The sequence below is a fragment of the Streptomyces sp. NPDC005803 genome, from assembly GCF_040630435.1.
GTDB lineage: Bacteria > Actinomycetota > Actinomycetes > Streptomycetales > Streptomycetaceae > Streptomyces.
The window spans coordinates 1-56841 of sequence record NZ_JBEXXO010000004.1 but is presented as its reverse complement, the minus strand read 5'-3'; the positions used below and the strand labels follow the sequence as shown (position 1 = coordinate 56841).

Annotated in this window: 54 protein-coding genes; 33 read left to right on the top strand and 21 right to left on the bottom strand. The window is 72.0% G+C overall.

Going from position 1 to position 56841, the window contains the following annotated elements; genetic code table 11:
- Positions 1-53 precede the first annotated feature (53 nt).
- Positions 54-410 (top strand): hypothetical protein, encoded by a 357-nt coding sequence (locus ABZ454_RS07495; RefSeq protein ID WP_356321670.1) that lies wholly within the window; start codon positions 54-56, stop codon positions 408-410.
- A 92-nt stretch (positions 411-502) separates the two neighbouring features.
- Here the strand turns inward: ABZ454_RS07495 and ABZ454_RS07490 are convergent, their stop codons facing one another.
- From ABZ454_RS07490 to ABZ454_RS07480, 3 genes are all read right to left on the bottom strand, one after another.
- Positions 503-1516 carry a COX15/CtaA family protein gene (locus tag ABZ454_RS07490; RefSeq protein ID WP_359536480.1) on the bottom strand — a complete coding sequence of 338 codons (1014 nt, stop codon included), beginning with the start codon at positions 1514-1516 and terminating at the stop codon, positions 503-505.
- Between the two features lie 75 nt (positions 1517-1591).
- The gene (locus ABZ454_RS07485; RefSeq protein WP_356324374.1) at positions 1592-2359 is read right to left on the bottom strand and encodes an ABC transporter permease; all 768 of its coding nucleotides are present in this window, start codon (positions 2357-2359) and stop codon (positions 1592-1594) included.
- Complete coding sequence (locus ABZ454_RS07480; protein WP_359536479.1) at positions 2356-3303, bottom strand: ABC transporter ATP-binding protein; 948 nt, start codon at positions 3301-3303, stop codon at positions 2356-2358. Before ABZ454_RS07480 ends, ABZ454_RS07485 begins: the two co-directional genes overlap by 4 nt.
- A gap of 136 nt (positions 3304-3439) precedes the next feature.
- Here ABZ454_RS07480 and ABZ454_RS07475 point away from each other — a divergent pair, with 136 nt between their 5' ends.
- The 10 genes from ABZ454_RS07475 to ABZ454_RS07430 all read left to right on the top strand — a co-directional run bounded on the left by ABZ454_RS07475 (position 3440) and on the right by ABZ454_RS07430 (position 12001).
- Positions 3440-4180 (top strand): metalloregulator ArsR/SmtB family transcription factor, encoded by a 741-nt coding sequence (locus ABZ454_RS07475; protein ID WP_359536478.1) that lies wholly within the window; start codon positions 3440-3442, stop codon positions 4178-4180.
- Positions 4177-5598 carry a Fe-S cluster assembly protein SufB gene (sufB, locus tag ABZ454_RS07470; RefSeq protein ID WP_033303094.1) on the top strand — a complete coding sequence of 474 codons (1422 nt, stop codon included), beginning with the start codon at positions 4177-4179 and terminating at the stop codon, positions 5596-5598. Before ABZ454_RS07475 ends, sufB begins: the two co-directional genes overlap by 4 nt.
- Positions 5599-5661: 63 nt before the next feature.
- Positions 5662-6843: a Fe-S cluster assembly protein SufD gene (gene sufD, locus ABZ454_RS07465; protein WP_356324381.1), complete on the top strand. Its 1182-nt coding sequence runs from the start codon at positions 5662-5664 to the stop codon at positions 6841-6843.
- Complete coding sequence (locus ABZ454_RS07460) at positions 6843-7160, top strand: bifunctional 3-phenylpropionate/cinnamic acid dioxygenase ferredoxin subunit (protein ID WP_359536477.1); 318 nt, start codon at positions 6843-6845, stop codon at positions 7158-7160. Before sufD ends, ABZ454_RS07460 begins: the two co-directional genes overlap by 1 nt.
- Positions 7161-7167: 7 nt before the next feature.
- The gene (sufC, locus tag ABZ454_RS07455) at positions 7168-7932 is read left to right on the top strand and encodes a Fe-S cluster assembly ATPase SufC (protein WP_356324385.1); all 765 of its coding nucleotides are present in this window, start codon (positions 7168-7170) and stop codon (positions 7930-7932) included.
- A complete protein-coding gene (locus tag ABZ454_RS07450; protein ID WP_359536476.1) occupies positions 7929-9185 on the top strand; it encodes a cysteine desulfurase in 1257 nt (418 codons plus the stop codon). The genes sufC and ABZ454_RS07450 overlap by 4 nt, the downstream gene beginning before the upstream one ends.
- Before the next feature lie 21 nt (positions 9186-9206).
- Positions 9207-9662: a Fe-S cluster assembly sulfur transfer protein SufU gene (gene sufU / locus ABZ454_RS07445; protein ID WP_024492621.1), complete on the top strand. Its 456-nt coding sequence runs from the start codon at positions 9207-9209 to the stop codon at positions 9660-9662.
- Positions 9659-9997, top strand: a complete 339-nt coding sequence (locus ABZ454_RS07440; RefSeq protein ID WP_145802444.1) for a metal-sulfur cluster assembly factor — start codon at positions 9659-9661, stop codon at positions 9995-9997. The genes sufU and ABZ454_RS07440 overlap by 4 nt, the downstream gene beginning before the upstream one ends.
- Before the next feature lie 205 nt (positions 9998-10202).
- Positions 10203-11534 carry a DUF3616 domain-containing protein gene (locus ABZ454_RS07435; RefSeq protein ID WP_359536714.1) on the top strand — a complete coding sequence of 444 codons (1332 nt, stop codon included), beginning with the start codon at positions 10203-10205 and terminating at the stop codon, positions 11532-11534.
- A gap of 101 nt (positions 11535-11635) precedes the next feature.
- Positions 11636-12001 (top strand): VOC family protein, encoded by a 366-nt coding sequence (locus tag ABZ454_RS07430; protein WP_359536475.1) that lies wholly within the window; start codon positions 11636-11638, stop codon positions 11999-12001.
- A 16-nt stretch (positions 12002-12017) separates the two neighbouring features.
- Here ABZ454_RS07430 and ABZ454_RS07425 read toward each other — a convergent pair whose 3' ends face one another.
- Both ABZ454_RS07425 and ABZ454_RS07420 read right to left on the bottom strand, forming a co-directional pair.
- Positions 12018-13037 (bottom strand): hypothetical protein, encoded by a 1020-nt coding sequence (locus ABZ454_RS07425; RefSeq protein WP_359536712.1) that lies wholly within the window; start codon positions 13035-13037, stop codon positions 12018-12020.
- A 267-nt stretch (positions 13038-13304) separates the two neighbouring features.
- Entirely contained in the window at positions 13305-14183 is an 879-nt protein-coding gene (locus tag ABZ454_RS07420) for a winged helix-turn-helix transcriptional regulator (protein ID WP_359536474.1), read from the bottom strand.
- Positions 14184-14286: 103 nt separating this feature from the next.
- On the opposite strand from ABZ454_RS07420, the gene ABZ454_RS07415 reads away from it, so the two are divergent.
- Together ABZ454_RS07415 and dapD are read left to right on the top strand one after the other, a co-directional pair.
- Positions 14287-15540 (top strand): MFS transporter, encoded by a 1254-nt coding sequence (locus ABZ454_RS07415; RefSeq protein WP_359536473.1) that lies wholly within the window; start codon positions 14287-14289, stop codon positions 15538-15540.
- Between the two features lie 129 nt (positions 15541-15669).
- A complete protein-coding gene (dapD, locus tag ABZ454_RS07410; RefSeq protein WP_356324395.1) occupies positions 15670-16659 on the top strand; it encodes a 2,3,4,5-tetrahydropyridine-2,6-dicarboxylate N-succinyltransferase in 990 nt (329 codons plus the stop codon).
- Here dapD and dapA read toward each other — a convergent pair.
- The 3 genes from dapA to ABZ454_RS07395 all read right to left on the bottom strand — a co-directional run bounded on the left by dapA (position 16656) and on the right by ABZ454_RS07395 (position 19329).
- Complete coding sequence (gene dapA, locus ABZ454_RS07405; protein ID WP_359536472.1) at positions 16656-17549, bottom strand: 4-hydroxy-tetrahydrodipicolinate synthase; 894 nt, start codon at positions 17547-17549, stop codon at positions 16656-16658. The two genes, dapD and dapA, sit on opposite strands and share 4 nt — an antisense overlap.
- Positions 17550-17680: 131 nt before the next feature.
- Positions 17681-18085 carry a GNAT family N-acetyltransferase gene (locus tag ABZ454_RS07400; RefSeq protein ID WP_359536471.1) on the bottom strand — a complete coding sequence of 135 codons (405 nt, stop codon included), beginning with the start codon at positions 18083-18085 and terminating at the stop codon, positions 17681-17683.
- A gap of 122 nt (positions 18086-18207) precedes the next feature.
- On the bottom strand, positions 18208-19329 hold the full coding sequence (locus ABZ454_RS07395) for a peptidoglycan bridge formation glycyltransferase FemA/FemB family protein (protein WP_359536470.1): 1122 nt from the start codon (positions 19327-19329) through the stop codon (positions 18208-18210).
- A gap of 135 nt (positions 19330-19464) precedes the next feature.
- On the opposite strand from ABZ454_RS07395, the gene ABZ454_RS07390 reads away from it, so the two are divergent.
- The 4 genes from ABZ454_RS07390 to ABZ454_RS07375 all read left to right on the top strand — a co-directional run bounded on the left by ABZ454_RS07390 (position 19465) and on the right by ABZ454_RS07375 (position 23979).
- Positions 19465-20169: an antibiotic biosynthesis monooxygenase gene (locus ABZ454_RS07390; protein WP_359536469.1), complete on the top strand. Its 705-nt coding sequence runs from the start codon at positions 19465-19467 to the stop codon at positions 20167-20169.
- 167 nt (positions 20170-20336) lie between these two features.
- The gene (locus ABZ454_RS07385) at positions 20337-21824 is read left to right on the top strand and encodes a hypothetical protein (RefSeq protein ID WP_359536468.1); all 1488 of its coding nucleotides are present in this window, start codon (positions 20337-20339) and stop codon (positions 21822-21824) included.
- A 164-nt stretch (positions 21825-21988) separates the two neighbouring features.
- Positions 21989-23467 carry an alkaline phosphatase PhoX gene (locus tag ABZ454_RS07380; protein WP_359536467.1) on the top strand — a complete coding sequence of 493 codons (1479 nt, stop codon included), beginning with the start codon at positions 21989-21991 and terminating at the stop codon, positions 23465-23467.
- A 281-nt stretch (positions 23468-23748) separates the two neighbouring features.
- Entirely contained in the window at positions 23749-23979 is a 231-nt protein-coding gene (locus tag ABZ454_RS07375; RefSeq protein ID WP_037711258.1) for a hypothetical protein, read from the top strand.
- 100 nt (positions 23980-24079) lie between these two features.
- Here the strand turns inward: ABZ454_RS07375 and ABZ454_RS07370 are convergent, their stop codons facing one another.
- Positions 24080-25288: a TerD family protein gene (locus ABZ454_RS07370; RefSeq protein WP_359536466.1), complete on the bottom strand. Its 1209-nt coding sequence runs from the start codon at positions 25286-25288 to the stop codon at positions 24080-24082.
- A 105-nt stretch (positions 25289-25393) separates the two neighbouring features.
- Positions 25394-26203, bottom strand: a complete 810-nt coding sequence (locus ABZ454_RS07365) for an NAD(P)-dependent oxidoreductase (protein WP_356324410.1) — start codon at positions 26201-26203, stop codon at positions 25394-25396.
- 808 nt (positions 26204-27011) lie between these two features.
- On the opposite strand from ABZ454_RS07365, the gene ABZ454_RS07360 reads away from it, so the two are divergent.
- Entirely contained in the window at positions 27012-27971 is a 960-nt protein-coding gene (locus tag ABZ454_RS07360) for a 5-dehydro-4-deoxyglucarate dehydratase (protein ID WP_356324412.1), read from the top strand.
- Positions 27968-29146, top strand: a complete 1179-nt coding sequence (locus tag ABZ454_RS07355) for a hypothetical protein (RefSeq protein ID WP_359536465.1) — start codon at positions 27968-27970, stop codon at positions 29144-29146. Before ABZ454_RS07360 ends, ABZ454_RS07355 begins: the two co-directional genes overlap by 4 nt.
- Here the strand turns inward: ABZ454_RS07355 and ABZ454_RS07350 are convergent.
- On the bottom strand, positions 29129-30352 hold the full coding sequence (locus ABZ454_RS07350; RefSeq protein WP_359536711.1) for an MFS transporter: 1224 nt from the start codon (positions 30350-30352) through the stop codon (positions 29129-29131). The two genes, ABZ454_RS07355 and ABZ454_RS07350, sit on opposite strands and share 18 nt — an antisense overlap.
- 267 nt (positions 30353-30619) lie before the next feature.
- Between ABZ454_RS07350 and ABZ454_RS07345 the strand changes: the two genes are divergently transcribed.
- The 12 genes from ABZ454_RS07345 to ABZ454_RS07290 all read left to right on the top strand — a co-directional run bounded on the left by ABZ454_RS07345 (position 30620) and on the right by ABZ454_RS07290 (position 44538).
- Positions 30620-31276: a GntR family transcriptional regulator gene (locus tag ABZ454_RS07345; RefSeq protein WP_359536464.1), complete on the top strand. Its 657-nt coding sequence runs from the start codon at positions 30620-30622 to the stop codon at positions 31274-31276.
- A 32-nt stretch (positions 31277-31308) separates the two neighbouring features.
- On the top strand, positions 31309-32211 hold the full coding sequence (locus tag ABZ454_RS07340) for a dihydrodipicolinate synthase family protein (protein ID WP_359536463.1): 903 nt from the start codon (positions 31309-31311) through the stop codon (positions 32209-32211).
- Positions 32208-33932 carry an L-arabinonate dehydratase gene (araD, locus tag ABZ454_RS07335; protein ID WP_359536462.1) on the top strand — a complete coding sequence of 575 codons (1725 nt, stop codon included), beginning with the start codon at positions 32208-32210 and terminating at the stop codon, positions 33930-33932. The genes ABZ454_RS07340 and araD overlap by 4 nt, the downstream gene beginning before the upstream one ends.
- Before the next feature lie 154 nt (positions 33933-34086).
- Positions 34087-35016 carry a sugar ABC transporter permease gene (locus ABZ454_RS07330; RefSeq protein WP_356324483.1) on the top strand — a complete coding sequence of 310 codons (930 nt, stop codon included), beginning with the start codon at positions 34087-34089 and terminating at the stop codon, positions 35014-35016.
- Positions 35013-35933, top strand: coding sequence for a carbohydrate ABC transporter permease (locus ABZ454_RS07325; RefSeq protein WP_359536461.1), 921 nt, complete (start codon positions 35013-35015; stop codon positions 35931-35933). Before ABZ454_RS07330 ends, ABZ454_RS07325 begins: the two co-directional genes overlap by 4 nt.
- Before the next feature lie 5 nt (positions 35934-35938).
- Positions 35939-37114, top strand: a complete 1176-nt coding sequence (locus ABZ454_RS07320; RefSeq protein ID WP_359536460.1) for a Gfo/Idh/MocA family oxidoreductase — start codon at positions 35939-35941, stop codon at positions 37112-37114.
- A complete protein-coding gene (locus ABZ454_RS07315; protein ID WP_359536459.1) occupies positions 37111-37938 on the top strand; it encodes a PmoA family protein in 828 nt (275 codons plus the stop codon). Before ABZ454_RS07320 ends, ABZ454_RS07315 begins: the two co-directional genes overlap by 4 nt.
- The gene (locus tag ABZ454_RS07310) at positions 37935-39491 is read left to right on the top strand and encodes a family 43 glycosylhydrolase (protein ID WP_356324491.1); all 1557 of its coding nucleotides are present in this window, start codon (positions 37935-37937) and stop codon (positions 39489-39491) included. Before ABZ454_RS07315 ends, ABZ454_RS07310 begins: the two co-directional genes overlap by 4 nt.
- A gap of 105 nt (positions 39492-39596) precedes the next feature.
- Entirely contained in the window at positions 39597-40931 is a 1335-nt protein-coding gene (locus ABZ454_RS07305) for a sugar ABC transporter substrate-binding protein (RefSeq protein WP_359536458.1), read from the top strand.
- Positions 40932-41099: 168 nt separating this feature from the next.
- Positions 41100-41924: a rhamnogalacturonan acetylesterase gene (locus ABZ454_RS07300; RefSeq protein WP_359536457.1), complete on the top strand. Its 825-nt coding sequence runs from the start codon at positions 41100-41102 to the stop codon at positions 41922-41924.
- Positions 41925-41979: 55 nt separating this feature from the next.
- Positions 41980-43323: a polysaccharide lyase family 1 protein gene (locus ABZ454_RS07295; protein WP_359536456.1), complete on the top strand. Its 1344-nt coding sequence runs from the start codon at positions 41980-41982 to the stop codon at positions 43321-43323.
- 102 nt (positions 43324-43425) lie between these two features.
- The gene (locus tag ABZ454_RS07290) at positions 43426-44538 is read left to right on the top strand and encodes a pectinesterase family protein (protein WP_359536455.1); all 1113 of its coding nucleotides are present in this window, start codon (positions 43426-43428) and stop codon (positions 44536-44538) included.
- Positions 44539-44601: 63 nt separating this feature from the next.
- On the opposite strand, the gene ABZ454_RS07285 is transcribed toward ABZ454_RS07290, so the two are convergent.
- The 10 genes from ABZ454_RS07285 to ABZ454_RS07240 all read right to left on the bottom strand — a co-directional run bounded on the left by ABZ454_RS07285 (position 44602) and on the right by ABZ454_RS07240 (position 54463).
- Complete coding sequence (locus ABZ454_RS07285; RefSeq protein ID WP_359536454.1) at positions 44602-45450, bottom strand: pectate lyase; 849 nt, start codon at positions 45448-45450, stop codon at positions 44602-44604.
- A gap of 104 nt (positions 45451-45554) precedes the next feature.
- Positions 45555-46265, bottom strand: coding sequence for a hypothetical protein (locus ABZ454_RS07280; protein ID WP_359536453.1), 711 nt, complete (start codon positions 46263-46265; stop codon positions 45555-45557).
- Positions 46262-46837: a SigE family RNA polymerase sigma factor gene (locus ABZ454_RS07275; RefSeq protein ID WP_356324506.1), complete on the bottom strand. Its 576-nt coding sequence runs from the start codon at positions 46835-46837 to the stop codon at positions 46262-46264. Before ABZ454_RS07275 ends, ABZ454_RS07280 begins: the two co-directional genes overlap by 4 nt.
- A gap of 228 nt (positions 46838-47065) precedes the next feature.
- On the bottom strand, positions 47066-48517 hold the full coding sequence (locus ABZ454_RS07270) for a penicillin-binding transpeptidase domain-containing protein (RefSeq protein WP_359536452.1): 1452 nt from the start codon (positions 48515-48517) through the stop codon (positions 47066-47068).
- A gap of 93 nt (positions 48518-48610) precedes the next feature.
- Positions 48611-49270, bottom strand: a complete 660-nt coding sequence (locus ABZ454_RS07265) for a response regulator transcription factor (RefSeq protein WP_356324510.1) — start codon at positions 49268-49270, stop codon at positions 48611-48613.
- Complete coding sequence (locus tag ABZ454_RS07260; protein ID WP_359536451.1) at positions 49267-50520, bottom strand: histidine kinase; 1254 nt, start codon at positions 50518-50520, stop codon at positions 49267-49269. The genes ABZ454_RS07265 and ABZ454_RS07260 overlap by 4 nt, the downstream gene beginning before the upstream one ends.
- A complete protein-coding gene (locus ABZ454_RS07255) occupies positions 50517-51539 on the bottom strand; it encodes a hypothetical protein (protein ID WP_359536450.1) in 1023 nt (340 codons plus the stop codon). The genes ABZ454_RS07260 and ABZ454_RS07255 overlap by 4 nt, the downstream gene beginning before the upstream one ends.
- Before the next feature lie 92 nt (positions 51540-51631).
- A complete protein-coding gene (locus ABZ454_RS07250; RefSeq protein ID WP_359536708.1) occupies positions 51632-52900 on the bottom strand; it encodes a phosphatase PAP2 family protein in 1269 nt (422 codons plus the stop codon).
- Between the two features lie 314 nt (positions 52901-53214).
- Complete coding sequence (locus ABZ454_RS07245) at positions 53215-53688, bottom strand: GNAT family N-acetyltransferase (RefSeq protein WP_359536449.1); 474 nt, start codon at positions 53686-53688, stop codon at positions 53215-53217.
- Between the two features lie 4 nt (positions 53689-53692).
- Positions 53693-54463, bottom strand: coding sequence for an IclR family transcriptional regulator (locus ABZ454_RS07240; RefSeq protein WP_359536448.1), 771 nt, complete (start codon positions 54461-54463; stop codon positions 53693-53695).
- A 155-nt stretch (positions 54464-54618) separates the two neighbouring features.
- Here ABZ454_RS07240 and ABZ454_RS07235 point away from each other — a divergent pair, with 155 nt between their 5' ends.
- A complete protein-coding gene (locus ABZ454_RS07235) occupies positions 54619-56139 on the top strand; it encodes an aldehyde dehydrogenase (NADP(+)) (RefSeq protein WP_359536447.1) in 1521 nt (506 codons plus the stop codon).
- Positions 56136-56747, top strand: a complete 612-nt coding sequence (locus tag ABZ454_RS07230; protein ID WP_356324523.1) for a DUF1349 domain-containing protein — start codon at positions 56136-56138, stop codon at positions 56745-56747. The genes ABZ454_RS07235 and ABZ454_RS07230 overlap by 4 nt, the downstream gene beginning before the upstream one ends.
- Positions 56748-56841 lie beyond the last annotated feature (94 nt).

Sequence of the window (56841 nt, the reverse complement as noted above, 5' to 3'; positions counted from 1 at the left end):
GCCACGCTCCCCGCCCGTCGCACGTCGATCTACCCATCGGTAGCATCCTGTGCATGGCAGAGACGGCTGAGACCCAGCAGGTGGACGGCAAGCAGGCGGCGCGCGCGGAGCGCAGGGCGGCCCGGCTGGCCAAGCAGATCGGCGCCTTCGCGAAGGCGCACGGCGGGGCCGAGGGGCAGCTCGCCTACCTCGGGCAGATGGGCACCCGCATCGTCCTCGTCGGCGAGGACGGCGGCTGGGGCGATCTGGTCGCCCCCTCCTACGCCGTCGCCGAGAGCGCCGCGCAGAAGTCCGGGATCACCCTGCACGAGTCCTTCGACGGCGAGTTCGCCGCGAAGGTCCGCACGGGGCCGTACGAGTGGACCCGGATGGCCGGCATCCAGATCGGCGGCCCGGCGAACAAGGCGTGACGCCCCACGACGCGTGAGGGGCTCCCCGGACAACGGCTCGTGAGCCGTCGTGCGGGGAGCCCCTCACGCGTCGTGGGCCTCCGGGGGAGGCGTCAGCCCGCCGTCACGGGTTCCGGCTGCCCGGCGGCAGGGCCGGGCACCGGGGCGTCGGCCACCGGCCGCTCGCGCAGCGACAGCAGCACGCGGACCACACCGATCCACACCAGGCACGAGCCCAGCATGTGCGTGCCGACCAGGACCTCGGGGGTGTCGGTGAAGTACTGCACGTACCCGATCACGCCCTGCGCCATTAGGATCAGGAAGAGGTCCCGGGCGCGGTGCAGTGGGCCCACGGGCGCGTCGACGGCCTTCAGGACGAACCAGAGCGCCACGGTCAGCGCCACCACGACCCACGCCAGGTCGGCGTGCAGCTGGGCGATCATCTTCCAGTCGATCGGGATGCGGTGGACGTCGCTGGAGTCGCCGGCGTGCCGCCCGGCCCCCGTGACCACCGTGCCGACCGCGATCAGCAGCCCCGCCGCGACGGCCAGCAGCCAGGTGAGCTGCGAGACGGCCTTGCCCACCAGCGGGCGCGGTGCCGTGTCGCCCTCCCTGACCCGCTGCCACGTCACCAGCGCGATCGTGAGCAGCGCGGTGGAGAGCAGGAAGTGCGCCGCGACGGTGTACGGGTTGAGGCCCACGAGCACCACGATGCCGCCGAGCACCGCGTTGCCCATGACCACCCAGAACTGCGCCCAGCCGAGGCGGGTGACGCCGCGGCGCCAGGGCTTGGCGGACCGGGCGGCGATGATCGCCCACCCGACCGCCGCGCACAGGACGTAGGTGAGCATCCGGTTGCCGAACTCGATCGCGCCGTGGAAACCCATCGCGCTGGTCGCCGTCAGGCTGTCGTCGGTGCACTTGGGCCAGGTCGGGCAGCCGAGACCGGAACCGGTCAGCCGGACCGCGCCGCCGGTGACGACGATGACGACGGCCATGACGACGGCCGACATCGCCGCACGACGGACGGTCCGGGGGGACGGCGTCCAGCGTTCGGCGATGTAGAGGAGCGGGTTCCGCACGGCTTGAGCGACATCGGCTCGGGTCAGCTTGGGCACGCGCACCATGGTAGGCGGCCGCTTGTGCAAGCTTTCACGAGGGGGACGAGTTGCGCGAAACGGCGACGGACCGCGTTCGCGGACTTACTCCCAGCGGAAGAACCTCGCCGCCGCGGCCAGCCCCAGCACCGTCCACACCGCGAGGATCCCCAGGTCGCCCCACGGCATCGCGGCACCGTGCTGCAGCACGTCCCTGAGGCCGTCCGAGAGGGCGGCGATCGGCAGCAGGCCCAGCACCGACTGCGCCGCGTCCGGGAACTTGTCCAGCGGCACGATGACCCCGCCGCCCACCAGCAGCAGCAGGAAGACCAGATTGGCGGCGGCCAGCGTCGCCTCCGCCTTCAGCGTCCCGGCCATCAGCAGGCCGAGCCCGGAGAACGCGGCGGTGCCCAGGACCAGGAGCAGCAGCACGGCGAACGGGTTGCCCTGCGGCGACCAGCCCAGCGCGAACGCGATCACCGTCAGCAGCACGACCTGGAGCACCTCGGTGACCAGCACCGCGAGTGTCTTGGCGGTCATCAGCGCCCACCGGGGGAGCGGCGAGGCGGCGAGCCGCTTGAGCACGCCGTAACGCCGCTCGAAGCCGGTGGCGATGGCCTGGCCCGTGAAGGCCGTGGACATCACGGCGAGGGCGAGGATGCCGGGGGTCAGGAAGTCGACCGGCTCGCCCGAGCCGGTGTCCACGATGTCGACCGCGCTGAACAGCACGAGCAGCAGCGTCGGGATGATCACCGTCAGCAGCAGCTGCTCGCCGTTGCGCAGCAGCATCCGGGTCTCCAGCGCGGTCTGCGCGGCGATCATCCGGGGCAGCGGGGCGGCGCCCGGCCGGGGGGCGTACGTACCGGCGCTCATGCGCGCAGCTCCTTGCCGGTCAGTTCGAGGAAGACGTCCTCCAGGGTGTGACGCTCGACGGAGATGCCGGAGGGCATCACGCCGTGCTGCGCGCACCAGGAGGTGACGGTGGCCAGCAGCTGCGGGTCGACGCCACCGGTGATGCGGTACGCGCCGGTGGCGAGCTCGGCCGCCTCGGTGCCGTCGGGCAGCGCCTTCAGCAGGGAGGCGAGGTCGAGACCGGGGCGGCCGGTGAAGCGCAGCGTGTTCTCGGCGCCGCCGCGGCAGAGGGTCTCGGGGCTGCCCTGGGCCAGGAGCCGGCCGGCGTCGATGATGGCGACGTCGTCGGCGAGCTCCTCGGCCTCGTCCATGAAGTGCGTGGTGAGCACGACGGACACGCCGTCGGCGCGCAGCTCCCGTACGAGGTCCCAGGTGGAGCGGCGGGCCTGCGGGTCGAGGCCCGCGGTCGGCTCGTCCAGGAAGACCAGCTCCGGGCGGCCCACGACGGCCATCGCCAGGGCGAGCCGTTGCTGCTGCCCGCCGGAGAGCCGGCGGTAGGTGGTGCGGCCGCAGCCGCCCAGGCCCAGGCGCTCGATGAGGGCGTCCACGTCCAGGGGGTGGGCGTGCAGTTTCGCCATGTGGCGCAGCATCTCGTCGGCGCGCGCGCCGGAGTAGACGCCGCCGGACTGGAGCATGACGCCGATCCGCGGACGCAGGCGCGCCGCGTCGGCGACCGGGTCCAGGCCGAGGACCCGGACCGTCCCGTCATCAGGACGGCGGTATCCCTCGCAGGTCTCGATCGTGGTGGTCTTGCCGGCGCCGTTCGGGCCGAGGACCGCGGTGACCGCGCCGGCCCGGACGTCCAGGTCGAGGCCGTCCACCGCGGCTTTGCTGCCGTACCGCTTCACCAGGCCGCGGACCTGGACGGCCGGGCCGGAGGGGGGTGCGGCGGACTCGCTCTTCATGGGCGGTAAGTCTAGGCAGCCGCCCGTGCGGGCCCGGCCCGGGGGCTTGATTAGGTGACCCTAAGTGATGGATTCCACCCGTGATCGTTCCGGACCGTGGTTGTCAGGGCCGAGGGAATTACGCAACAATGGCGTTGTGAAATACGAGGGCGCGGCTCCGCAGGAGGAACTCGCGACCGGTGAGCGCTCGACGCGCAACCGGGTCGCGCGCTCCATCCTGGACCACGGCCCGTCCACCGTCGCCGACCTGGCGAAGCGCCTGGGGCTCACCCAGGCCGCTGTCCGCCGCCACCTCGACGCCCTCGTCACCGACGACGTGGTCGAGGCCCGCGAACAGCGGGTGTACGGGGCGCGGACCCGTGGCCGCCCGGCCAAGGTGTTCGCCCTGACCGACTGCGGCCGGGACGCCTTCGACCAGTCGTACGACAAGCTCGCCGCGGACGCCCTGCGCTGGATCGCCGAGACCTCGGGCGACGAAGCGGTCATGGCCTTCGCCCGGGCCCGGGTCGCCGGCCAGTCGGCGGCCTACCGCGCGGCCGTCGAGGCCGCGGAGCCCGAAGCCCGCACGGAGGCGTTGGCCAAGGCCTTGTCCGCCGACGGGTACGCTGCTACGGCGCGCAGCGCGCCGGGCCCGCAGCAGGGTGAGCAGCTGTGTCAGCACCACTGTCCGGTCGCCCATGTAGCCGGGCAGTACCCGCAGCTGTGCGAGGCGGAGACGGAGATCTTCTCCAGCCTCCTGGGGACCCATGTGCAGCGTCTGGCCACCATCGCCCACGGCGACGGGGTGTGCACGACGTACATTCCGCGCAGCGGCCACCCCACCCCACAGACCACCGATTCAGCATCTGCAAGCACGGCCGGGAGGAACCCCGCATGACGCTCCCTACGGAGACTGCCCACCCTGAGCTCGAGGGTCTGGGCACGTACGAATTCGGCTGGGCCGACTCCGACGCGGCAGGCGCAGCGGCCAAGCGCGGCCTCTCCGAGGCGGTCGTCCGCGACATCTCGGAGAAGAAGAACGAGCCCGAGTGGATGCTGAAGCTGCGGCTCAAGGGCCTCAAGCTCTTCGGCAAGAAGCCCATGCCGAACTGGGGCTCGGACCTGTCGGGCATCGACTTCGACAACATCAAGTACTTCGTCCGTTCGACGGAGAAGCAGGCGGAGTCCTGGGAGGACCTGCCCGAGGACATCAAGAACACGTACGACAAGCTCGGCATCCCGGAGGCGGAGAAGCAGCGCCTGGTCGCCGGTGTCGCCGCGCAGTACGAGTCCGAGGTCGTCTACCACCAGATCAACGAGGAGCTGGAGGCGCAGGGTGTCATCTTCATGGACACCGACACCGCGCTGAAGGAGCACCCGGAGCTCTTCAAGGAGTACTTCGGCACCGTCATCCCCGTCGGTGACAACAAGTTCGCCTCGCTGAACTCGGCCGTGTGGTCCGGCGGCTCCTTCATCTACGTGCCGAAGGGCGTGCACGTGGAGATCCCGCTCCAGGCCTACTTCCGTATCAACACGGAGAACATGGGCCAGTTCGAGCGGACGCTGATCATCGTCGACGAGGACGCCTACGTCCACTACGTCGAGGGCTGCACCGCGCCGATCTACTCCTCGGACTCCCTGCACTCCGCGGTCGTCGAGATCATCGTGAAGAAGGGCGGCCGCTGCCGCTACACGACGATCCAGAACTGGTCGAACAACGTCTACAACCTGGTGACCAAGCGCGCCGTCGCCTACGAGGGCGCGACCATGGAGTGGGTCGACGGCAACATCGGCTCCAAGGTCACCATGAAGTACCCGGCCGTCTACCTGATGGGCGAGCACGCCAAGGGCGAGACCCTGTCCATCGCCTTCGCGGGCGAGGGCCAGCACCAGGACGCCGGCGCCAAGATGGTCCACATGGCCCCGAACACCTCCTCCAACATCGTCTCCAAGTCGGTGGCGCGAGGCGGCGGCCGCACCTCCTACCGCGGTCTGATCGAGATCGGCGAGGGCGCACCGGGCGCGAAGTCCAACGTGCTCTGTGACGCGCTGCTGGTCGACACCATCTCGCGCTCCGACACCTACCCGTACGTCGACGTCCGCGAGGACGACGTGTCGATGGGTCACGAGGCGACCGTCTCCAAGGTCTCCGAGGACCAGCTCTTCTACCTGATGAGCCGCGGCATGACCGAGTTCGAGGCGATGGCGATGATCGTGCGCGGCTTCGTCGAGCCGATCGCGAAGGAGCTCCCGATGGAGTACGCCCTCGAGCTGAACCGGCTGATCGAGCTCCAGATGGAGGGTTCGGTCGGCTAGTACGCCGGCGACCGCACCCCCCCTGACATCTGTCCGACCGAGAAAGCGAGCACTACGACAGCCATGGCTGAGGCTCAGAACATCCCTGCGGGCTCCACGACCGCCGGGTCCATCGCGGTGGCCGCCGAGTCGACCGTCGCCACGCGCATGAGCGCGCCCCCGTCCTTCGACGTCGCGGACTTCCCCGTCCCGCACGGCCGCGAGGAGGAGTGGCGGTTCACGCCGCTGGAGCGGCTGCGCGGGCTGCACGACGGTACGGCCGTCGCCGACGGCGGCGGCGTGAAGGTCGCGATCGAGGCTCCCGCGGGCGTCACGGTCGAGACCGTCGGCCGCGACGACGCCCGCCTCGGCAAGGCCGGCATGCCGGTGGACCGGGTCGCCGCGCAGGCGTACTCGTCCTTCGAGCAGGCCTCCGTCGTCACCGTCGCGAAGGAAGCCGTCCTCACCGAGCCGATCCGGATCGCCGTGCACGGCGAGGGCGGCGTCGCCTACGGCCACCAGGTCGTCGAGCTGGGCGCCTTCGCCGAGGCCGTCGTCGTCATCGACCACACCGGTGACGCGGTGCTCGCCGCCAACGTCGACTACGTCCTGGGCGACGGTGCGAAGCTGACCGTCGTCTCCGTCCAGGACTGGGACGAGCGGGCCGTCCACGTCGGCCAGCACAACGCGCTGGTCGGCCGCGACGCCTCGTTCAAGTCCATCGTCGTCACCTTCGGCGGCGACGTCGTCCGGCTCCACCCGCGGATCGCCTACGCGGGCACGGGCGGCGAGGCGGAGCTCTTCGGTCTGTACTTCACCGACAAGGGCCAGCACCAGGAGCACCGCCTCCTGGTCGACCACAACGCCCCGCACTGCAAGTCCAACGTGGCCTACAAGGGCGCGCTGCAGGGCGACGGCGCCCACGCCGTGTGGATCGGCGACGTCCTCATCCAGGCCCGTGCCGAGGGCACCGACACCTACGAGATGAACCGCAACCTCGTCCTCACGGACGGCGCGCGGGTCGACTCGGTGCCGAACCTGGAGATCGAGACCGGCGAGATCGTCGGCGCCGGCCACGCCTCGGCGACCGGCCGCTTCGACGACGAGCAGCTGTTCTACCTCCAGTCCCGCGGCATCCCCGCCGAGGAGGCCCGCCGCCTCGTCGTGCGCGGCTTCTTCGCCGAGCTGGTCCAGCAGATCGGCCTGCCGGACGTCGAAGCCCGTCTCCTCGACAAGATCGAGACCGAGCTGAAGGCGTCGGTCTGATGGCCTTCGTCAAGGCGTGCGCGCTGAGCGAGCTGGAGGAGGACACCCCGAAGCGGGTGGAGCTCGACGGCGTCCCGGTGTCCGTCGTCCACACCGAGGGCGAGGTGTTCGCGATCAACGACATCTGCTCGCACGCGAACGTCTCGCTGTCCGAGGGCGAGGTCGAAAACTGCATGATCGAGTGCTGGCTGCACGGATCGAGCTTCGACCTGCGCACCGGCAAGCCGTCCGGCCTCCCCGCGACGCGCCCCGTCCCCGTATACCCCGTCAAGATCGAAGGGGACGATGTGCTCGTCTCCGTCACCCAGGAGTCCTGAGTCACCCATGGCAACGCTTGAAATCCGCGACCTGCACGTCACCGTCGAGGCCGACAACGCCACGAAGGAGATCCTCAAGGGCGTCGACCTGACCGTGAAGCAGGGCGAGACCCACGCCATCATGGGCCCCAACGGGTCCGGCAAGTCCACCCTGGCGTACTCCCTCGCAGGCCACCCCAAGTACACGGTCACCAGCGGCACGGTGACCCTGGACGGCGAGAACGTCCTGGACATGACCGTCGACGAGCGCGCCCGTGCCGGCCTGTTCCTCGCCATGCAGTACCCGGTCGAGATCCCCGGTGTCTCGGTCTCCAACTTCCTGCGCACCTCCGCCACCGCCGTCCGCGGCGAGGCGCCCAAGCTGCGTACCTGGGTGAAGGAGGTCAAGGAGACGATGTCCGGCCTCCAGATGGACCCGTCCTTCGCCGAGCGCAACGTCAACGAGGGCTTCTCCGGCGGCGAGAAGAAGCGCCACGAGATCCTCCAGCTCGAGCTCCTCAAGCCGAAGGTCGCGATCCTCGACGAGACCGACTCCGGCCTCGACGTCGACGCCCTGCGCATCGTCTCCGAGGGCGTCAACCGGGTCCGTGAGACCGGCGAGGTCGGCACCCTGCTGATCACGCACTACACCCGGATCCTCCGCTACATCAAGCCCGACTTCGTGCACGTGTTCGCCAACGGCCGGATCGCCGAGTCCGGCGGCGCCGAGCTCGCCGACAAGCTGGAGAACGAGGGCTACGAGGCATATGTGAAGGGTGGCGCTTCCGCGTGACACAGCTGCCGGGCCTCCTCGACACCGAGGCGATCCGCAAGGACTTCCCCCTGCTGGATCGTACGGTCCACGACGGGAAGAAGATCGTTTACCTGGACAGCGCCGCGACCTCGCAGAAGCCGCGCCAGGTGCTCGATGCCCTCAACGAGTACTACGAGCGGCACAACGCCAATGTGCACCGCGGCGTGTACACGATCGCGGAGGAGGCCACGGCGCTGTACGAGGGCGCTCGTGACAAGGTCGCCGCGTTCATCAACGCGCCCAGCCGCAACGAGGTGATCTTCACCAAGAACGCCTCGGAGTCGCTGAACCTCGTGGCCAACATGCTCGGCTGGGCCGACGAGCCCTACCGGGTCGACCACGAGACCGAGATCGTCACCACGGAGATGGAGCACCACTCCAACATCGTGCCCTGGCAGCTGCTCTCGCAGCGCACGGGCGCGAAGCTGAAGTGGTTCGGGATCACCGACGACGGCCGCCTCGACCTGTCGAACATCGACGAGATCATCACCGAGAAGACGAAGATCGTCTCCTTCACGCTGGTCTCCAACATCATGGGCACCCACAACCCGGTCGAGCAGATCGTCCGGCGTGCCCAGGAAGTCGGCGCGCTCGTCTGCATCGACGCCTCGCAGGCCGCCCCGCACATGGTGCTCGACGTCCAGGCGCTGCAGGCCGACTTCGTGGCCTTCACCGGTCACAAGATGGTCGGGCCGACCGGCATCGGCGTGCTCTGGGGACGGCAGGAACTCCTGGAGGACCTGCCGCCGTTCCTCGGCGGCGGCGAGATGATCGAGACCGTGTCGATGCACTCGTCGACGTACGCCCCCGCGCCGCACAAGTTCGAGGCCGGTACGCCCCCGATCGCCCAGGCCGTCGGCCTCGGCGCGGCCGTGGACTACCTCTCGGCGATCGGCATGGAGAACATCCACCGCCATGAGCAGGCCATCACCGCCTACGCGGTGAAGCGTCTGCTGGAGGTCCCGGACCTCAGGATCATCGGTCCGGCCACCGCGGAGGACCGCGGCGCCACGATCTCCTTCACGCTCGGTGACATCCACCCGCACGACGTGGGCCAGGTGCTCGACGAGCAGGGCATCGCGGTCCGGGTCGGACACCACTGCGCACGACCGGTGTGCCTGCGGTACGGAATTCCTGCGACGACGCGAGCGTCGTTCTATCTGTACTCCACGCCCGCCGAGGTCGACGCCCTGGTGGACGGTCTGGAACACGTCCGGAACTTTTTCGGTTAGACAGCGGCTGAGGGTTGACTGGTGAAGCTTGACTCCATGTACCAGGAAGTGATCCTGGACCACTACAAGCACCCCCACGGGCGCGGCCTGCGGGACGGCGACGCCGAGGTGCACCACGTCAATCCGACGTGCGGCGACGAGATCACCCTGCGGGTGCGGTACGACGGTGAGACGATCGCCGATGTGAGCTACGAAGGTCAGGGCTGCTCCATCAGCCAGGCCAGCGCCTCCGTGCTGAACGAACTGCTGGTCGGCAAGGAGCTGGGCGAGGCCCAGAAGATCCAGGCCGCGTTCCTGGAGCTGATGCAGTCCAAGGGACAGCTGGAGCCGGACGACGCGATGGAGGAGGTGCTGGAGGACGCGGTCGCGTTCGCCGGTGTCTCCAAGTACCCGGCCCGGGTCAAGTGCGCGCTGCTGAGCTGGATGGCGTGGAAGGACGCGACGGCGAAGGCGCTGTCCGAAGGGAAGACGGCATGAGCGAAAACGAGACCCTCACCACCAAGCCGGCCTCCGAGGAGGAGGTCCGCGAGGCGCTGTACGACGTCGTCGACCCCGAGCTGGGCATCGACGTCGTCAATCTGGGGCTGATCTACGGCATCCACATCGACGACGCCAACATCGCGACCCTCGACATGACCCTGACGTCCGCGGCCTGCCCGCTGACCGATGTCATCGAGGACCAGGCGAAGTCCGCCACCGACGGCATCGTCAGCGAGCTTCGGATCAACTGGGTCTGGATGCCGCCGTGGGGCCCGGACAAGATCACGGACGACGGTCGCGAGCAGCTGCGCGCGCTGGGCTTCAACGTCTGAGAACTCCCGTACACGTGTGAACGGCCCCCGGCGAACCGGGGGCCGTTCGGCGTTGTTCGTCCGGTGGACTTCCGGCGTGCGCCGCCCGTTGGCACGGGACCCGGAGCCTTCTCCTCGACACCACGCCGACGAGAGGTACGCCGTGCCGCATCCCCCTGTCCTCCGCCACCGCCGGACCGTCGCCGTCGCGACAGGCGCGCTCGCGCTGGCCGCCCTGGGTCCCGGCGCGCCCGCGCACGCCGCGAGCTACGGAACGCCGACGATCACGCTGTCCTCCGGCTATCTCTCCGGCGCTGTCGGCGCCACCGCCGACCCCACGGTGACGGTCACCGTCGCGCAGAGCGGCGCCGACGCCACCGCGCTGGGCGTGGCCGCGTCCGCCAGCTCCAGGACGTCCGTCGCCGCCACCGGGGACGTCACCGTGACCGGCACCGGCGCCACCCGGCAGCTCCGCGTCACCGCGCGCGCCCGGGGCTACGCCGACCTCACCGTCAAGGTCACCGGTCTCGGCGGGAAGACCGCCACCAGGACGCTGCACTTCGCGGCCTCCGCCGCCGTGGGGAACGCCTCCGACACCCGCTACCTCACCGGCTCCTCCGACGCCTCGGCCGCCGTCGGCGTCGGGGACGGCTACGTGGTGGTCGCCGACGACGAGTCCAACACCCTGCGCCTCTACAACCCTTCCTCCTCCGGTGCTCCCGTGCGGACGTGGGACGTGGCCTCGGAGCTCGGCGTCTCCAAGGAGATCGACATCGAGGGCGCGGCCCGGGTCGGCAACACCGTCTACTGGACCGGCTCGCTCGGCAACAACAAGGACGGCGAGTACAAGGCCGACCGCAACACCGTCTTCACGACCACGGTGAGCGGTTTCGGCGCCGCCACCCAGCTGACCGTCGGCGGCTCCTACAAGAGGCTCCGGGACGACCTCGTCGCCTGGGACGAGGCCCACGGCAACCGCTACGGCTTCGCCGCGGGGACGGCGGACGGCGAAGCCCCCAAGCAGGCCGACGGGTTCAACATCGAGGGCCTGGAGTTCGCACCGGGTTCGACGACGACCGCCTACCTCGGCTTCCGCGCACCGCTCGTCCCGCCGAAGGCGGGCGGCAAGGCGCTGCTCGTGCCCGTCACCAACTTCGACCAGGTGGCCGGCTCCGGAGCGAAGGCGGTCATCGGCACCCCCGTCGAACTGGACCTCGGCGGCCTCAGCATCCGTGACATCCGGAAGAACTCCGCCGACCAGTATCTGATCGTGGCCGGTTCCTGGGCGGCCGACGACAACTCCGACCCGTACGCCCTCTACTCCTGGGACGGGGTCGCGGGACACGCCCCGCAGAAGCGGCTCGACCTGCCGACCGCGGACCCGGGCGGCTGGGAGGCCGTCGTCGACGTCCCCGACCTGTCCGTACCCGGCGCACGCGCCCAGCTGATCACGGACGCGGGATCGGCCGACCTGTACGGCGACGGCACGGAGGCCAAGGACCTCGACCACGACGAGTGGAAGAAGTCCCGCGCGACCTGGTTCACCGTCACCGGCTGAGCGCCGGCGCGGCGGGCGTGACGTCCACAGAGCCCGCCACCGACCCGGACGTGCGGCGGTTCGCACGGGAACGGCCACGCCCGCCAGGCAGACTGGTGAGCATGGCCGTTTCCTTTTACAGCATCGTCGTCGACGCCCACGACCTTCCGGTCCTCGCCCGGTTCTGGTGCGGAGTGCTCGACTGGGAGGTGCTCTTCGAGACCGAGGACGAGATCGTGATCGGCGCCGGCAAGAACGCGCTGCCGGGCATCACCTTCGTGCCCGTGCCCGAGGCGAAGAAGACCAAGAACCGGCTCCACATCGACCTCGCCCCCGACGACCAGGACGCCGAGGTCGAGCGCATCATCGGGCTCGGGGCCCGGCGCGCCGACGTCGGCCAGCATGCGGACGCCACCTGGGTGGTGCTGGAGGACCCCGAGGGCAACGAGTTCTGTGTGCTGTCCCCGAAGAACTCGCTCATCGACTGAGCGCCCCCGACGCGGCCTACGCCATGTACTGCGGGGGCACCGCGGCGGCCTCGGCCAGGACGGGGCCCAGGTTCTCGGTGCGGATCCGGCGGTCGACGTACAGCAGCCCCGCCACCAGCGGCGGGAAGGTGGCCACGACCAGCTGGCTGACCAGCTGCCCGAGCAGCAGCGACAGCACATAGCCACTCATGGCGACGATGACCGAGGCCGGGTTCGGGTCGTCGCCCAGGGCCGTGGAGCCGAGCACCCCGGAGAACATACCGAGGAGGGAGAACGGTATCTGGATCAGATAGCTCGCGACCGCCGCCATGGCACCGGCCAGGAGAGTGATCCCGAAGGTCCGCCACCAGCTCCCGCGCACCAGCCGGGACGAGCGTCGCATCGCCGCGATCGGGCCCTGGTTCTCGAAGACGACGGCGGAGGGGGCCAGGCTGAACTTCACCCAGAGCCAGGTCGCCAGCGGTGCCGTCGCCAGGGTGCCCAGGACGCCGATCAGGAGCACCGCGATCTGTGCGCCCCCGCTGTCCGTGCTCACCATGGCGATCACGACGGCGAGGAGGCCGACCCACGCGAGCAGGAGCGGGACCATCGCGATCAGCCAGGTCAGCACGACCGTCCCGATCACGGCGGGCATCCGGTTCCAGGCCCGCCGCCAGACGGCAGGGAACGTGGCCGGGCGGCCCAGGACCGCCTCCTGGAGGACGGCCGGCACGGCCGTGTACATCAGGGCCGTGGAGATCACGACGGCGATCAGACCCACCACCGCGACCGAGCCGAAGGCGATGACCAGCGGTACCCAGTCCTCCGTGCGGGGACTGTCGTCGGCGCCGAGCGCCAGGATCCGGTCCAGGTGGTCCGCGACCGCCGAGTACGCGATCGCGGCGGCCGCCAGCACCACGGCCAGCGCCCCGCCGTACGCGGCGGCGCCGACGCCGAACAACTGCTTGCCGTAACGGCCCACGGTGGCGAACGCACCGCTCAGGACGTCCCCCAGCCGCAGGGGACCCAGGGGTATCACCCCGGGCTTCGGCGGCATCCAGCCACCGCCCCAGCCGGCCCAGCCCGGCTGTCCCGGAGGCCCTCCGTACGGCGCACCCCCGTACGCACCGTCACCCCACCCTGCGTCGTGCGCCACTGCTGCTCCGTCGGTCAGTCGATCATGAACTGGCATGTACTGGACGGACCACGGTAGCGCCCCCACCGCCCTCCCGGACCGGGCCCTCCCACGCCGATGTCATACGGACCGCCGGCGCCCTGGCCGGGCCGGAGGTTTCGCTGACCGGCTCGGCCGAGTGACGCAGTACTACCGGCCCGCCGTCCGGACCGACTCCAGCGCGGCCCTGACGCTCTCCTCGATGTCCGTGATCGGGTACAGCGCCTCGCGGATCGTGCGGTCGCGGTCCACCACCAGGGTCAGCCGCTTCAGCCGGCTGACGCCCGCCGCGCGGAAGGTCGGCAGCCGCAGGGCCGCGGCCAGCGTCAGGTCCGCGTCGGACAGCAGGGGGAAGCGCAGCCGTTCGGCCACCGCGAACGCCCGCTGCTCGTCCGGGCGTTGGGTGGAGACGCCGTGCACCGTCGCACCCGCCGCCGTGAACTCGGCCAACTGGTCGCGGTAGGTGCACGATTCGAGGGTGCAGCCCCGGGCCCCGGGGATACCGGCCCAGCCCGGCGGATACGCGTCCTGCCGGGCGTACGCGCCGGGGAAGAAGTAGACGACGGTGTACGGGGTGGCGGCGACGGGGTCGCGCGCGCCGCCGGTGTGCTGCGGGAGGCTCAGCTCCGGAACCCGTGTGCCGATCAGCGCGCGGACCCGCGCGGCCTCCTGCGAGGACTCGCTCGTCGTCGCCATGGTCTGCCCGTCTCCCGTCACCCAGGCGTCGCCCCAGTCCTGGAGCGCGATCAGCACGGGCAGCAGAGCGCGGCCGCGCGGAGTCAGCCGGTACTCGAACCGGGCGGGCCGCTCCTGGTACGGCTCCCGGGACAGCACCCCGGCGTCGACCAGCAGCCGCAGCCGCTCGGTCAGCACCTTGCGCGAGACGCCCAGTTCCTCCTGGAGGGCGTCGAAGCGGTGCACCCCGCGCGCCGCGTCCCGCACGATCAGCAGGGTCCACCAGTCGCCGACCACGTCGAGCGCCTGAGCGATCGCGCAGTCGGCGTCGGCCAGGCTGGTCCGCTGGGCCATGGGCCTCCTCCGTTCGGCGTCGACGTCCCATTACACCGGATTGACCCGTGCGCATCATGCTGCCATAGTCCGTTCCCTGAGGGAACTTACTGGGGGCGTTCGGATGGGGATGCTGCGGGGCGTACCGCGCACGGTTCGGCTGCTGGCGTTCGGCGCCTTCATCAACAGCGTCGTGAGCTTCACCTTCGTCTACCTCTTCGTCTACCTCACCGGCCCGCGCGGGCTCTCCGTCGCCCAGGCCGGGGTGCTCACCGGCATCGGCGGGGCCGGTCTCCTGGCCGGCAACCTCACCGGCGGCTGGTTCGGCGACCGGTACGGGCACCGCCGGATGCTCCTGGCCGGCGCCTGTGTCGCCGGGGCGGTGCTCGTCACCCTCCCGCTGCTGCCGCTCGCCGCGCTGTACGGCGTCCTGCCGCTCGCCCAGTACGCGAGCGGTGTCGTACGCGCCGCGAACGCCGCGCTCGTCGCGGTCTCCGTCCCCGAGGGCAGCCGGCGCCAGAGCTTCGCCCTCACCCGCTTCGCCGGCAACGGCGGCTTCACCGTCGGACCGCCGCTCGGGGCGCTGATCGCCGCCCGCTCCTCGTACGACTGGCTCTTCCTCGTCGACGGGCTGGGCACCCTGCTGTTCGCCGGGTACGCGGCACGGATCCTGCCGGCCCGCGGTACCGCGCACTCCCGGCCCGCCCACCGGCCCGGCTCGCCCGGACTGTGGAGCGAACTGCGGGCCAGACCCGCCGTACCGGTCCTGCTCGCCGCCATCGTCTGCGTCGATCTCGTCTACCGCCAGCAGTACTCCACCCTGCCCGTCTTCCTCGCCGACCACGGCCTCGGCACCCAGTTCTACGGCTGGCTGATCGCCGTCAACGGCGGAGTGATCCTCTGCCTGGAACTCCCCGCCGTCCACGCCCTGCGCGACCGGGCGCCGCTCAGCATCGTGGGCACCGGGCTGCTGCTCGTGGGGGCCGGCTACGCGGTGCTGATCGCCGGGGCCGGGGCGCTGTTCGCCGTCACGATGATGTGCTCGCTGACCCTGGGCGAGATCCTCTACAAGACCACGGCCACGGCGTACGTCGCCGACCAGGCGCCCGCCCACGCGCAGGGACGTTTCCAGAGCCTGTACGCGGGCGCCTCCATCAGCGGACAGGTCCTGGCCCCGCCGCTGGGCGGGGCGCTCTACACCGCCGCGCCCGCGCTCCTGTGGCCGGCCTGCGCGGTGCTGGCGTGCGGCGCGGGCGTCGCGGTGCTGGCCGCCCGCGGGCTCCGTGAACCCGGAAGGCCGCTGCGGACGACAGGGGGTGGCCTGCCCCGTTCGGAGCTGAAGAGGGCCCTGGCCGACAGGAAGGGGGAGCGCTCCTGACCATCGGGCCGTCCCGTCCGACGATCGCCGTACGGGGGGCACGGGGGTGTCCCCGTACGGTGGCCGGCACGACGCCCGGACGCTGAGACCGGTTGGCCCGGGCGGCCCTCGGCCGGTTAGGTTCGGGTCATGACCGACACGACTTCCACCCGCACCACCGGCGCCGTCGCCGCCGGCCTCGCCACCATCGCCGGCGACGGTTCCGTCCTCGACACGTGGTTCCCCGCACCCGAGCTCACCGCCGAGCCCGGACCGGCCGGAACCGAGCGGCTCACCCCCGACCGCGCCGTCAACCTGCTCGGCGAGGGCGCCGCCAAGGCCATCGGCGTGGACGCCCGCCGCGGGGTCGAGGTCGTCGCCGTCCGCACGGTCATCGCCTCGCTCGACGACAAGCCGCTCGACGCGCACGACACGTACCTGCGTCTGCACCTGCTCTCCCACCGCCTCGTCCAGCCGCACGGGCAGAACCTGGACGGCATTTTCGGCCACCTCACCAACGTGGCCTGGACCTCGCTCGGTCCGGTCGCCGTCGACGACCTGGAGAAGGTCCGGCTCAACGCCCGCGCCGAGGGCCTGCACCTCCAGGTCACCTCCGTCGACAAGTTCCCCCGCATGACGGACTACGTCGCACCGCAGGGTGTCCGCATCGCCGACGCCGACCGGGTGCGGCTCGGCGCGCACCTCGCCGCCGGCACCACCGTCATGCACGAGGGCTTCGTCAACTTCAACGCCGGCACCCTCGGCACCTCCATGGTGGAGGGCCGGATCTCCGCCGGTGTCGTCGTCGGGAACGGCTCCGACATCGGCGGCGGCGCCTCCACCATGGGCACGCTGTCCGGCGGCGGCAAGGAGCGCATCGTGATCGGCGAGCGCTGCCTGGTCGGCGCCGAGGCCGGCGTCGGGATCGCGCTCGGCGACGAGTGCGTCGTGGAGGCCGGCCTGTACGTCACCGCCGGTACGCGCGTCACCCTGCCGGACGGTCAGATCGTCAAGGCGCGCGAGCTCTCCGGCGCCTCGCACATCCTCTTCCGCCGCAACTCGGTGACGGGCGCCGTCGAGGCCCGCCCGAACAACGCGGTCTGGGACGGCCTCAACGACGTCCTGCACAGCAACGGCTAACAGGCGGCGAGCAGTCGCTCGTACGCCCTCCGCAGCCCGTCGGCCGCCTCGCGCCCGGCGGGCTGCAGCGGTTCGCGGACGGGGCCCGCGTCCAGCAGGGCCTTCGCCGTCACGGTGCCCGGTAGCCCGGACGCCATCATCAGCTCGGTGAGCGGGGCCAGGAGCCCGTTCAGCCGGGCCGCCGCGGCCGTGTCCCCGGCGTCGAACGCGTCCAGGACGGCCCGCAGCGGGCCGGGTGCCACGTTGGCCACGGTGCTGACGTAACCCGCGCCGCCCACCGCGTACAGCGGCAGATTGAGTTCCTCGGAGCCCGAGTAGTACGCGAGCGAGGTGGCGGCGATCACCCTGGTCGCACCGAGCAGGTCGTACGAACAGTCCTTCACCGCCACGACGCGCGGGTGCTCCGCCAGTCGCAGCAGCGTCTCCGGCTCGATGCGGGTGCCCGTGCGGCCGGGGATGTCGTACAGCATCAGCGGGAGACCCGCCGATTCGGCGACGCGCAGGAAGTGCGCCTCGACGGCGGCCTGCGGGGGACGGCTGTAGTACGGGGTGACGACCAGCAGACCGTCGGCGCCCGCGTGTTCCGCCTGCCGGGCGAGTTCCACGGTGTGCCGGGTGTCCGCGGTGCCGACGCCCGCGACCACCGGGACGTCCGGCCCGACCGCCTCCCGCACCGCGAGCACCAGGGCCGCCTTCTCGGCGTCGGAGGTGGTCGGGGACTCGCCGGTGGTGCCACTGAGCACCAGCCCGTCACAGCCGCCGGCGACCAGCGCCGCGGCGTGCGCGGCGGCGGCCTCCGGGTCGAGGGCGCCGGTGGGGGTGAAGGGGGTGACCATGGCGCAGAGCGTGCGGCCGAAGGGGCGGGGGCGAAAGGAGGCGGGCGGCGTCATGGCCGAAGTGTCGGTCCGTAGAACCGTGAAGGTCCACTTAGTTCTTCTTCGGGTGAAGCTGAAGCAACGCTCAACTGTGTGCGGGCCCGGGGCGAGCGCTCCCGCAGGGGCCGGGCGACCGGGCGGACCGTTCAGAGGGCGAGCTTGAAGCCCTCGTGGCTCGCGGTGAAGCCCAGCGAGGCGTAGAAGCGGTGGGCGTCGGCCCGGCGCCGGTGGCTGGTCAGCTGGACCCGCGCGCAGCCCCGCCGGCGCGCCCGCTCGACGGCTCGCTCCATCAGGTCCCGCCCGAGCCCGCCGCCCCGCCGGTCGGGCCTGATCCGCACGGCCTCGATCAACGCCCGCTCGGCCCCGTGGCCGCCGAGGCCGGGGATGTACGTCGCCTGCAGGCACCCGACCACCGTGTCACCGTCCACCAGCACCAGGATCTCGTTGCGCGGGTCATCCGTGATGTCGGCGAACGCCTTCTCGTAGGCCGCGTCGACGACCACCGAGGAGGGGGCGACGACCTTCTCCTCGTCGGCGAGGAGCGCGAGCACGGCGGGCAGGTCCTGTGACGGGTGGCGGTACGCAGCAGCACGTCCCGGATTCTCGCACGCGGCCCCGGCGCGGCGAGCGCCGGCACCGCGCGGTGACCGTGGCCCGGCACCGTACCGCGTGCTCAGCGCCGGGCCATGTACAGGCCGAACGCCTTGTGCAGCAGCTTGCTGACCGGGTAGTCCCACTCGCCGATGTACTCGGCGGCCCGGCCCCCGGTGCCCGCCTTGAACCGCAGCAGCCCCAGCAGGTGGTTGCCCTCGTCGAGGGTGTCGGTGATGCCGCGCAGGTCGTACACGGCGGCGCCCCGCTCGTGGGCGTCGCTCATCATCCGCCACTGGATCGCGTTGTTGGGCTGCACCTCGCGCCGACGGCTCGTCGAGGCGCCGTACGAATACCAGACGTGCGACCCCACGGTCAGCATCGTCGCCGCCGACAGCACCTCCCCGTCGTGGTGGGCGAGGTAGAGCCGCATCCGGCCCGGGTCCTCGGCCCGCAGCGCGGTCCACATGCGCGCGAAGTAGTCCGGCGGCCGGGGGATGAAGCGGTCCCGCTCGGCGGTCTCGCGGTACAGCTCGTAGAAGACCGGCAGGTCGTCGAGGCCGCCCTCGACGACCTTCACGCCCGCCTTCTCCGCCTTCTTGATGTTGCGCCGCCACTGCTGGTTCAGGCCGCCTCGGATCTCCTCCAGCGACCGCCCCGCGAACGGCACCTGGAACACGTACCGGGGCTGCCCGGCGCTGAAGCCGTCCGTGTCCCCGTCCGCACCCCGCTGCCAGCCCAGCCGGCGCAGCTGCTCCACGACCTCGGCGGCCCGGGGCTCGGTCACGTCCGCCTCGACGTCGCGCAGCCGGCTCGCGGCGGGGTCCGCGATGGCGTCCTTGACCGTCTCCGCGTCCCAGCGACGGGCGATCACCGGCGGCCCCATCCGTACCGTGAACGCGCCCCGGGCCCTGGCATGGGCCACCAGCGGATCGAGCCAGGGGCGCAGCTCGCCCTCGTGCCACGGGATGACCGGCCCCTCCGGCAGATAGGCCAGGTACCGCTTCAGCCGGGGAACCGGGCGGTACAGCACCAGCCCGGCCCCGACGACCCGCCCGTCCTCGTCCCGCCAGCCGATGCTCTCCGCGCGCCAGTCGGGCTTCACCTCACCCCACGACGGGATCTGCATATGGCTGGCCGAGCCCTGGTCGGCGACGAACGCCAGGTGCTGCTCGCGCGTGATCTCCTCGACCCGCAGCGTCATGCGGTACTCCGTTCGTTGTCCGATCCGTCAGCGAAATGAGGGGCTCGCGGGCCGTGGTTGACCTCAAGCACGCTTGACGTATCAGGGTGGCTGTCACGGGCGCACCGCAAGGGTGCGCCGGTGAGGGGAGCAGCCATGACAGTGGAGTTCGTGTCCCGGCCCGATGTCACCCGTGCGGATGCGGGGCTCGTCAAGGCCAGTACCTGGGACGTCGGCACGCCGGAGCGCCTGCGGCAGACCGTCGGGGCCGTCCGTGCCGCGTGGGGGGCGAGGCGGTGGCCGCATCCGGGCCTGCTCTCGTACAGCCTGTACGCGGGGGAGGACGGCAGGACGCTCTTCCACTACTCGCAGTGGACCGGCGAGGAGAGCTACCAGGACTTCGTCCGCGACGGCCGGGATGTGCGCAATGCCGAGATCGACGCGGCCGTGCCGGGCGTCGAACGGCTCGGACCGCTCACCTACGAGCTCTACCGCTCCTCGTCGCCCGGCGGGCGGGTACCCGGCTGCGTCGTGATCGTCGACGTCGAGTTCGACGGTGCCGACAAGGCCCGCCAACGCGACTGGGTGGACGGCGTCTTCGAGGCGCTCGGTTCGGACCCCGTCCCGGTGCCCGGCGCGATCGCCGGCCACTTCCATGTGAGCACCGACGGCACCCGGGTGCTCAACTACGCGGAATGGACCGGCGCGCAGGCCCACCTCGACGCACTGGCCGCGCCCGGGGACGGGATCGGGTCACCGACGCCGCAGTGGGAACGGGTGCAGACCTACCCGGGCGTCACCGGCGGTGGCGTGCGCCGCTACACCCCGGCGCTCAGCCTGCGGCCCGCCGAGGACGGATAGGGCACGGCGCACGGACGCCGTGCCCTCCTGGGCTGCGGACGGCGGTCATCTGATCCGACACCGGGCGGCACCCGGCGGGCACTAGGCTTGGTCCGCCTGACCCCGTACGCCCCCGGAGCCGTGGCCCGGCGACGTGTACGCCCGTACGTTTCGAGGAGAGTCCCCTGATGTCCGCAGAGCGCCCCACCCTGCCGCCGGTGCGGCTGCACACCGAGGCGGAGCTGGCACGGGACGCGCTTGCCGCGCCGCTGCTCGCCCGCGCCGTCCGGCTCGCCCGCTGGGCCGGCCCCGACACCCGGGTCGGGGCGGGCGGCGAACTCGTCGACGCACAGCTGCCCGCGGCGGCCGAACACCTGGGCCTGGCCGCGGACGAGGACGGCGCGGCGGAGGCCAGCGAGGCCTGGCGGCTCGCGGTCGACACCGGCCTGGTCGAGGTCGAGGACCCGGCGCCGGAGGCGGGTGCGGACGCCGCTGACGAGCACGGCTCGGCCGGTGACGCGGAGGGGACCGTCACCGTGGGGGAGAACCTGGCGCTGCTGACGGGCGGTTCGCCGCAGGACGTCCTGTCGATCTGGCTCGACGGCCTCGAAGCCGTCCACGCCGACGCCACCGCCCCGGTCTTCGACGACTTCGCGGACCTCGTCGGCGAGGACGGATCGGTCGACTTCGACGCGCTGGACTGGGATCCGGAGACCGAGGCGGAATTCCTCGACGGGGTGCTCGGCAACCTCTATCTGCTCACGGTCGGCGAGGGCGCGGGGGAGGAGCCCGTGCCGCTGCCCGCGCTGGCCGCCTCGATGATCGTCCCCGACGACATGGGCGAGCCCACCGACGACATCCTGGAACAGGTGTCGGACGCGATGATGCGCCTCGACGACCAGTTCCGGGTCCTCGAGCCCATCGGCATCGTCACCTACCGGCCCGTGGACGAGGCGTTGCTGGCCGAGGAGGGCGAGGAGTCCGTGCCGCCCGCCGATGACGACGACGTCACCCGCTACGGCATGGTGAAGCTGACCCCGCTCGGCCTCTACGGCATCCGGGCCCGGATGCTGGACGCCGGTATGGACGCCCCGGCCGTGGGCGACTTGGCGGACAAGGGCGCCGACGTCCTGCTCGGCGGCATCGCGTACTACCCCGAGGCGGCGGCCCGCGGCGAGATCGAGCTGTGGCTCGCGCGGCACGGCTCCGACGGGGCGGCCGGTGAGCTCCTGGACGCCGCACGCGGCGAGGACCCGCAGGCACCGCTGCGCCGGCTGCACTGCCAGCAGGCGCTCGCCCTGGTCGGCGCGGAGGCCGAGCCCGCGGTCCGCGCGGTGCTGGGCGATGCGGAGCTGGGCGGACTGGCCCGTGTCTGGCTCGCCGAGCGGGGCGCCGCCGACGTACCGCCCCCCTCGGAGGCGATGATCTTCTGGCTCGCGATCGACACGATCGCCGCGCAACTGGAGGCGGACGGCGATCTGGACGAGCTCCAGGGCCTGGTCGAGGGGCTGTCCGGCCAGCACAGCGGCTTCTTCGACGAGGCGTGGCGGGTGGACCACCCGGCGACGGCCGACGTGCTGGAGGCGATGGGGCGGCTGCACAGCGACAAGAGGCAGGCGAAGGACGCCCGCAAGGCCGCGTTCAAGGCCCGCTCCCGGGGCGGCTCGGCCAGCTGACACGCGGTACGGGGCGGGCGGGCCGGCGCCCGGCCGCCCGCCCGCCACCGAGGATGTTCACGGAAGGCATTCCCTCGAAGTCGTCCGCAGTTCAACTGATGTTGGCGCAGGGGCGGGACGGTGACCGGGTTGACAACCCGCCCCAGCTGCACCAGGAGTACGTGATGGCCTTCACGCGCAGGGAATTCACCAGACAGTCCGCCCTCACCGGTGCCGGCATCGCCCTCACCGGAACCGTCGCCGCGCTGGCCACCGCACCCGGCGCCCTCGCCGCCGAGGACTCGAAGCACGGCCACGACGACCACGGACACGGTCACGACGGCCACGGCCACGGCCACAGCCACGAGCCCGGCTACGGGCCGCTGCTCCCCGACCCCAAGGGCATACTCGCGCTGCCCGCCGGCTTCTCGTACAAGGTCATCACCCACAGCGGCGTCACCAAGCTGGAGACGGGCGAGTCCACCCCCTCCAACCACGACGGCACAGCCGCCTTCGAGGGCGCGCGCGGCGTGACCCTACTGGTGAACAACCACGAGCTGAGCGGCACCCGGGCCGGCTGGGAGCACCCCGTTCCGCTGACCGAGGGCCTCGTCTACGACCCGGTCGCGGCCGGCGGCTGCACCGTCGTGGAGACCCGCCGCGACGGCCGCACCGCCGAATGGGTCGGCATCGCCGGCACCTCGACCAACTGCGCCGGCGGCTCCACCCCGTGGGGCACCTGGCTGACCTGCGAGGAGACCGAGGACAAGGCCGGGAAGAACGGCCTGCTCAAGGACCACGGCTACGTCTTCGAGGTCGACCCGTACGACAAGCGCGCCAACCGCGACCCGCGTCCCGTCAAGGCCTTCGGCCGCTACGCCCACGAGGCCGTCGTCATCGACCCCAAGCAGGGCCACGCCTATCTCACCGAGGACGCGTCCGGCCCCAACGGGCTGCTCTACCGCTGGGTGCCGCCGCACGGCTTCAAGCACGGCCGCGGCAAGCTCCGCACGCTCGCCGACGACGCCGGTGTCCTGCAGGCCACCAAGTGCTTCGACCGCAACGGCAAGTTCGTCGACGACCTCTCGCGCGCCACGAAGACCGGCACCGTGTACGGCGTGGACTGGGTGGACGTGCCCGACCGCGACGCCAAGGCCGTCTCGGTGCGCAAGCAGTTCGGTGACCAGGAGGTCACCCGCGCCCGCAAGCTCGAAGGCATGTGGTGGGGCGACGGCGGCGCCTACATCGTCTCCTCGTTCGCCCGTGCCGAGAGCCCCGTCCAGCACGACGGCCAGGTGTGGTTCTACGACCCGAAGCGCCGCACGCTGACGCTGAAGGTGCTCCTCGGCGTCAACGCGGACCCCTCCAAGGACGGCGCCTTCGACGGTCCGGACAACATCACCGTCTCGCCGTACGGCGGTCTGGTCATCGCCGAGGACGGCGAGGGTGTCCAGCACCTCTTCGGGGCCACCGAGAGCGGCCGGACGTACCCCATCGCGCGCAACGAGCTGAACGCCGGCACGGAGGCCGACCCGGAGTACAGCGAGTTCACCGGTGTGACCTTCTCGCCCGACGGCAAGACGCTCTTCGCCAACATCCAGACCCCCGGCATCATGCTGGCCATCACCGGCCCGTGGAAGCGCCACTCGCGCCGGGAGCAGTAGCCCGCAGCGGTGAACCGGCCCGGTCCGCGGCGGTGGTCCTCCCCGCGGTGGAGCGGGCCGGTCCGGTACCCCTCAGGGCTTTCGGCCACGCCTCGCGGGGAAGCGATAACCGCCACACCGGCGGCGGCTCCGCGGGCGCCGCGGCACGGCCGGTGCCCGTGCCACGAGCGGGCAGGGACGGCGTGCGGACCCGGAACCTCTGATTACGAATCCGGCATCAGTGGGGCCCCAGGAGCGGTCGGGCATGGCGTCGGGCGTTTCCAGGGCGCATACTCAAGGTAATGAAACAGTCAGCCGGATCCCGGCGTCACCTGCCTTCCAGTCCCTTCAACCGCCCGGCCCAGGCGGCCCCACCGGTCGAATTGTTCGATGTGGGCGACAGGGTGTCGCATGACCAGTTCGGACTCGGCCGAGTCCTTGCTGTCGAGGGCGACAACGACGCAGTGCTCATCGACTTCTCGGGGCGACAGGGGAGGATCCTGAGCCCGTACTCCAAGCTGACCAAGCTCTGAGAGAAGCGACGAGCACGCGCCGCGTACACCGTATTTCCATGCCGACCCCCTTCAGGGGCACCCGCAGTCAGCCGGGTGCCCCTGAAGACGTTCCACCGGGCTAGAGGGACTGGGCGGCGGGCTTGACCATGCCCCGGACGGTGCGCGACTTCACGAAGTCGCCCATCGCCGTCATCTCCCACTCGCCGGAGAACTGCTTGATCAGCTTCGCCATCATCACGCCGGTCTGCGGTTCGGCGCCGGTCAGGTCGAAGCGGACCAGCTCCTCGCCGGTGGCGCCGTCGATCAGCCGGCAGTAGGCCTTGGCCACCTCGGTGAACTTCTGACCGGTGAACGAGTTGACCGTGAACACCAGTCCGGTCGCCTCCGGGGGGATCCGGCCCAGATCGACGACGATCACCTCGTCGTCGCCGGCGCCCTCACCGGTGAGGTTGTCCCCCGAGTGCTTGATGGCGCCGTTCAGGATGGAGAGCTTGCCGAAGTAGCAGCTGTCCAGGTGGTTGCGGTTGGGGCCGTAGGCGATCACCGAGGCGTCGAGGTCGATGTCCTTGCCGCGGAACGCGGGCTCCCAGCCGAGACCCATCTTGACCTGGGAGAGCAGCGGCCGGCCGCCCTTGACCAGCGACACCGTCTGGTTCTTCTGCAGGCTGACCCGGCCCTTGTCGAGATTGATCTTGCCGGAGGCGGGGGGAGCCGGAGGCGCGGCGGGCGGGGCCGGCGGCGCGGCCGGCGCCGGGGGAGCGGCGATCCGCGGGTCCACCGGTGCGGCGACCGGGGCCGGGGGCGCGACCGGAGCGGCGGCGGGCTCCTCCTCGACGGAGACGCCGAAATCGGTGGCGATGCCCGCCAGTCCGTCGGCATAGCCCTGACCGACCGCGCGGGCCTTCCAGGCGCCTTGCCGCCGGTAGACCTCGATGACCACCAGCGCCGTCTCGGTGCCCAGCCGGGGCGGCGTGAACGTGGCGAGCGCACTGCCGTCGTCCGCGTTGCGCACGGTGGCGGTGGGCTCGATGCCCTGGAAGGTCTGACCCGCTCCGTCCGGGCTCGCCGTGACGACGATCTTCTCGATCCCGGGCGGCACCGCAGCCGTGTCCACCACGATTGCGTCGGGCGCGGTACCGCCGCCGGAGCGGTAGGTCACGCCCGGCCCCGCGGGCTGGTTGTAGAAGATGAAGTCGTCGTCGGAGCGCACCTTGCCGTCGGCGGTGAGCAGCAGGCCCGATACGTCGAGCCGCACGGGAGCGGCGACGTCCACCGCCACGCGGACGGCGGAGAGGGGGATGTTCGAGCCGGGTGTCATAGCGGTCATGCTCGGGGTAACGAATGACCCCGCTTTGCCGTTCCCTTACCTTCCGGCGGCTTCGCCCGTACGGCGGCAGCGCCTGCCCGTCCCCGGCCGGCCTCTCGCGTCCGCTCAGTACGGCCAGATCGGCGGGTTCGTGCAGAAGTGGCCGCCGAGGTGGGCGTGGTCCGGGTTGTCCGGGTCGAGCTCGCCCTGCTCGGCGACGATCTTCGCCGCGTACTCCTCCGAGTCGTCCTGCGGCTCGTAGCCGAGGGACCGGGCCGACGTCAGGTCCCACCACAGGCGGGTGTTGTCCGAGGAGCCGTGGACGACGGTGTGGCCCACGTTCTCGGCGGTGAGTGCGGCGTCGAAGAGGCGGGCGCCGTCGGCGGGGCTCATCCAGACGGACAGCATCCGTACGGACGTCGGCTCGGGGAAGCAGGAGCCGATGCGCACCGAGACGGTCTCCAGGCCGTGCCGGTCCCAGTACAGCTGGGCGAGGTCCTCACCGAACGACTTGGAGAGGCCGTAGAAGGTGTCCGGGCGGTGCGGGGTCTCGATGGGGATCAGCGGGTCGCCGGGGAGCGGCCGGGGGGTGAAGCCGACGGCGTGGTTGGAGGACGCGAAGACGATCCGGCGTACGCCCTCCGCGAGGGCGGCCTCGTAGAGGTTGTAGGTGCCCTCGATGTTCGCCCGGAGGATCTTGTCGAACGAGGCTTCCAGGGAGATGCCCGCGAGGTGGATGATCGCGTCGACGCCCCGCACGGCCTCGCGCAGCGCCTCCTTGTCGCCGAGGTCGGCGGTGATCGCGTCCGGCTCGCCCTCGATGGGCGCCATGTCGAACAGGCGCAGCTCGTAGCCGTGGGCGGGCAGCAGTCCGCGCATCAGGGTGCCGAGACCGCCGGCGGCGCCGGTGAGCAGGACGGTGCGGGGGGCGGGCATGCGGGGGTCTCCTCGGTCGGTCGGCGAACGGGGTCGCCCATTGCATGGACGGCATTCACATGCGTGGACAAGCTACGGAGCGGGTGCTGATGCGTCAAGGGGGTGTTGCGGGTCGCTCCGCGGGGCCCTCGGCCGGGCGGGCGGTGAGGTTGCCCCGGTCCTTGGTGCGGGATTCCGTCCTCAATCGCCGGACGGGCTTGGGTGCGGGTTCCCCGCGGGGCGGCGCGGATTACCCGGTGGGTGGGGGTGGGGGCCCTCCGGGCAGACTCCTCAAAAATGGCGTGTGCACCCGACGACGCACTGGTACCCGGGTCGTACGCCATTTTCTGCGGGGACTGCCCTGCACGCCCCCACCCGCTCTCGCCCGCGTCTGCACACCGGCCCCCATGACTGTCGCAGACGCGAGACAGCCTGGGGCCGGGGGCGTGCAGGGGAGTCCCCGCAGGACGACGAACAGATACCCGGGTCCGCTGCGTACCCGCAGAACGTTCGTCGTCCGAGGAGACGCCCCTGAGGGACCCCGGACCCCCACCCACCGGGCAGGCGCACACCCCACGGGGCAACCCGCACCGTTCAAGCCCGTCCGGCGATTGAGGACGGAACCCCGCGCCCCGGACCGGGGCGAGCAACGAGGGGGCCACGCTGCCGCCCGCCCAAGGGCCCCGCTGCCGCCCGCCCAAGGGCCCCGCTGCCGCCCGCCCAAGGGCCCCGCGGAGCGACCCGCCTTGACCCGCGAGGGCCCCTGCTCTAGCGTGACGTTCATAGATATGGACGTCAATCAGAAACGTGCACGCCCCAGGGAGCGCCCGTGACCTCAGCCCCACTTGCCGCCCGACTCACCGCTGTCGCCGGGCCGCTCTTCTTCCCCGTCACCGCCTACGGGCCGGACGGTTCCGTGGACCTCGACGCCTTCCGCGCGCACGTGCGCGCCGGCGTCGACGCCGGCGCGGCGGCCGTCTTCGCCTGCTGCGGTACGGGTGAGTTCCACGCCCTGACGCCCGAGGAGTTCCGCCTCGTCGTCGCCGCGGCCGTCGAGGAGACCGCCGGCGTGGTGCCCGTCGTGGCGGGCGCCGGATACGGCACCGCCCTGGCGGTCCAGTTCGCGAAGCTCGCCGAGGAGGCGGGCGCGGACGGGCTGCTCGCCATGCCGCCGTACCTGGTCGTCGCCGACCAGGAGGGGCTGCTGGCCCACTACACCGCGCTGGCCGCCGCCACCGGCCTGGAGACGATCGTCTACCAGCGCGACAACGCCGTCTTCACGCCCGAGACCGTGCTCGCGCTGGCGCGGACGCCGGGCATCATCGGCCTGAAGGACGGCTACGGCGACCTGGACCTGATGCAGCGCATCGTCAGCGCGGTCCGCACCGGACTGCCCGGCCAGGACTTCCTGTACTTCAACGGACTGCCCACCGCCGAGCTCACCGGTCTCGCCTACCGGGGCATCGGCGTCACGCTGTACTCGTCCGCCGTGTTCGCCTTCGCGCCGGACATCGCGCTGGCGTTCTACCGCGCCCTCGAGTCCGGCGACGACGACCTCGTCAACGCGCTCCTCGACACGTTCTACCGCCCGCTCGTCGAGCTGCGGGCCAAGGGCCGCGGCTACGCCGTATCGCTGGTCAAGGCGGCCGTCCGCCTCCAGGGCCTCGACGTCGGCGAGGTGCGCAGCCCGCTCACCGAGCCGCCGGCCGCGCACATCAAGGAGCTGACGGAGATCATCGGGGCCGGCCGCGCGCTGCTGGAGAGCAGGGGTGCGGGGGAGCGCGGGTGAAGACCTCCGCCTTCCTCTACCCCTGGGACATCGTCGGGGACCCCGGCGCGGCCGCCCGCGTCGCGGACCTCGGCGTCCAGCAGGTGACGCTCGCCGCCGCCTACCACTCCACCCGGGCGCTGACCCCGCGCCACCCCGCCCGCCGCGTCGTCACGGCCGAGCACGCCGCGGTGCTCTACCCGCCCGACGCCGCCCGGTGGGCGGGGCGTGAGCTGCGCCCGTACCCGCAGTCCTGGGTGGCTGCGGACGATGCCTACGCGGAGGCCGCCGAGGCGCTGGCCGGCGCGGGGCTCGACGTGCACAGCTGGGTCGTGCTGGCGCACAACTCCCGGCTGGGCGCGGAGCATCCGGACACCTCCGTGGTCAACGCCTACGGGGACCGCTACCCCTGGGCCCCCTGCATCGCCCGGCCCGCGGTCCGCACGTACCTGGTGGACCTGGCCGCGGAGGCGGCAGTACGCGACGGAGCGGGCGGCACCGAACTGGAGTCGTGCGGCTGGTACGGCTTCGCCCATCTGCACGCCCACGACAAGGTCGCGGGCGTCGGCCTCGGCGACGCGGCGCAGTACCTGATGTCGCTCTGCTTCTGCCCCGACTGCAGGGCCGGGTACCACGCCCACGGGCTGGACGCCGAGGAACTGAGCCGGTCCGTGCGGGCCGCGCTGGAGCCGGTGTGGTCCGGTCCGGGGGCCCCGGAGGCGGGCTGGGCCGGCGTCGAGAAACTGCTCGGGGCGGACCTCGCCGCCGCCACCCTCCGGTGGCGCACCGAGGTGGCGCGCGGGCTCCAGGAGTCGGTGGTCGCCGCGGTGCGCGCGGCCGCGGCCCCCGGCTTCCAGGTGCTGCTGCACGCCGACCCCGCGCCGCACCGCTCCGGTGCCAACGTGGGCGTCGACCCGGAGCACATCGCGTCGGTGGCGGACGGCGTGGTGCTGCCCTGCACCGGCGACGACGCGGCGCGCGAGGCCGTGCTCGGCCCGTTCGCCGGTCGCGGAGGCGTCCTCGCGGCCAACCTCACCGTGGTGCGCGGGATGGGCGGCAGCCCCGGCACGCTGGAGCACGACGCCGCCCACGCGGCCTCGCTCGGCGCGAACCAACTGCGCCTGTACCACGCCGGACTGGCCTCCGGCCCGGACCTCGCGGCGGTCACCGAGGCGCTCTCACGTCTCGGCCGCTGACACCCGTGGGCCGGCGGGGGCCTCCCCTCGCCGGCCCGCGACCAGCCAGGCGGCCGTCAGCAGCGCCGCCGCGCCCACCAGCGGCAGCAGCACCCGCACGTCCACCAGCGCGACCAGCCCCGCGCCGAGCGCCAGCGCCACCGCGTTGGGCGCCATCATCAGCGTGCCCGCGGTCGCGGCCGTCCGGCCCAGGACCGCGTCCGGGGTCTCCCGCTGCACCGCCGTCATCGCGGCGATCAGCACGCACGGCAGACCCACCCCGATCAGACCGCACGACACCAGCGCCACCGCGTCGTAGGGCAGCGCCCGCAGGCCCACCGCCACCGCGAACACCGCGATCCCCGCCGCCGTGAACACCCGCTCCGGCAGCCGCCGCAGCAGCGGCCCGGCCAGCAGCCCGATCGCGACGGACCCGGCGCCCTGCACGGCGGAGAGCACACCCGCGTACGCGGGGGAGCGGCCGAGCACCCCGTCCACGACGGCGTACAGCGTCGCCCCGTTGAGCCCGGCGCACAGCATCGTGACCGATCCGGCGAGCACCAGCGGCCGCAGCACCGGCGACCCCCACACCTGCCGCACCCCGGAGGACCGTCCCGCCTTGCGGTCCCCGGCCACCGGCGGCCGCGGTCCCCGGACCCGCAGCAGTCCGTAGAGCCCCGCGGCCAGGGCGAAGGACGCCGCGTCCAGCAGGGCCACCGCGTCACCCCCGAAACGGGTGTAGAGCGCCGCGCCGGTGAGCGGGGCCACCAGCTTCATGCCCTCGTTCGCCATCATCCGCAAGCCGTTGAAATCGCCCAGCAGACGGGCGTCCACGGCCTGCGCGACCAGGGCGGACTCGGCGGCGTCCGTCAGGACGTAAGCGACCCCGTACACCAGGAGCACCGCGAACAGGATCCAGACCCGCCCCGCCGAATCCACCGCGGTCAGCGTGGTCAGCAGCAGGGCCATGACGACATTCGCCCCGACCAGCAGCGGCTTCCTGGGCAGCCGGTCGGCCACCGCCCCCAGGAGCGGCCCGAAGAGCACCGGCAGCCAGACGGCGAAGAGGGCGAGTGCCGCCAGAGCGTCCGAGCCGGTCAGCGACTTGACCCAGATCCCGGCGGCCAGCGACATCGCCGAGCTGCCGAAACCGGACACCACGACCGCGGCGAGGAACAGGCCGGCCGTCCGGTCCCGCAGTACCCGCCCTGTCGCCGACCCTGCCATGGCGCCCACCCGAACCTCCCTGACCTGCGCGTCCGTTACGCAAGCAGGCTGGCCGGTAAGGCCGTTGCCGAGCATCGGGCGGATGCCGTAGGCCGCTCGGCGGGGCTGACCGGCCCCCGAGATCGGTGTAGGGCACATGTCGTAGTCCGGTGAAGTTCTTCTGCCAGAAGCGTTGACGAAACATTCGCGGCCCCTCTAGCTTCATCGCGTCGTACTTCGTACGTCATATATGAGACGCGATACGCGAGATGCGAGAGCCCTTCACCCATGACCTTTGCGCCCACCCCGATTCCGTCCCGCACCCAGTACGTGCTGGAGGCGATCAAGCACGCGATCCTCACGGCGCAGCTGAGACCAGGGCAGGCGCTCGTCGAGACCGAACTCGCCGCGCAGTTCGGGGTGTCCAAGACCCCCGTCCGTGAGGCGCTCAAGACTCTCGCCGGAACCGGACTGGTCGTCATGAGCCAGTACAAGGGCGCCATCGTGCGGCTGGTCGACGCGTCCATGGCCCGTGAGGTGTACGACGTGCGGCTGCTGCTCGAACCCGAGGCGCTGCGCCGCTCCATCACCCGCAAGGCCTCGCTCGACGCGGCCCAGGAGGCGCTGGAGCGCGCCGACTCGGCGGGCGACAAGGCCGACAGGTCGCTCGCCAACCGGGACTTCCACCGGGCGCTCTACCTCCCGTGCGGCAACCCGCTGCTGGCCCGGATGCTCGACGAGGTCCGTGACCAGGCGGCGCTCGTGTCGACGGTCGCGTGGTCGACGATCCCGTCCTGGGAGCGGGAGGCGGCCGAGCACCGGGAGATCCTGCGGCTCGCGCTCGCCGACGACGCGGAGGCGGCGGCCGGGGCTCTGCACGACCACATCGCGTCGTTCGTGCGCCGCGCGTTCCCCGACGACGTGGACGGGGGCGGGGCGGCGTGAACCAGCAGCACACCGACGAAAGGCCTGTCCGCATGGACCTCACACCGCTGAAGGCGGCCCTCGCAGACGTCGTGGCGATCCCGGTGACCCCGTTCGCCGGGGACGGCACCATCGACACGCAGGCGCACCGCGCCCTGCTGCGAAGGCTGCTCGACGGCGGCGTCCGCATCCTCACCCCGAACGGCAACACCGGGGAGTTCTACGCGCTCACCCCCGAGGAGCGGCGCACCGTCACCGAGCTGACCATCGACGAGGCCGGCGGCCGCGCCACGATCCTGGTCGGCGTCGGGCACGACGTGCCGACCGCCGTCGCCGCCGCCGAGCACGCCCGCGACGCCGGGGCCGAGATGGTGATGGTGCACCAGCCCGTCCACCCGTATGTGTCGCAGGACGGCTGGATCGACTACCACCGGGCCATCGCCGAGGCCGTCCCCGGACTCGGTGTCGTCCCCTACATCCGCAACCCGCACCTGGACGGGGAGTGCCTGGCGGCCCTCGCCGACAGCTGCCCCAACGTCGTCGGCGTCAAGTACGCCGTCCCGGACGCCGCGCGCTTCGCCGCCTTCGCCCGGGACGCGGGCCTGGACCGCTTCGTCTGGGTCGCCGGCCTCGCCGAGCTGTACGCCCCCGCCTACTTCTCCGCCGGCGCCACCGGATTCACCTCCGGCCTCGTCAACGTCGCCCCCGGCGTCTCGCTGGCCATGCTGGAGGCGCTGCGGGCCGGTGACCACCCGGCCGCGATGAAGGTCTGGGAGCAGATCCGCCGCTTCGAGGAGCTGCGCGCCGACCGGCAGTCCGCCAACAACGTGACCGTCGTCAAGGAGGCGCTGGCCTCGCTCGGTCTGTGCAGCCGTGACGTGCGCCCGCCCAGCCGGGTGCTGCCCGAATCGCAGCGCGCCGAGGTCGCCGACCAGGTCGCGGGGTGGTCCATATGAGCCGCATCGCCCCCGAGGAGCTGCGCAGCCACCAGTGGTACGGCACCGACGGGCTGCGCTCCTTCAGCCACCGTGCCCGCACCCGCCAGCTGGGCTACCTGCCCGAGGAGCACCTGGGCAAGCCGGTCATCGCGATCCTCAACACCTGGTCCGACATCAATCCGTGCCACGTCCATCTGCGCGACCGTGCGCAGGCGGTCAAGCGCGGTGTGTGGCAGGCCGGCGGCTTCCCGCTCGAGTTCCCGGTCTCCACCCTCTCGGAGACGTTCCAGAAGCCGACCCCGATGCTCTACCGCAACATGCTGGCGATGGAGACGGAGGAGCTGCTGCGCTCCTACCCCGTCGACGGCGCGGTGCTGCTGGGCGGCTGCGACAAGTCGACGCCCGCGCTGCTGATGGGCGCGGCCTCCGTCGACCTGCCGGCCGTCTTCGTACCCGCGGGGCCGATGCTGCCGGGGCACTGGCGCAACGAGGTCCTGGGCTCCGGTACCGACATGTGGAAGTACTGGGACGACAAGCGGGCCGGCCTCATCGGCGACTGCGAGATGGACGAACTGGAGAACGGGCTCGCCCGCTCGCCCGGCCACTGCATGACGATGGGCACGGCCTCCACCCTCACCGCCGCCGCCGAAGCGCTCGGCGTCACCGTCCCCGGCGCTTCCTCGATCCCGGCCGTCGACTCCGGCCACGACCGGATGGCGGCACAGTCGGGCCTCCGCATCGTCGAACTGGTGTGGCAGCAGCGGAAGCTGTCGTCGATCCTCACCGCGGAGGCGTACGAGGACGCCGTCGCCACGGTCCTCGCCCTCGGCGGCTCCACCAACGCCGTCATCCACCTGATCGCGATGGCGGGCCGCTCCGGCGTCAAGCTCACCCTGGACGACTTCGACCGCATCGCGCGCACCGTGCCGGTGCTGGCCAATCTCCGCCCCGGCGGGAAGTACCTCATGGAGGACTTCCACTTCGCCGGCGGCCTGCCCGGCTTCCTCGCCCGGCTGACCGACGTCCTGCACCTGGACCGGCCCACGGTCGCGCACGACACCCTGCGCGAACAGCTCGACGGCGCGCTCGTGCACAACAGCGACGTCATCCGTGAACGCGACAACCCCCTGGCCGGGGAGGGCGGCGTGGCGGTGCTGCGCGGCAACCTCTGCCCGGACGGGGCCGTCATCAAGCACATCGCCGCCGAGCCCCACCTGCTGCGCCACACCGGTCCCGCCGTCGTCTTCGACGACTACAAGGAGATGCAGCGCACCATCAACGACCCCGCGCTGGCCCTCACCCCGGACCATGTGCTGGTGCTCCGCAACGCCGGCCCCAAGGGCGGTCCCGGGATGCCCGAGTACGGCATGCTGCCGATCCCCGACTACCTGCTGAAGCAGGGCGTACGGGACATGGTGCGGATCTCCGACGCCCGGATGAGCGGCACCAGCTACGGCGCCTGCGTCCTGCACATCGCCCCGGAGTCCTATGTCGGCGGGCCCCTCGCCCTCGTGCGCACCGGCGACCCGATCACCCTGGACGTCGAGGCGCGCCTGCTCCACCTCGACGTGCCCGAGGAGGAGCTGACGCGGCGCCGGTCCGAGTGGACGCCGCCGGCCACCCGGTACGAGCGCGGCTACGGGGCGCTCTACCACGACCAGATCACCCAGGCCGACACCGGCTGCGACTTCGCCTTCCTGGCCCGGCCGGGAGAAGTTCCCGACCCCTACGCCGGCTGAACGGCCCGACAGAATTCGGGCGCCCCGCCTCGTTCGGCATACCGAACATCATGCGGCAAGCGCTTGCGCACTGCACGCATCACCACGCACCGCACCCTCACGCACCCTCAGCACCACCTCGCACCCCGTACCTGAGAGAGAACGGAGACGTGTCATGGCCCAAGCCTCCGCTGTGGCCACACCGCCGAAGGTGCCCAGGCGCCGCTCCGCGAGCCCCCGCCGGCTGCCGTACCTGCTGATCGCCCCCGCGGGGCTGCTGATGCTGGGCTTCATCGCCTACCCGGTGATCAGCGTCTTCTACTACAGCCTGCAGAACTACAACGTCACCAAGCCCTGGCGGAACGGCTTCGCGGGCTTCGACAACTTCACCCGGATCTTCACCGAGGACGACCAGTTCTGGACGACGCTCGGCTTCAGCGCCCAGTGGGTGGTCGTCCAGGTCGCCCTCCAGCTCACCCTCGGCCTCGCGCTCGCCCTGATCGTCAACCAGACCTTCGTCGGCCGCGGCATCTCCCGGGCCATGGTCTTCTCGCCGTGGGCCGTCTCCGGGGTGCTGACCAGCACCATCTGGATCCTGCTCTACAACTCCTCGACGGGCTTCAGCCGGTACCTCGCGGACGCGGGGATCGGTGACTACGGCACCTCGGTGCTCTCCGACACCGGCACCGTCTTCTGGGCCGCGACCGTCGCCGAACTCTGGCGCGGTGTCCCCTTCTTCGCCATCCTCATCCTCGCCGACCTGCAGTCCGTCTCCAAGGAGCTGTACGAGGCGGCGTCCGTCGACGGGGCCGGGCGGCTGCGCCAGTTCTTCCACATCACCCTGCCCCACCTGCGGGACGCGATCATCCTGTCCACGCTGCTGCGCGGTGTGTGGGAGTTCAACAACGTCGACCTGCTCTACACCCTCACCGGCGGCGGGCCGGCCGGCGAGACCACCACCCTGCCGCTCTACGTCGCCAACACCGGCATCGAGGGCCACGACTTCGGATACGCCTCCGCGCTCACCACCGTCGCCTTCGTGATCCTCCTCTTCTGCTCGATCGTCTATCTGCGCCTGAGCAAGTTCGGAGGCGACCACAAGTGACTGCCGCACTGGCCGAGAAGAACGGCACCGAAGCCCCGCGTCCGCCCGTCCAGGGCGACCGCGCCCCGGCCGCGCACCGGCGCGGCAAGCCCGGCCGTGAACGCGCCTTCGACGACGTACCGCGCTGGCAGATCTACGTGCCGCTCGGCATCTACCTCGTCTTCACCCTCATCCCGTTCTACTGGATGTTCCTGTTCGCCGTGCGCCCCGCGGGCTCCACCTCGCTGGTGCCCTGGCCGATGACCGGGGAGCACTTCTCCAAGGTCTGGAACGAGCGCAGCTTCGCCGTCTTCTTCCAGAACAGCATGATCGTCGGGGTCTGCACCCTGGTCAGCACGACGCTGGTCGCGCTGGCCGGCGGCTACGCGCTCGCCCGGTTCGACTTCAAGATCAAGAACGCCTTCATGCTGGCGCTGCTCTGCTCGCAGTTCATCCCGGGCGCGCTGATGCTCGTACCGCTCTTCGAGATCTTCAAGAACCTCCAGCTGATCAACTCCCTGGGGAGCGTGGTCATCGCCGAGACGGTGTTCCAGCTGCCGCTCTCCATCATCCTGATCAGCGGATTCATCAAGAACGTGCCGGCCACCCTGGAGGAGGCCGCCTGGGTGGACGGCTGCTCGCGCTTCCGGGCCTTCTGCGCGGTGGTGCTGCCGCTGCTGAGACCGGGCCTCATCGCGGTCGGCTCCTTCGCCTTCGTGCACAGCTGGAACCACTTCCTGTTCGCCCTGATGTTCCTCAGCGAGCAGGACAAGCAGACGATCCCGGTCGGCCTGAACACCCTCATCGGCGCGGACAGCGTCGACCTGGGCGCGCTCGCAGCCGGCGGAGTGATCGCCGCGGTACCCGTGGTGATCGTCTTCGCCTTCATCCAGAAATGGCTCATCACCGGCTTCAGCGCCGGCGCCGTGAAGGGGTGACGGACATGCCGTCCCTGCCCACCACCACACCCGTCCCGATCGTCCTCGCGGGCGCCCGCGGCCACGGCCGCTGGCACCTCGCCAACATCCGCCGCCTCCAGCACCAGGGCCTCGTCCGGCTCGTGGGAGTCTGCGAGCTGAAGCCGCTCGACGACGGCGAACTCCATGCCTTCGCCGGCGAACTCCCGGAGCAGTCACCCGACTTCGGTGCGCTCCTGGACTCCACCGGGGCCCGCGCCGCCATCATCTGCACCCCGATCCAGACCCACGCCGAACTGGCGCTCACCGCCGCCGGCCGGGGCGTCCACCTCCTGCTGGAGAAGCCGCCCGCCGCGACCCGGACCGACTTCGAACGGATCCTGGCCGGGGTGCAGGATGCCCAGATCGCCTGCCAGGTGGGCTTCCAGTCCTTCGGCTCGCACGCCGTGCCCGCCATCCGCGAGCTCGTGAGCACCGGCGCCATCGGCGCCGTCCAGGGCTACGGGGCAGCGGGCGCCTGGGTCCGGGACGAGGCCTACTACCGGCGGGCCCCCTGGGCCGGGCGGCGCCGGATCGGCGGCGCCGACGTCGTCGACGGGGTCCTGACCAACCCGCTCGCCCACGCCGTCGCCACCGCCCTCGAACTCGCCGGCAGCGGCAGGGCCGAGGACGTCGCCTCGATCGACACCGAGCTCTTCCGCGCCCACGACATCGAGGCCGACGACACCTCCTGCGTACGCGTCACCACCACGGCCGGGCTCCCGGTCACCGCCGCCGTCACCCTGTGCGCGGAACAGGCCGGGGAGCCCTATGTGATCGTCCACGGCGACCGCGGCCGGATCACCTTCTGGTACAAGCAGGACCGGGTCCTCGTCCAGCGCGCCGGACACGGCCCCGAGGAGGCGGTGCACGGACGGACCGACCTCCTGGAGAACCTCGTCGGCCACCTGACGCACGGCACGCCCCTGCTGGTGCCGCCGCACCGCACCGGCGCGTTCATGGAGGTCGTCGAGGCCGTGCGGACCGCCCCCGAGCCGCTCGCCCTGCCGGCCGACGCCTGGTACACCGCGACCACTCCCGCCGCCCCCCGCCGGGTGGTGCGCGGAATCGACGCCCTGGTCGCGGCGGGCGCCGACACCCTCACGCTCTTCTCCGAACTCGGCGTCCCCTGGGCGCTCCCGAGGCAGGTGAGTTCATCGTGACCACGACCGCACTGCTGAGCTGCGCCGGTCGCCCGGTCGGCCGTTACACCTACCTCCCCAGCCCCGAGAGCCGCCCCTACCTCCACCCGGTCACCACCCTCGCCGGCACCCCCGTCACCGAGGAGCGCCCGGCCGACCACCTCCACCACCTGGGCACCTCCGTCGCCGTCCCCGACGTCGCCGGGCACAACTTCTGGGGCGGCCGCACCTTCGTCCGCGACCAGGGCCCCACCGCGCTCGACAACCACGGGGTCCAGCGCCACCTCGGCTGGAAGCTCCGCGACCCGGACGGATTCGTCGAGGAGCTCAGCTGGCAGGCCGGCGACACCGAACTGCTGCGGGAGCACCGCACGGTGGCCACCGCCGAACTCTCCCAGGAAGCCTGGGCCCTGGACTTCTCCTTCTCGCTCACCAACCGGGGTGCCGCGGACCTGTCCATCGGCAGCCCCGCCACCAACGGACGGCCGGGCGCCGGATACGGCGGATTCTTCTGGCGCGCGCCCAAGGAGGCCTCGGCGCCCACCGTGTTCAGCGCATGCGCGGACGGGGAGGAGGCGGTGCACGGACGGGCCGCCGACTGGGTGGCGATGAGCGGTGACGGCTGGACCCTGGTCTTCGCCGGCGCGACCGAGGAGACCCGCCGGGACCCGTGGTTCGTGCGGACCGCCGAGTACCCGGGCGTCGGCTCCTCCCTCGCCGCCGCCGACCGCCTCCCCGTCCCCGCGGGCGCGACGATCGTGCGCCGGGTCGTCACCGTCGTCGCGGACGGGCGGCTCGACCGGGCCGAGGCCGCCGCGTACGTGCGCCGGGCGGTGACCGCGTGAGCGCCCCGGCCGAACGCCCCTGGACCGCCGACCTCGGGGACGGCACCTACCGCAACCCGGTGCTGAACGCCGACTGGTCCGACCCGGACGTGGTGCGGGTCGGCGACGACTTCTACCTCACCGCCTCCAGCTTCGGCCGGGTCCCCGGACTGCCGCTGCTGCACTCGCGCGACCTGGTGAACTGGACCCTGATCGGCCACGCCCTGGACCGGCTGGAGCCGGCCGCGGACTTCGCCGTGCCCCGCCACGACTGCGGGGTGTGGGCGCCGTCGCTGCGGCACCACGGCGGACGGTTCTGGATCTTCTGGGGCGACCCCGACCACGGCATCCAGCAGATCCACGCCGAGGACGTCCGCGGACCGTGGAGCGCGCCCCATCTGGTCAAGGCGGGCAAGGGGCTGATCGACCCCTGCCCGCTGTGGGACGAGGAGACCGGCGAGGCCTACCTGGTGCACGCCTGGGCCAAGTCGCGCTCCGGGATCAAGAACCGGCTCACCGGCCACCGGATGAGCCCCGACGGACGGGAGCTCCTCGACGAGGGCGAGACCCTGATCGACGCCGACACGATCCCCGGCTGGTTCACCCTGGAGGGCCCCAAGCTCTACCGGAGGGGCGGCGAATTCTGGATCCTCGCCCCGGCGGGCGGGGTCAGCACCGGCTGGCAGGGCGCTTTCCGTTCCCGGGAGTTCTCCGGGCCGTACGAGGAGCGCGTCGTCCTCTCCCAGGGCCGTACCGCGGTCAACGGTCCGCACCAGGGGGCCTGGGTCACCACCGCGGCCGGTGAGGACTGGTTCCTGCACTTCCAGGAGCGCGGGGCGTACGGGCGGGTGGTCCACCTGCAGCCGATGCGCTGGGACGCCGAGGACGGCTGGCCGGTCATCGGCGACGGGGGCGAGCCCGTCTCCGTGCACACCAAACCGGCCGCGCCCGAGCAGTCCGCCGCGGCCCCGGCCAGCGGTGACAGCTTCCCGGGCGGCCGGTACGGCAGGCAGTGGCAGTGGACGGCCGACCCCCGTCCCGGTTGGACCGTCGAGCACGGCGGGGACGGGCTGCGGCTCAGCTGCGTACGGACCGCGTACGCGCACGATCTGCGGGCCCTGCCCAACGTGCTGGTCCAGCGGCTGCCCGCCGAGACGTTCACCGTCGAGACCGAGCTGACCCTCGGCAGCCAGGTGGCGGGCGCCAAGGCCGGTCTCGCGGTGCTCGGGGACGCGTTCAGCTGGATCGGTCTGGAGCGGCCGGCGGACGGAGCCGACGGGATACGGCTCGTGCACCGGTACGCCGAGACGGTCGCCGAGCACGAACGCGACGCCGCCCACAGCCGGGCCGCCCCCGACGGCACCGCCCGGCTCCGGATCGAGGTCGCGCCGGGCGCCCGCTGCCGCTTCTTCGCCGACACGGGGGACGGGGGCGGGTTCCGGCCCTCGGGCCAGGTCTTCGCCGCCACGCCGTGGCGCTGGGTCGGCGCCCTGCTCGGCCTGTTCGCCACCGCACCGCCCGGGACGGGGCCGGCCGGGACGGCCTGCTTCACCGGTTTCCGCACCACCCCCTGACCCGTACCGGCCGGGCCGTCGAAGGATGACGGCCGGCCGGCACCGGACCACCGAACCCCCCACTCACGCGCACGGACCGAGAGAACCGAGAGAGAAGAGCCGATCATGAACATCTCGAAGACGCAGCGGGGGCGTGCCACGGCCGCTGTCTCCCTGGCCGCGGTGCTCGCGCTGACCGCGACCGCCTGCGGTGACGACGGCAGCGACAGCGGCACCGAGGGCAGCGGCAAGGGCGAGATCACCTTCTGGGACAACAACGGCGGTCCGCGGACCGCCATCTGGACCGAGATCATCAAGGACTTCGAGAAGAAGTACCCGGACATCAAGGTCAAGTACGTGCCGATCCCGATCGCGGACGTGCAGTCCAAGTACGACACGGCCATCGCGGGCGGCGGACTGCCGGACGTCGGTGGCGTCGGCACCGCCTACCTCGCCAACATGGTCTCGCAGGAGGCACTCGAGCCGGTCAACGACCGGATCAAGGACTCCACCCTCAACGGCAAGCTCGTCGAGGGCATGGTCGCGAGCGTCAAGGACGCGGGCGGCCGGGGCGACGACATGTACTCCGTGCCGACCTCCGCCAACAACGGCGCCCTCTGGTACCGCACCGACCTGTTCAAGGCCGCGGGCCTCGAAGCGCCCACCACCTGGGCCAACTTCTACAAGGCGGCCGAGAAGCTCACGGCCTCCAAGGACAACAAGTTCGGCTACACCATCCGCGGCGGCGCCGGCTCCATCGCCCAGGCCATCGACGCGTCGTACGGCCAGTCCGGCATCACCGAGTTCTGGAGCGGCGACAAGACGACGCTCAACGACCCGAAGAACGTCGCCGCGCTGGAGAAGTACGTGGCGCTGTACAAGAAGGCGACGCCCGCCGCCGACGTCAACAACGACTTCACCAAGATGGTCGCCCAGTTCGACACCGGCACCATCGGCATGCTGAGCCACAACCTCGGCTCCTACCAGGACCACCTGAAGGCGCTGGGCAAGGAGAAGTTCGCCGGCATACCGAACCCGATCGGTGACAGCGGCACCCGGGTCCAGGTCTCCAACCCGGTCGACGGGCTCGGTCTGTTCCGGTCGAGCAAGAACAAGACGGCCGCCTGGAAGTTCATCGAGTTCGCCGCCTCCCACGAGTCGAACAGCAAGTGGAACGAGTCGGCGGGCGCCATCCCGGCCAACACCGAGGCCGCCAAGGACCCGTGGATCAGCGCCGCCGAGCCGACCGAGCTCGCCGCCAAGGCCCTCACCGACGGCTCCACCAAGATCGTGCAGCTGCCGTACTACCTGCCGGACTGGAACAACATCAGCAAGGCCGACAACGAGCCGGAGTTCCAGAAGCTGCTCCTCGGCAAGGTCACGGCCAAGGCATTCCTGGACAAGATCGCGGACGAGCTGAACAAGGCCCAGGCGGAGTGGAAGGAGATCGGCAACGGCTGAGAAGCCGCCGCCCGCCAGGTCCGACACCCCGGTGACCGGGGGCCGGCGGCGGTTCGGGTCGCGTCCCGCCGCCGGTCCCCTCTCCTCCTGCACTTCTCCTCCTGCACCCCGTACCGCCGTACGTCCGCGTACGCCCCGCTACGCATCCATGAGAGAGGCAGCTTCACCGTGTCACTCACCCGCAGGCAGACCGCGGCCGCCCTCGCCGCGCTGCCGCTGGCGCTCGCCACCGGCACCGCCGCGGCGGCGCACGGCCCGGGCCGCCCCCGCCCCCGAACCCTGCACATCGCCGGCGATTCGACGGCCGCGCAGAAGTACGCCGACGCGGCGCCCGAGACCGGCTGGGGCATGGCCCTGCCGTTCTTCCTCGGCCGGACCCTGACGGTCGCCAACCACGCCATGAACGGCCGCAGTTCGAAGAGCTTCATCGACGAGGGACGGCTCGCCGCCCTGCTGGAGCGGGTCCGTGAGGGAGACCTCCTGCTGATCCAGTTCGGGCACAACGACGAGAAGACCGACGACCCGGCCCGCGGCACCGACCCGTACACCACCTACCAGGACTGCCTGCGCCAGTACGTGCGCGGCGCGCGCTCCCGCCGGGCGCGGCCGGTCCTGCTCACCCCGGTCGAGCGCCGCCGCTTCGCCGCCGACGGCACGGCGAAGCCCAGCCACGGCGAGTACCCGGCCGCGATGCGCGCGCTGGCCGCCGAGGAGCGCGTGCCGCTGCTCGACCTCCAGGCGCTCACCCTCGCGCGCTGGCAGGAGCTCGGCCCCGACGGCACGTCGGCGTACTTCAACTGGCTGGAGCCGGGCGAGTCGCCCAACTACCCCGACGGGCGACAGGACAACACGCACTTCCAGCCCCGCGGCGCCGTCGAGGTCGCGCGGCTCGTCGCCCGGGCCCTCGTGGCCGGGCGGGTGCTCGCCCCGCGCGACGTACGGCGCACCGATTCCGCGATCCCGCTCGAATGGATCACCTGGCCGCAGGCCTGACCCCGGCCGCCCCACCCGTTCCGTCCCACCTCACCTCACCACCGAAGGATCCGCCATGCCCGCACGCATCTGTCATGCTCGCGCCATCGCCTTGGTGATGGGCTGCGCCTCCCTGGCGCTCGCCGTGTCCGTCCCCGCCCAGGCCACCGGGCACCCGGGCGGCCCCGGCCGCCACCAGGGCATCGACCGCGCCGTCCTCGCCAAGGGCGACGGCTGGGCCGCCGCAGACGGCTCCACCACCGGCGGCGCCGCCGCCACCCCCGACCACGTCTACACCGTGAGCAACCGGGCCGAACTCATCGCCGCCTTCGCGGACGCGGGCGACGCGCCGAAGATCATCAAGATCGACGGCACCGTCCACGGGAACTCCGACGCCGCCGGCACCCCGATCGACTGCGAGGCGTACCAGACCGACGGCTACACCCTGGACAAGTACCTCGCCGCCTACGACCCGGCCACCTGGGGCCGCGACGAGGTGCCGTCCGGCCCCCTGGAGGACGCCCGGCTCGCCTCCGCCAAGCTGCAGAAGGCCGCGGTGAACGTCTACGTCCCGTCCAACACCACGCTCATCGGCGTCGGCAGGGACGCCACGGTCATCGGCGCCAGCCTCCAGATCCAGAACGTCTCCAACGTCATCGTCCGCAACATCTCGCTCGAGGACACCTACGACTGCTTCCCCCAGTGGGACCCCACGGACGGCGACACCGGCCACTGGAACTCCGAGTACGACAACCTCGTCGTCTACGGCTCCGACCACGTCTGGGTCGACCACAACACCTTCAGCGACGGGGACCGCCACGACGCGGACCAGCCCCGCTACTTCGACGAGCTGTACCAGCAGCACGACGGGCTCTTCGACATCGTCAAGGGCGCCGACCTGGTCACCGTCTCGTACAACGTCCTCAAGGACCACGACAAGACGATGCTCATCGGCAACAGCGACGGCGCCGGCGCCACCGACAGCGGCAAGCTCCGGGTCACCCTGCACCACAACCTCTTCAAGAACGTGAACGAGCGCGCCCCCCGCGTCCGCTTCGGGCAGGTCGACTCGTACAACAACCACTTCGTCGCCACCCAGGGCAGCGTCTACGGCTACACGTACGGGATCGGCGCGAAGTCCCAGCTCGTCGCCGAGCACAACGCGTTCAGCCTCGGCGCCGGGTTCGACCAGGCGAAGATCCTCAAGAAGTGGTCCGAGTCCTCGCTCACCGCCTCGGACAACTACGTCAACGGCCGCCGCACGGACCTCGTCGCCGTCCACAACGCGGGCGTCCCCGCGGAGCAGCTGACCACCGGAGCCGGCTGGACGCCGACCCTGCGCACCAAGGTCGACCACCCGCTGCTCGTGCCGCTGCTCGTCGGCCTCAAGGCGGGCGCCGGCCGGATCCCCGGCGCCTGACCACCGGCCGGCCGTCCCCTCCCAGCTACCCCGCCGGTGCCCCTCCCGGCACCGGCGGGTCCCGCCCGGCCCCCGTCGCGCCCGCGTAAGGAAGTACCGCCCATGCCCAGCAGACGCAGTGCCCTGACCCTGCTCGCCGGCGGCAGCGCCGCCCTCGCCCTCGGCGCGGCCCCCACCGCGCACGCCCACGGCCGCCCCGGCGCGCACCGCCCGTTCGGACGCCACGGCTCACCGTCCCGCCGCCTCGACCCCGCGACGCTGTACGTCGACGCCCGCGGCAGGGGCGACCACACCACCGTCCAGGCCGCCGTGGACGCAGCGACCGGCCCCGGCCGGACCCTGGTGATCGCCCCGGGCACCTACCGCGAGACGGTCGACATCCCGGCCGACCGGACCGGTCTCACCCTCATCGGCGCGAGCGGAGACCCGCACGGCACCGTCATCGTCTACGCCAACGCCAACGGCACCCCCCGGCCCGACGGTTCGGGCACGTACGGAACCAGCGGATCAGCCACCGTCACCGCCCGGCCCGCCGGACTCACCGCCCACGGCCTGACCTTCGCCAACGACTGGCTGCGCGCCGACCACCCCGACTACACCGGCACCCAGGCCGTCGCGATCAAGGTGCAGGGCGACCGGTCGGCGTTCTACCGCTGCCGCTTCCTGGGACACCAGGACACCCTGTACGCCGACTCCCTCGCCCTCACCGCCTTCGCCCGCCAGTACTACCGCGACTGCTACGTCGAAGGGGACGTCGACTTCGTCTTCGGCCGCGCCACCGCCGTCCTCGACCGCTGTCACTTCCGCACCCTGACCCGTACCGACCTGGCGGCCCCGCCGTACGGCTACGTCTTCGCACCCAGCACCGCCGGAGCCAACCCGCACGGCTACCTGGTGCTGCGCTCCCGCGTCACCAGCACCGCGCCGGACGGGTACTTCAAGCTGGCCCGCCCCTGGGTGCCCTCCTCCGACCTCACCGCGCACCCGATGCTGACCGTCCGCGACAGCCGCCTGGACGCCGGGACCGACACGGACGAGCCCTACGGGACCATGTCCGCGGGCTTCCCCTGGCAGGAGCAGCGGTTCGCCGAATACCGCAACACGGGCCCCGGCGCGCGCGTCACGGTGCCCGCCAACCGCCCCCGGCTGACCGCGTCCGAGGCGCGCCTGCACACCCCGGGCGCCTGGCTCGGCGACTGGCGTCCCTACGAATAGGACGCGCCACCGCGTGACGGGAGCCCCGCCGGACCGGTCCGGCGGGGCTCCCGTGGCCTTCGCTCAGCCGTAGCTGATGTCCGAGCCGCTGTACTTGCAGTACGTGCCGTCCGGCCCGCTGCCGGTCTCCGTCGGCTCGTCACCGTCGTCGTTGCCCGTGTAGCGGACGCACGGCTTGATCTTCTTGCCGCTGTCGCCGTGGATCCGCACCGACCTCAGCGTCGCGGTGTCCCCGTAGTTCGTGTTGATCCCGACCAGGGCCTTGCCGGGGGCCGTCACATCGACGTCGCTGACCGCGATCGTGCGCTTGTACTGCTTGGAGCAGTTGCCGCAGGAGCGCACGAGCTTGCCGAAGTCGGAGACCTGGAACCCGCTGATCGTCAGCGTGCCCGCGCCGTTGAACTGGAAGACCTTGTCGTCGGCCTTCCTGGCGCCGCCGCCGGTCACCTTGTACGTGGCGCCCGACGAGGTGCCCTTGAAGGACGCCGCGTCCTCGCCGACGTCCTCCCACCACACGTTCTGGATCGTGCAACTGCCCTTGCAGTGAATGCCGTCGGCGGCAGGGGAGCCCACGACGACGTTCTTCAGGACCGCCCCGTCGGCCAGTTCGAAGATCGGGTCCTGGCCCTCGTCCTGGCCACCGTCACCCAGGTCCCCGCTGCCGTAGAAGCGCTTCAGCTTGCCGTCGTACGTCCCCGAGACCTTGATGGTCGCGGAGACGGCCTGTGAACGCGAGGGCGTCGGCCACGCGGCGGCCGTGGCGGCGGAGGGGGCGGCGCCGGCCGACTGGACCAGCAGGCCGGTGGTGAGCGCGGCGCCGGTGAGGGAGAGTGCGGTCGCCGAAGCGGCGATCATGCGACGGCGGCCGGAGCGCCGTGCGTGGCTGCCGTGCGGTGCGGCTCGTTTCTTCATGGCGGTGTCCCGTTCCTCGGTGGTGGGGGAGTGCTGCGCTCCTTGGTCGCCACCGCGGGCGGCAACGGTTGCCGGGTTCCGCCGCCTTCTTTCCGTCCGGCCGGTCAGCGCTCCGGCCCGAAGGACGCTCCCACCGAGGCCCGTTCGCCCGTGGCGCTGACCGCGTGGGCGGTGAGGTAGTCGCCCGTCGCGTCCCGGACGCCCTCGGCGTGGTTGTACTGCCCGGCGAACGTGTGGGTACCGGCGGGCACCGTCCGGCCCGGCCGCAGCGCCCACCGGTAGACGAGATGGCCGCCGTCCTCCGTCACCGACACGGTGAAGTCCTCCTCGGGCAGCGAGCGCCAGGAACCGGTGCTGGTCACCCCGCCGGTGAGGGCGATCCGCAGCTCCACGGTGAGCGCGGACAGCGGTTCGGCCGTCCGCAGCGTCACGTTGCTCTGCGCCCAGTACGCGTTGGAGTGCGGGTCCACGGCCCCGGCCGTCCACAGCGGCCCGTCCTCGCCGCGCAGCGAGCCGAGGGCCGCGGGCGGGGTCACCGACGGGGTGGGAGGAGGCGCGGCCACGCGTGTCCCCCGCGCTCCGTCCTCACCGGCGGAGGTGACGGCGAGAGCGCCGAACGCCACCACCCCGCAGACCGCGGCCGTCGCACCCGCGACCCGCAGCCACGGCGCGGGTGCACGCCGCGGGCGCGCCACCCGGGCCGGCCCGCGGCCCTCGGCCATGCCGCGCTCCACGCGGGCCAGCATCCGCTCCCGGTCGGGGCGGTGCGCCTCGGCGGCCTCCCGCAGCCGCACCGGCAGTTCCTCGTCCTTCACCGCTCTCCTCCGCCGGACCGCGCCGCGGCGGCCGCCCGTACCTGCGCGGCGGCGGACGCCTGAGGACCCAGCAGCCGCTGCAGTTCCGCGACGGCACGCGAGGTCTGGCTCTTCACCGTACCCACCGAGATCCCGAGCACCAGCGAGGTGTCCCGCTCCGAGAGGTCGAAGGCGTGCCGCAGCACCACACAGGCGCGCTTGCGGAACGGCAGCCTGCGCAGGGCTCCCTGGACGTCGACGACCGCCGGCACGTCCGGATCCTCGACCGCGTCCCCGCCGCCGCGCGGTGCCCAGAACAGCGCGATCCGCCGCCGCTCGCGCACGGCGCTGCGGATGCGGGTCCTCGCCAGGTTGGCGACGACGCCGCGCGCGTACGCCACCGGATGGTCGGCCTTCCGCACCCGGTCCCAGCGGTGCCAGAGCGCCAGCAGGGCGTCGGCCGCCAGATCGTCGGCGGCGTCGGCCTCACCCGTCAGCAGGTGGGCCAGCCGGGCGAGTTCGGCGTAATGGGCTTCGAAGAACTCATGGAACTCGGCGGCAGCGGCATCCGCCTGGTCGATGGACGTGCCCACAGCTACCTCATCTCTGCGCTCGGTCCCCGGTGCCCGCACGGGCGGGTTGTGTACGTTCCCAGACTCGCCCACGGCGGGCGGGGCGAGAGCGTACCAGCGCGTCACGGAAGCGCTTCGACGCGGGTGCGTAACCAAGTAAGACGTACCGGGGCCGAAACCTGAAGGGGCCGGGACATGACGAACGTCCCGGCGCCCCGCGGCGGGGGACCGGGACGTTCGCCGTGCCGTCTACCGCTGGAGCGCGGCCTTCATCATCTTCCGGGCGATCGGGGCCGCGAGGCCGTTGCCGCTGACCTCCGACGCCGCCGCACCCGAGTCCTCCACGATCACCGCGACCGCGACCTCCTGGCCGCTGGAGTCGTCCTTCGCGTACGAGGTGAACCACGCGTACGGGGTGTTGCTGTTGCCCACGCCGTTCTCCGCGGTGCCGGTCTTGCCGCCCACCTCGGCCCCGCCGATCCGGGCGTTGGTGCCGGTGCCCTCCTCCACGACGGTCACCATCGCGCTGCGCAGCTGCTCGGCCGTGGACGAGGACACGATGCGCTTCATGTCACCGTCCTCGAAGTCCTCCAGCGTGCCGCCGTCCGCGTCCGTCACCTTGGAGACCATGTGCGGTGCGGCCAGCTCGCCGTCGTTGGCGAGAGCGGCGGAGACCATCGCGATCTGGAGCGGCGTCGCGGTGACCTCGAACTGCCCGATGCCGCTCAGCGCCGTCTGCGCCTCGTCCATCCCGGACGGGTAGACGCTCTTCGACGCCCGGACCGGCACATCGAGCTTCTCGGTGTTGAAGCCGAACTTCTCCGCCATCGCCCGCACCTTGTCCTGGCCGAGGTCGGCGGCGACCTTGCCGAACACGTTGTTGCACGAGTACTGGAGCGCGACACGCAGCGTCGCGTTCTCGCAGGGCGCGGAGGCGCTCTCGTTCCTCAGGGGGGTGCTGGTCCCGGGCAGGGTGTACGGAACGGGGCTCCTCGTCGGCTCGTCGACCGAGCCGTACAGCCCGTTCTCCAGCGCGGCCGACGCCACCACCAGCTTGAACGTCGAGCCCGGTGCCAGCGGCTGCCGCATCGCACGATTGACCAGCGGCTTGTCCGGGTCGGCGAGCAGCTTCCGCCAGGTCTCGCCGTCCGTCGTGCCGCTGATGGCGGAGGGGTCGTAGGACGGGGAGGAGACCATCCCCAGGATCTGCCCGCTCTTCGGGTCGATCGCGACGGCCGCGCCCTTGTCGTCCCCGAGCGCCTCGTACGCCGCCTTCTGGACGTCCGGGTCGATCGTCGTCAGCACGTTGCCCGGCGCGCTCCGCTTGCCGGTCAGTGCGTCCAGCGGATTCTTCAGCCGGGTGTCGGTGCCGTCCAGCACATGGCTGTAGATCCCTTCGAGCTGGGTGGAGCCGTAGGCCTGCGAGCCGTAGCCGGTGACGGCGGCGTAGAGGTCGCCGTCCTTGTAGGTGCGCTTGTACGCGAGATCACTGCCCTCCGTCCTCTTCGATCCGGTGACCGGGGAGCCGGCCACGATGATGTCGCCGAGCGGTTGCGCGTACTGCGCGATGATCTTCCGCCGGTTGTGGTCGTCGTCTGCGAGCGCCCGTGCCTGGTACGCCTGCACCCAGGTCGCCCGCCCCAGGAGGGCGAGGACCAGCAGCAGGGAGAAGACCGCGGCGCGCCTGATCGTCTTGTTCATCCCGCTGGAGGGACGAGCGGGAGGCCGCACTGCGTTCCCGGCTGTGCCGCTTCTCACCCGTTCCTCATGAACGCCCGCCGCGCCCCCGCCGGATCAGCCGGGTGTGATGAAGCCCGACTCGTACGCCGCGATGACCGCCTGGGTGCGGTCCCTGGCGCCGGTCTTCGCGAGGACGGCCGCCACGTGGCTCTTCGCCGTCGCCGGGCCCACCCGCAGCCGGGCGGCGATCTCCGCGTTGGTGAGCCCGCTCGCGATCAGCCGCAGCACGTCCGCCTCCCGGTCGGTGAGCCTGGCCGCCCACGGCGGCGCGGCGGCCGGCTGCCGCTGTCCGTACGCGGCCGCCAGAGCCCGTACGGAGGCGGGGAAGAGCAGCGACTCGCTGCGCGCGACCAGCCGTACCGCCTGGACCAGGTCCTCGGCCGCCGCCCGCTTGAGCAGGAAGCCCGCGGCCCCGGCGCGCAGCGCGTCGTACACGTAGGAGTCGTTCTCGAAGGTGGTGACGACGACGATGCGCGGGGCCGGGTCGAGTGTGGCCAGGATCTGCTCCGTCGCCCGGATCCCGTCGGTCTCCGGCATCCGCACATCCATCAGCACCACATCGGGGCGCAGCGCGCGCACCACGGAGACGGCCTCCGCGCCCGTCGACGCCTCACCGACGACCTCCAGGCCGGTCTCGGCGTCCAGGATGACCCGCAGGGCGGTGCGGACCATGTGTTCGTCGTCGGCGAGGACGATCCGGACGGGTGTGCTCATCGCTGCTCCTGTGCGGGGGAGGGCAGGGGGAGCCGGGCGGTCAGCCGCCAGCGGTCCTCGTGTTCCCCGGCCTCGGTACGGCCGCCGAGTAGTACGGCCCGTTCGGCGATGCCGCGCAGCCCGAGACCGCCGCCGGGACGCACCACCGCCGGCCGGCCGGTCAGCGGACTGTCCAGGACGATCGCCAGCTCGCCCGCGCCCACCGTGATCCGCAGCCGCACCGGCTCCCCGCGCCCGCCGTGCCGCAGCGCGTTGCTCAGTCCTTCTTGCACGATGCGGAACGCCTCGCGCGACACCACCGCGGGGACGGTGTCCGGATCGCCGTCGGCGGCGTAGTCGACGGGCAGCCCGCAGTGCGTCAGCAGTGCCTCCAGCGCGTCGAGCCCCGGGCCGCAGGCGCCGTCCGGAGCGCCGTCGTCGTCCTTCCGCAGCATCCCGAGCACGGAGTCCAGTTCGCCGACCGTGCGCCGCGTCGTCTCCTCGATGGCGGTCAGGGCGGCCCGGACGAACTCCGGGTCGCTGTCCAGGACTCTGCGGGCCGCACCGGCCTGGAGGGTGACGGCGCTGAGCGCGTGGCCGACCGAGTCGTGCAGTTCGCGGGCCAGCCGGTTGCGTACCGCCAGCTCGGCCGCGCGGCGCTCTGCGGCGGCCAGCCGGTCGTCGGGGGTAGGGCCGAGCAGCACCGGCGCCCGGTCCGCCAGCAGCGCTCCGGCCGCCGCCGCACAGCCGGTCAGCGCGGCCAGCATCGCGAGCCCGGCGAAGGGCGCCAGGGCCAGGGCCCACGGCCGGTCCAGCGCCTCGGGGAGGCCGAGCACCGGGGAGTCCCGCACGGCTGCGAAGAGCGGCAGCCCCATGACGGCCACGGCGAAGGGGACCAGCGCGAGCGTCATGCCGCTGACGATGCCGCCGAGGCCCACGTGCAGGGTGAACCAGGCCGCCGAACGCAGCCGCGCCTGCCGGGACCTGGCGGGTCCGTCCGCGAGCGGCCGTTCCGGCGGCAGTCCGCACAGGGCCCGGGCGACGGCCACCGAGAGCGGCCGGGCGAGCGGGAGGAGGGCGGTGACCGCGGCCATCGGCAGCGCGTAGGCGAACGCGATAAGCTGGTTGGCCGGCGAACCGAAGAGGTCGGCCTGCGGTCGGTACGAGCCGACGATCACGGTGCCGACCAGGAAGTACGGCATCAGCAGGGCGCCGCCGATGATCAGGTGCACCCAGCGCAGCCGGGCCCGCCGGTCGGGCAGCGGCCTCACGCCCGGGGGGCCGCGGGCCGGGTCGCGGCCGAGCGCTCCGCCAGGAAGTACGCGCCCAGAGTCAGCACCAGCGTCCCTACGAGCATCTGGACAGCGTAGATCAACACCAGGGCGGGGGTGGGCTGTTCGGCGAGGTCGTCGACGTCGCTCAGCGAGGCGACGCTCATCCAGCCACCCCAGCAGGCCAGCACCGCGGAGCCGCCCCAGGCCAGCGCGAGCGGCACCCGCAACGGCAGCGCGGAGCCGCGGCGGAAGGCAAGGAGGAGGATTCCGGCGACCGTGGCCGCGACGAAGAGGACGTCGACCGCTTCGAGCACGTAGAAGCCGCTGGTGCGGTCCGCGGCCCTGGCCTCGTTCAGCCCCGCGGTCGAGCCGGCGGCCCAGAGCAGGTGCAGGGTGCCGGGCACCAGTGCGAGCAGCGAGGCGGCGACGGCGGCGGCCCGCAGCGCGGGAGCGGTCGGGGTGTCCGGCAGCCCGCGCAGCGTGCCCTGCCAGAGATGGCCCCAGCGGTTTCGGGCGTACAGCGCGAACAGGGCGCCCAGGGCCAGCCCCTGGAGGATGAACCCGGTGTAGACGACGCCGAAGACCCACTCGTGGAGGAAGGGACGGCCGACGTCGCCCTTGTTGACGGTTCTGCCGCCCAGGACCTGGACCAGCAGCTGGAGCGGATAGCCGGTCATGATCGGCAGCAGCAGACCGGTCGCCGCCCACATCGGCAGGGCGAGCAGCCAGGCGGGCACGCGCCGCCCCCAGGCCTGGGTGAGCAGCAGGGCGATGACCACGACCGCGCTGTCCATCACCAGCGACGCGCCGTTCGCGACAGCCATCGAGGTGCGGTGGTCCAGGAGCGAGCTGCCGGCCGGGATCCCGAGGTGACTGCCCGCGATCCAGGCGGCCTTGAGGACGATGTAGGGCAGGCAGGAGACGATCGCGACGGTGCGGAGCACGGTGCGGAGGCGGCCGGTGACCGGGGCGGCGGCATCCGGTGCGGGGGCGGGCGCGAGAGGGGTGCTTGTCATGGCGCCCACGCTGCCGCGCCGCCGCTCCCGGCACGTCCTGCCCGGTGACGATCCGTCTCCGCCGGACGGCGGAGACGGAACGCCTCAGCGGCTCAGACCAGTTCGGGCCGCAGCTCCGCCCGCGGCGCCGGCACGGGTTTCGGGTCCCACTGCCGGGTGGTCCGTACGTACCCGTAGATCACCGAGACCATCGCCAGGACGAGCAGGGGGCCGAACACCCAGGGATGGGCGGCCATCTGCGTCGGCAGCCAGCGGGCGGCCACCAGGATCGCCGCGAAGACCGCGGTCCCGTAAGCGACCAGCTGGGTCCCGGACCGGTCCCAGCCGCGTTCGAGCGAGCGCAGGGCCGTCTCGATCGTCAGGGTGAAGATCACACCGGTGATGATGTCGATGCCGTAGTGGTAGCCGAAGCCGAGCGTCGCGGCGAGTGTGGCGACCAGCCAGAACGCGCCCGCGTACCGCAGGTAGCGGGGGCCCTTGCGGGAGTGGATGAAGATCGTGGTGGCCCATGCGGTGTGCAGGCTGGGCATGCAGTTGCGCGGGGTGAACCCATCGAACGGCATGTGGTGCGGGGTGCCGAGCGGCGTCGTCGTGTCGGGCCACAGGTCGGCCACCGCCCAGTGCCCGCCGTCGGCGCCGTAGGCGAACACCGGTCCGACGACCGGGTAGATCATGTAGATGGCCGGTCCGAGGAGGCCGATCACCAGGAAGGTGCGCACCAGGTGGTGGGACGGGAAGCGGCGTTCGGCCGCCACGTTGCGCAGCTGGTACAGCGCGACGACGACCGCGGCCACCGCGAGCTGGGTGTAGACGGAGTCGAGGAAGACCTCACCGAACGACCCGGTGGACCTGACCAGCCGGCCCACCAGCCACGAGGGGTTGCCCAGCGCGTGGTCCGCGGTCGCCACGTACTGGTCGAGTACCAGCGGGCGGGTCTTGGACGTGATGAGCAGCCAGGTGTCGCCGGTCTTGCGCCCGGTCACCAGCAGCAGGCCCAGTCCGACGCCCTTGAGCAGCAGGACGCGTTCTCGGCCGGTGCGGCGGGTGACGGCGATGACCGCGCACCCCAGGATCACCCACAGCGCGCCGTTGCCGAAGGGGTGGCCGTGGGTCACCGGCGCGTCGGCCACCCACCGCACCAGCAGGATGACGAGGTCGATACCGATCGCGGTCCCCATCGCGATGAACCGCTGGCGCCAGGTGAGCACCACCATCATCAGCCCCATGCTGGCGTACAGCAGGAACCCGGAGGCGGGGGCGAATATCACCTCGCGCGCCTGGCTGGCGATCGGCCCCGGCAGACCGTAGTGGCGTGCGGCGACTTCCAGGGCGACGAGGAATCCGAGGCCCACCACCGCCACCGCGGCGTAGAGCGCCGTCCGTGGCCGACGCCGGGTGCCGGGCGTACTTCCGTCGGTTATTCGCGCGGACACCCGCGAGGCTATAGGTATCAAGAGTTTGGCCGATTTGTTAGATATGGGTCGAGAGGTCACGTTGTAGGGCACTTGTCGCACCGGGCAGCACGGTTCGCCGGTGAGGAGTGGACGATGAGGTCAATCGCCATGAATTCGAGCATGTTATCGGAGGAGTGTGCGAGAGCTCCGTAGGTCATGGCGGATTCCGGGGCAGGCGTCCGGTGCGGGCCTGCCCGTGGCGCGGGACGAGGCGGCGGTTCTCACCCGGGCAGGGTGAACAGCAGCTCGTCCGTCTCCTCGCCGCGCGCGTGCGCGTAGCCGCGGTCCGTCCCCGTCACGGTGAACCCGCACTTCTCCAGCACCCGCCGCGAGCCCATGTTGTCGGCCGCGGCGCGTGCGTACAACGGGCGTTCCGCCACGGCGTCGAGCAGCGCGCCCAGAGCGGCGGTGGCCAGACCGCGGCCCCACCGTGCCCGGTCGATCCAGTACGTGACCTGCCGGTCGCCGGGTGCTCCGTACACCCCGGCACTGCCGGCCACCGCGCCGTCGGCGAGCACCGTGCGCATCACGACGGACGGGTCCGCGAGGACGCGCGCCCAGTGGGCGTCGAACGCGTGCCGGTCGGCCGGGTCCTCGCTGGTGAAGGCGGCCGTGCGCACCGACTCGGGGTCGGACATCCAGACGAAGAACAACGGCAGGTCGCCGTCCCGCACCTCGCGCAGGCGCACGTCCACCGGATCAGAGCCTGCGAGTGGCGAGGGTCAGCCGGTCCCGCGCGTCGAACAGCGCGTCCTTGACCATCTGCTCGTGCGCCGGCGTGAGCCGGGCGACCGGCACCGAGCAGCTGATGGCGTCCCGGGCCGGGGTGCGGTACGGGACAGCGACGCCGAAGCAGCGCAGCCCCAGGGTGTTCTCCTCGCGGTCCACCGCGTAGCCCTGTTCACGGATCAGGTGCAGCTCCTCGATGAGCTTCTCCCGGTCGGTCAGGGTGTGCTCGGTCAGCGCCGGCAGCGTCTCGGGCAGCATCTTGCGGACCTGCTCGTCGCTGTAGGTGGCCAGCAGCGCCTTGCCGAGCGAGGTCGAGTGCGCGGGCAGCCGGCGGCCGACGCGGGTGAAAGGGCGCAGGTAGTGCTGGGACTGGCGGGTGGCGAGGTAGACCACGTTCGTCCCGTCGAGGCGGGCGAGGTGGATGGTCTCCGTGGTGTCGTCGGAGAGCCGGTCCAGGGTGGGGCGGGCCGCCGCCACCACCTCGTCGCCGTCGATGTACGAGGTGCCGACCAGCAGCGCGCGCACGCCGATCCCGTAGCGCGTCCCCGTCGCGTCCGTCTCCACCCAGCCCAGCTCGACCAGGGTGCGCAGCAGCATGTAGAGGCTGGACTTGGGGTATCCGACGGCCTCCTGGACCGAGGCGAGGGAGTGCATGCCCGGCCGCCCGGCGAAGTACTCCAGCAGCTCCACCGTCCGTACAGCGGACTTGACCTGTGCCCCACCAGACTCGGCAACCGACATCGCCCCACGCCCCTTCCAGCCCACTTACGAAACCCTGCGACTTCTTGCCAACACCGAACGCCCGGAAATAGAGTCGCTTCATATTCACGATCAGGAACTCTGTTCAGAATACCGAACAACTTCTGATGTGTGGCAGTGGAGCGGAAGGAAACACGGTGGCAGCAGCACCAGTCTGGAGCGTCGACCCCCGCACCGGGAACCCGCGTGAGCAGGTTGCGGTGGAGGCTACAGCGGAGGAGGTCGACCGCGTGGTCCGGGCGGCTCACGCCGTACGCGCCCATCTCGCCGACCGCACCGTGCGCGCCGCCTTCCTGCGCACCGCAGCCGATCTGCTCGCCGAGGCCGGCGAGCACGTCATCGAGGCCGCCGACGCCGAGACGGCGCTCGGCCCGGCCCGGCTGACCGGCGAACTCGCCCGCACCGTGGCCCAGTTGCGGGCCTTCGCGGAGGTCGTCGACGAGGGCGCGTACCTCGACATCCACATCGACCACGAGGACGCCACCCGCACCCCGCCGTGGCCCGACCTGCGCCGCTACAAGATCCCGCTCGGCGTCGTCGCCGTCTACTCGGCCAGCAACTTCCCGCTCGCCTTCTCCGTCCCCGGCGGCGACACCGCCAGCGCCCTCGCGGCCGGCTGCCCGGTCGTCGTCAAGGCGCACCCCGACCACCCCGCGACCTCCGAACTGTGCGCCTCCGTGCTGCGCCGGGCCGCGGCGCGGCACGGCCTGTCCGAGGACGTCGTCACCCTGGTGCACGGCTTCGAGGCGGGCGTCGAACTGGTCAAGCACCCGGTCGTCAGCGCCGCCGGCTTCACCGGCTCCATCCGCGGCGGACGCGCCCTCTTCGACGCGGCGGCCGCGCGACCGGCCCCCATCCCCTTCCACGGCGAGCTCGGTTCCCTCAACCCCGTGGTCGTCACCGAGGCGGCCGCCGGCGAACGCGGCGAGCAGATCGGCGCGGGGCTCGCGGGCTCGATGACCATGGGCGCGGGCCAGTTCTGCACCAAGCCCGGGTTCGTCCTGGCCCCCGCCGGTGAGACCGGCGACCGCCTCCTCAAGTCCCTCACCGAAGCGGTCAGCGACACCGAGGCCGGCGTCCTGCTCGACCACCGCATGCGCGACGCCTTCCTGGCCGGCGTGCGCGAGCGGGCCGGGCTCCCGGACGTGGAAGCCCCGGTCACCCCCGGGGCGGGCGGCGAGCACACCGTCGCCGCCGGCTTCCTGACCGTACCGGCGCGGCTGCTCACCACCGAGGGCCCGCACGACGCGCTCCTGGAGGAGTGCTTCGGCCCGGTCACCGTCGTCGCCCGCTACACCTCCGAGGACGAGATCACCGCCGTCCTGTCCCGGCTGCCCGGCAACCTCACCGCCACCCTCCAGATCGCCACCGAGGAAGCGGACGGCAGCGCCGCCGCACTGCTGGCCGCGCTCACCCCGCTCGCCGGGCGCGTCCTGGTCAACGGCTGGCCGACCGGCGTCGCCGTCGCGCCCGCCCAGCACCACGGCGGCCCCTACCCGGCCACCACCTCCACCTCCACCTCGGTCGGCGCCACCGCGATCGAGCGCTGGCTGCGCCCGGTCAGCTACCAGACGGTCCCCGACGCGCTGCTCCCTCCCGAGCTCCGCGAGGACAACCCGCTGGGCCTGCCCCGCCGCGTGGACGGACACCGCTCATGACCCTGCGCATCCCCGGACTCCCCTTCGGGCTGGAGCCGTTCGGCCCCGCCACGGGCTGGAACTACGAGGACGGCGTGCTCACCGGGCGCGCGGGTGCCCGGCAGGACCGTTTCGTCCCGCCGGGCGGCGAAGGCCTCGACCCGCAGAGCGACGCTCCCCGGCTGCTGGGCACCGCCCCGGCGGGCGACTTCCAGCTCATCGCCCGCGTGAAGGCCGGCTTCGCCGCCGCCTTCGACGCGGGGGTCCTCTACCTCCACGTCGGCGACCGGGAGTGGGCCAAGCTCTGCCTGGAGCTCTCCCCGGACCGCCCCACGATCTGCACGGTCGTCACCCGCGGCCACTCCGACGACGTCAACTCCTTCGTCGTGGACGGCGACACCTACTGGCTGCGCCTGAGCCGCACCGGCAGCGCCTTCGCCTGCCACGCCTCGCCCGACGGCGAGAAGTGGACCTTCGTCCGCGTCTTCGCCCTGGGCGAGCCGGAGCGGGCCGCCACCGCGTCCGTCGGCTTCCTGGCCCAGTCGCCCACGGGCGACGGCTGCGAGGTTTCCTTCGACCGGATCGAGTTCCGGCCGACGGGACCGGTGGACCTGCGCGACGGCAGCTGAGCCCCGAATTCCGTACCGCCCCGGCGCCCCCGCCCTCCACCTGGAGAGCGGCGGCGCCGGGGCGTGCGCGCACGCCGCGCGGCCCGGCGACGTG

Bases quoted from the DNA above. Each gene is read 5' to 3' on its own strand.
- ABZ454_RS07320 (WP_359536460.1), top strand. From the start codon at position 35,939: ATGCCGTCCCTGCCCACCACCACACCCGTCCCGATCGTCCTCGCGGGC.
- ABZ454_RS07480 (WP_359536479.1), bottom strand. From the start codon at position 3,303: ATGAAGAGCGAGTCCGCCGCACCCCCCTCCGGCCCGGCCGTCCAGGTC.
- ABZ454_RS07385 (WP_359536468.1), top strand. From the start codon at position 20,337: ATGTCCGCAGAGCGCCCCACCCTGCCGCCGGTGCGGCTGCACACCGAG.
- ABZ454_RS07415 (WP_359536473.1), top strand. From the start codon at position 14,287: ATGGGGATGCTGCGGGGCGTACCGCGCACGGTTCGGCTGCTGGCGTTC.
- ABZ454_RS07375 (WP_037711258.1), top strand. From the start codon at position 23,749: ATGAAACAGTCAGCCGGATCCCGGCGTCACCTGCCTTCCAGTCCCTTC.
- ABZ454_RS07305 (WP_359536458.1), top strand. From the start codon at position 39,597: ATGAACATCTCGAAGACGCAGCGGGGGCGTGCCACGGCCGCTGTCTCC.
- ABZ454_RS07350 (WP_359536711.1), bottom strand. From the start codon at position 30,352: ATGGCAGGGTCGGCGACAGGGCGGGTACTGCGGGACCGGACGGCCGGC.
- araD (WP_359536462.1), top strand. From the start codon at position 32,208: ATGAGCCGCATCGCCCCCGAGGAGCTGCGCAGCCACCAGTGGTACGGC.
- ABZ454_RS07255 (WP_359536450.1), bottom strand. From the start codon at position 51,539: ATGACAAGCACCCCTCTCGCGCCCGCCCCCGCACCGGATGCCGCCGCC.
- ABZ454_RS07370 (WP_359536466.1), bottom strand. From the start codon at position 25,288: ATGACCGCTATGACACCCGGCTCGAACATCCCCCTCTCCGCCGTCCGC.
- sufB (WP_033303094.1), top strand. From the start codon at position 4,177: ATGACGCTCCCTACGGAGACTGCCCACCCTGAGCTCGAGGGTCTGGGC.
- sufC (WP_356324385.1), top strand. From the start codon at position 7,168: ATGGCAACGCTTGAAATCCGCGACCTGCACGTCACCGTCGAGGCCGAC.
- ABZ454_RS07265 (WP_356324510.1), bottom strand. From the start codon at position 49,270: ATGAGCACACCCGTCCGGATCGTCCTCGCCGACGACGAACACATGGTC.
- ABZ454_RS07295 (WP_359536456.1), top strand. From the start codon at position 41,980: ATGCCCGCACGCATCTGTCATGCTCGCGCCATCGCCTTGGTGATGGGC.
- ABZ454_RS07230 (WP_356324523.1), top strand. From the start codon at position 56,136: ATGACCCTGCGCATCCCCGGACTCCCCTTCGGGCTGGAGCCGTTCGGC.
- ABZ454_RS07270 (WP_359536452.1), bottom strand. From the start codon at position 48,517: ATGAACAAGACGATCAGGCGCGCCGCGGTCTTCTCCCTGCTGCTGGTC.
- dapA (WP_359536472.1), bottom strand. From the start codon at position 17,549: ATGACGCCGCCCGCCTCCTTTCGCCCCCGCCCCTTCGGCCGCACGCTC.
- ABZ454_RS07365 (WP_356324410.1), bottom strand. From the start codon at position 26,203: ATGCCCGCCCCCCGCACCGTCCTGCTCACCGGCGCCGCCGGCGGTCTC.
- ABZ454_RS07495 (WP_356321670.1), top strand. From the start codon at position 54: ATGGCAGAGACGGCTGAGACCCAGCAGGTGGACGGCAAGCAGGCGGCG.
- ABZ454_RS07430 (WP_359536475.1), top strand. From the start codon at position 11,636: ATGGCCGTTTCCTTTTACAGCATCGTCGTCGACGCCCACGACCTTCCG.
- dapD (WP_356324395.1), top strand. From the start codon at position 15,670: ATGACCGACACGACTTCCACCCGCACCACCGGCGCCGTCGCCGCCGGC.
- ABZ454_RS07390 (WP_359536469.1), top strand. From the start codon at position 19,465: ATGACAGTGGAGTTCGTGTCCCGGCCCGATGTCACCCGTGCGGATGCG.
- ABZ454_RS07345 (WP_359536464.1), top strand. From the start codon at position 30,620: ATGACCTTTGCGCCCACCCCGATTCCGTCCCGCACCCAGTACGTGCTG.
- ABZ454_RS07395 (WP_359536470.1), bottom strand. From the start codon at position 19,329: ATGACGCTGCGGGTCGAGGAGATCACGCGCGAGCAGCACCTGGCGTTC.
- ABZ454_RS07340 (WP_359536463.1), top strand. From the start codon at position 31,309: ATGGACCTCACACCGCTGAAGGCGGCCCTCGCAGACGTCGTGGCGATC.
- ABZ454_RS07330 (WP_356324483.1), top strand. From the start codon at position 34,087: ATGGCCCAAGCCTCCGCTGTGGCCACACCGCCGAAGGTGCCCAGGCGC.
- ABZ454_RS07240 (WP_359536448.1), bottom strand. From the start codon at position 54,463: ATGTCGGTTGCCGAGTCTGGTGGGGCACAGGTCAAGTCCGCTGTACGG.
- ABZ454_RS07290 (WP_359536455.1), top strand. From the start codon at position 43,426: ATGCCCAGCAGACGCAGTGCCCTGACCCTGCTCGCCGGCGGCAGCGCC.
- ABZ454_RS07420 (WP_359536474.1), bottom strand. From the start codon at position 14,183: ATGGCCCAGCGGACCAGCCTGGCCGACGCCGACTGCGCGATCGCTCAG.
- ABZ454_RS07285 (WP_359536454.1), bottom strand. From the start codon at position 45,450: ATGAAGAAACGAGCCGCACCGCACGGCAGCCACGCACGGCGCTCCGGC.
- ABZ454_RS07485 (WP_356324374.1), bottom strand. From the start codon at position 2,359: ATGAGCGCCGGTACGTACGCCCCCCGGCCGGGCGCCGCCCCGCTGCCC.
- ABZ454_RS07460 (WP_359536477.1), top strand. From the start codon at position 6,843: ATGGCCTTCGTCAAGGCGTGCGCGCTGAGCGAGCTGGAGGAGGACACC.
- ABZ454_RS07425 (WP_359536712.1), bottom strand. From the start codon at position 13,037: ATGCCGCCGAAGCCCGGGGTGATACCCCTGGGTCCCCTGCGGCTGGGG.
- ABZ454_RS07440 (WP_145802444.1), top strand. From the start codon at position 9,659: ATGAGCGAAAACGAGACCCTCACCACCAAGCCGGCCTCCGAGGAGGAG.
- sufD (WP_356324381.1), top strand. From the start codon at position 5,662: ATGGCTGAGGCTCAGAACATCCCTGCGGGCTCCACGACCGCCGGGTCC.
- ABZ454_RS07380 (WP_359536467.1), top strand. From the start codon at position 21,989: ATGGCCTTCACGCGCAGGGAATTCACCAGACAGTCCGCCCTCACCGGT.
- ABZ454_RS07490 (WP_359536480.1), bottom strand. From the start codon at position 1,516: ATGGTGCGCGTGCCCAAGCTGACCCGAGCCGATGTCGCTCAAGCCGTG.